Origin of the sequence: Actinopolymorpha cephalotaxi, assembly GCF_013408535.1 — a bacterium.
Lineage (GTDB): Bacteria > Actinomycetota > Actinomycetes > Propionibacteriales > Actinopolymorphaceae > Actinopolymorpha > Actinopolymorpha cephalotaxi.
The window spans coordinates 6,018,164-6,075,834 of sequence record NZ_JACBZA010000001.1 but is presented as its reverse complement, the minus strand read 5'-3'; the positions used below and the strand labels follow the sequence as shown (position 1 = coordinate 6,075,834).

Annotated in this window: 47 protein-coding genes, 2 tRNA genes and 1 riboswitch (1 of these 50 cut by a window edge); of the genes, 30 read left to right on the top strand and 19 right to left on the bottom strand. The window is 70.3% G+C overall.

The window, feature by feature from the left end; translation table 11 throughout:
• Positions 1-3: 3 nt before the first annotated feature.
• The 3 genes from FHR37_RS27025 to FHR37_RS27015 all read right to left on the bottom strand — a co-directional run bounded on the left by FHR37_RS27025 (position 4) and on the right by FHR37_RS27015 (position 2,001).
• Positions 4-531: a single-stranded DNA-binding protein gene (locus FHR37_RS27025; RefSeq protein ID WP_092883981.1), complete on the bottom strand. Its 528-nt coding sequence runs from the start codon at positions 529-531 to the stop codon at positions 4-6.
• A 16-nt stretch (positions 532-547) separates the two neighbouring features.
• On the bottom strand, positions 548-838 hold the full coding sequence (gene rpsF, locus FHR37_RS27020; protein ID WP_092884097.1) for a 30S ribosomal protein S6: 291 nt from the start codon (positions 836-838) through the stop codon (positions 548-550).
• A 116-nt stretch (positions 839-954) separates the two neighbouring features.
• Positions 955-2,001 (bottom strand): serine hydrolase domain-containing protein, encoded by a 1,047-nt coding sequence (locus tag FHR37_RS27015; RefSeq protein ID WP_092883980.1) that lies wholly within the window; start codon positions 1,999-2,001, stop codon positions 955-957.
• A 111-nt stretch (positions 2,002-2,112) separates the two neighbouring features.
• Here FHR37_RS27015 and FHR37_RS27010 point away from each other — a divergent pair, with 111 nt between their 5' ends.
• The 4 genes from FHR37_RS27010 to tyrS all read left to right on the top strand — a co-directional run bounded on the left by FHR37_RS27010 (position 2,113) and on the right by tyrS (position 6,617).
• Entirely contained in the window at positions 2,113-2,919 is an 807-nt protein-coding gene (locus tag FHR37_RS27010; protein ID WP_092883979.1) for a deoxyribonuclease IV, read from the top strand.
• An 88-nt stretch (positions 2,920-3,007) separates the two neighbouring features.
• Entirely contained in the window at positions 3,008-4,144 is a 1,137-nt protein-coding gene (locus FHR37_RS27005; RefSeq protein WP_092883978.1) for a lipid II:glycine glycyltransferase FemX, read from the top strand.
• Positions 4,145-4,151: 7 nt separating this feature from the next.
• Positions 4,152-5,186 (top strand): alanine racemase, encoded by a 1,035-nt coding sequence (locus tag FHR37_RS27000; RefSeq protein ID WP_092883977.1) that lies wholly within the window; start codon positions 4,152-4,154, stop codon positions 5,184-5,186.
• A gap of 117 nt (positions 5,187-5,303) precedes the next feature.
• Entirely contained in the window at positions 5,304-6,617 is a 1,314-nt protein-coding gene (gene tyrS / locus FHR37_RS26995; RefSeq protein ID WP_092883976.1) for a tyrosine--tRNA ligase, read from the top strand.
• 37 nt (positions 6,618-6,654) lie between these two features.
• Here tyrS and FHR37_RS26990 read toward each other — a convergent pair whose 3' ends face one another.
• From FHR37_RS26990 to FHR37_RS26975, 4 genes are all read right to left on the bottom strand, one after another.
• The gene (locus FHR37_RS26990) at positions 6,655-8,421 is read right to left on the bottom strand and encodes a mannosyltransferase family protein (RefSeq protein WP_237768846.1); all 1,767 of its coding nucleotides are present in this window, start codon (positions 8,419-8,421) and stop codon (positions 6,655-6,657) included.
• 356 nt (positions 8,422-8,777) lie between these two features.
• Entirely contained in the window at positions 8,778-10,193 is a 1,416-nt protein-coding gene (locus FHR37_RS26985) for a glycosyltransferase family 87 protein (RefSeq protein WP_237768845.1), read from the bottom strand.
• Between the two features lie 166 nt (positions 10,194-10,359).
• Positions 10,360-12,588, bottom strand: coding sequence for a transglycosylase domain-containing protein (locus tag FHR37_RS26980; protein ID WP_139238999.1), 2,229 nt, complete (start codon positions 12,586-12,588; stop codon positions 10,360-10,362).
• A 63-nt stretch (positions 12,589-12,651) separates the two neighbouring features.
• Entirely contained in the window at positions 12,652-13,068 is a 417-nt protein-coding gene (locus FHR37_RS26975) for a DUF5318 family protein (protein ID WP_092883973.1), read from the bottom strand.
• 254 nt (positions 13,069-13,322) lie between these two features.
• Here FHR37_RS26975 and FHR37_RS26970 point away from each other — a divergent pair, with 254 nt between their 5' ends.
• The 3 genes from FHR37_RS26970 (at position 13,323) to FHR37_RS26960 (ending at position 16,448) form a co-directional block, all read left to right on the top strand.
• On the top strand, positions 13,323-13,964 hold the full coding sequence (locus FHR37_RS26970; RefSeq protein ID WP_092883972.1) for a PadR family transcriptional regulator: 642 nt from the start codon (positions 13,323-13,325) through the stop codon (positions 13,962-13,964).
• 19 nt (positions 13,965-13,983) lie between these two features.
• Positions 13,984-15,069: an inositol-3-phosphate synthase gene (locus FHR37_RS26965; protein WP_092883971.1), complete on the top strand. Its 1,086-nt coding sequence runs from the start codon at positions 13,984-13,986 to the stop codon at positions 15,067-15,069.
• Positions 15,070-15,131: 62 nt separating this feature from the next.
• Positions 15,132-16,448 carry an MFS transporter gene (locus FHR37_RS26960; RefSeq protein WP_092883970.1) on the top strand — a complete coding sequence of 439 codons (1,317 nt, stop codon included), beginning with the start codon at positions 15,132-15,134 and terminating at the stop codon, positions 16,446-16,448.
• A 22-nt stretch (positions 16,449-16,470) separates the two neighbouring features.
• On the opposite strand, the gene FHR37_RS26955 is transcribed toward FHR37_RS26960, so the two are convergent.
• Positions 16,471-17,904, bottom strand: coding sequence for a CCA tRNA nucleotidyltransferase (locus tag FHR37_RS26955; RefSeq protein WP_237768859.1), 1,434 nt, complete (start codon positions 17,902-17,904; stop codon positions 16,471-16,473).
• Between the two features lie 111 nt (positions 17,905-18,015).
• Between FHR37_RS26955 and FHR37_RS26950 the strand changes: the two genes are divergently transcribed.
• The 8 genes from FHR37_RS26950 (at position 18,016) to FHR37_RS26915 (ending at position 28,685) form a co-directional block, all read left to right on the top strand.
• The gene (locus FHR37_RS26950) at positions 18,016-20,298 is read left to right on the top strand and encodes a DUF6049 family protein (RefSeq protein ID WP_139238998.1); all 2,283 of its coding nucleotides are present in this window, start codon (positions 18,016-18,018) and stop codon (positions 20,296-20,298) included.
• Positions 20,295-21,992 (top strand): murein biosynthesis integral membrane protein MurJ, encoded by a 1,698-nt coding sequence (gene murJ / locus FHR37_RS26945; RefSeq protein WP_092883967.1) that lies wholly within the window; start codon positions 20,295-20,297, stop codon positions 21,990-21,992. Before FHR37_RS26950 ends, murJ begins: the two co-directional genes overlap by 4 nt.
• 114 nt (positions 21,993-22,106) lie before the next feature.
• Positions 22,107-23,885: a protein kinase family protein gene (locus FHR37_RS26940; protein WP_092883966.1), complete on the top strand. Its 1,779-nt coding sequence runs from the start codon at positions 22,107-22,109 to the stop codon at positions 23,883-23,885.
• The gene (gene sigM, locus FHR37_RS26935) at positions 23,882-24,649 is read left to right on the top strand and encodes an RNA polymerase sigma factor SigM (protein ID WP_092883965.1); all 768 of its coding nucleotides are present in this window, start codon (positions 23,882-23,884) and stop codon (positions 24,647-24,649) included. The genes FHR37_RS26940 and sigM overlap by 4 nt, the downstream gene beginning before the upstream one ends.
• A complete protein-coding gene (locus FHR37_RS26930) occupies positions 24,646-25,533 on the top strand; it encodes an anti-sigma factor family protein (protein ID WP_092883964.1) in 888 nt (295 codons plus the stop codon). Before sigM ends, FHR37_RS26930 begins: the two co-directional genes overlap by 4 nt.
• A 186-nt stretch (positions 25,534-25,719) precedes the next feature.
• Complete coding sequence (gene trxB / locus FHR37_RS26925) at positions 25,720-26,691, top strand: thioredoxin-disulfide reductase (RefSeq protein ID WP_092883963.1); 972 nt, start codon at positions 25,720-25,722, stop codon at positions 26,689-26,691.
• 28 nt (positions 26,692-26,719) lie between these two features.
• Entirely contained in the window at positions 26,720-27,049 is a 330-nt protein-coding gene (gene trxA / locus FHR37_RS26920; protein WP_092651124.1) for a thioredoxin, read from the top strand.
• 490 nt (positions 27,050-27,539) lie between these two features.
• Complete coding sequence (locus tag FHR37_RS26915; RefSeq protein ID WP_092884095.1) at positions 27,540-28,685, top strand: N-acetylmuramoyl-L-alanine amidase; 1,146 nt, start codon at positions 27,540-27,542, stop codon at positions 28,683-28,685.
• A 256-nt stretch (positions 28,686-28,941) separates the two neighbouring features.
• Here the strand turns inward: FHR37_RS26915 and FHR37_RS26910 are convergent, their stop codons facing one another.
• Both FHR37_RS26910 and FHR37_RS26905 read right to left on the bottom strand, forming a co-directional pair.
• A complete protein-coding gene (locus FHR37_RS26910; RefSeq protein ID WP_092884094.1) occupies positions 28,942-29,565 on the bottom strand; it encodes a GNAT family N-acetyltransferase in 624 nt (207 codons plus the stop codon).
• A gap of 7 nt (positions 29,566-29,572) precedes the next feature.
• The gene (locus FHR37_RS26905; RefSeq protein ID WP_139238997.1) at positions 29,573-29,929 is read right to left on the bottom strand and encodes a hypothetical protein; all 357 of its coding nucleotides are present in this window, start codon (positions 29,927-29,929) and stop codon (positions 29,573-29,575) included.
• 88 nt (positions 29,930-30,017) lie between these two features.
• On the opposite strand from FHR37_RS26905, the gene FHR37_RS26900 reads away from it, so the two are divergent.
• Together FHR37_RS26900 and FHR37_RS26895 are read left to right on the top strand one after the other, a co-directional pair.
• Complete coding sequence (locus FHR37_RS26900; protein ID WP_378079806.1) at positions 30,018-31,373, top strand: aminotransferase-like domain-containing protein; 1,356 nt, start codon at positions 30,018-30,020, stop codon at positions 31,371-31,373.
• 56 nt (positions 31,374-31,429) lie between these two features.
• Positions 31,430-32,398, top strand: coding sequence for a D-alanine--D-alanine ligase family protein (locus FHR37_RS26895; RefSeq protein WP_092883960.1), 969 nt, complete (start codon positions 31,430-31,432; stop codon positions 32,396-32,398).
• 367 nt (positions 32,399-32,765) lie between these two features.
• Here the strand turns inward: FHR37_RS26895 and FHR37_RS26890 are convergent, their stop codons facing one another.
• The 8 genes from FHR37_RS26890 to rpmH all read right to left on the bottom strand — a co-directional run bounded on the left by FHR37_RS26890 (position 32,766) and on the right by rpmH (position 41,946).
• Positions 32,766-33,773, bottom strand: a complete 1,008-nt coding sequence (locus FHR37_RS26890) for a ParB/RepB/Spo0J family partition protein (RefSeq protein WP_092883959.1) — start codon at positions 33,771-33,773, stop codon at positions 32,766-32,768.
• On the bottom strand, positions 33,770-35,449 hold the full coding sequence (locus FHR37_RS33350; protein ID WP_330831774.1) for a ParA family protein: 1,680 nt from the start codon (positions 35,447-35,449) through the stop codon (positions 33,770-33,772). The genes FHR37_RS26890 and FHR37_RS33350 overlap by 4 nt, the downstream gene beginning before the upstream one ends.
• A gap of 3,245 nt (positions 35,450-38,694) precedes the next feature.
• Positions 38,695-39,354 (bottom strand): 16S rRNA (guanine(527)-N(7))-methyltransferase RsmG, encoded by a 660-nt coding sequence (rsmG, locus tag FHR37_RS26880; protein ID WP_237768844.1) that lies wholly within the window; start codon positions 39,352-39,354, stop codon positions 38,695-38,697.
• Positions 39,355-39,436: 82 nt separating this feature from the next.
• Complete coding sequence (locus tag FHR37_RS26875) at positions 39,437-40,102, bottom strand: Jag family protein (protein WP_378079582.1); 666 nt, start codon at positions 40,100-40,102, stop codon at positions 39,437-39,439.
• A gap of 67 nt (positions 40,103-40,169) precedes the next feature.
• Positions 40,170-41,150 carry a membrane protein insertase YidC gene (yidC, locus tag FHR37_RS26870; protein ID WP_092883954.1) on the bottom strand — a complete coding sequence of 327 codons (981 nt, stop codon included), beginning with the start codon at positions 41,148-41,150 and terminating at the stop codon, positions 40,170-40,172.
• 12 nt (positions 41,151-41,162) lie between these two features.
• Complete coding sequence (yidD, locus tag FHR37_RS26865; protein WP_092883953.1) at positions 41,163-41,414, bottom strand: membrane protein insertion efficiency factor YidD; 252 nt, start codon at positions 41,412-41,414, stop codon at positions 41,163-41,165.
• On the bottom strand, positions 41,411-41,779 hold the full coding sequence (gene rnpA, locus FHR37_RS26860; protein WP_092883952.1) for a ribonuclease P protein component: 369 nt from the start codon (positions 41,777-41,779) through the stop codon (positions 41,411-41,413). Before rnpA ends, yidD begins: the two co-directional genes overlap by 4 nt.
• Before the next feature lie 32 nt (positions 41,780-41,811).
• On the bottom strand, positions 41,812-41,946 hold the full coding sequence (rpmH, locus tag FHR37_RS26855) for a 50S ribosomal protein L34 (RefSeq protein ID WP_092883951.1): 135 nt from the start codon (positions 41,944-41,946) through the stop codon (positions 41,812-41,814).
• A gap of 598 nt (positions 41,947-42,544) precedes the next feature.
• Here rpmH and dnaA point away from each other — a divergent pair.
• The 11 genes from dnaA (at position 42,545) to FHR37_RS26800 (ending at position 54,958) form a co-directional block, all read left to right on the top strand.
• Positions 42,545-44,095, top strand: coding sequence for a chromosomal replication initiator protein DnaA (gene dnaA / locus FHR37_RS26850; RefSeq protein WP_378079805.1), 1,551 nt, complete (start codon positions 42,545-42,547; stop codon positions 44,093-44,095).
• Between the two features lie 514 nt (positions 44,096-44,609).
• Complete coding sequence (gene dnaN / locus FHR37_RS26845; protein ID WP_092883949.1) at positions 44,610-45,758, top strand: DNA polymerase III subunit beta; 1,149 nt, start codon at positions 44,610-44,612, stop codon at positions 45,756-45,758.
• Positions 45,759-45,890: 132 nt separating this feature from the next.
• Positions 45,891-46,799, top strand: a complete 909-nt coding sequence (gene gnd, locus FHR37_RS26840) for a phosphogluconate dehydrogenase (NAD(+)-dependent, decarboxylating) (protein ID WP_092883948.1) — start codon at positions 45,891-45,893, stop codon at positions 46,797-46,799.
• 20 nt (positions 46,800-46,819) lie between these two features.
• The gene (gene recF / locus FHR37_RS26835; protein WP_092883947.1) at positions 46,820-47,941 is read left to right on the top strand and encodes a DNA replication/repair protein RecF; all 1,122 of its coding nucleotides are present in this window, start codon (positions 46,820-46,822) and stop codon (positions 47,939-47,941) included.
• Positions 47,922-48,674 carry a DUF721 domain-containing protein gene (locus FHR37_RS26830; protein ID WP_092883946.1) on the top strand — a complete coding sequence of 251 codons (753 nt, stop codon included), beginning with the start codon at positions 47,922-47,924 and terminating at the stop codon, positions 48,672-48,674. The genes recF and FHR37_RS26830 overlap by 20 nt, the downstream gene beginning before the upstream one ends.
• Before the next feature lie 435 nt (positions 48,675-49,109).
• Positions 49,110-51,071, top strand: a complete 1,962-nt coding sequence (gene gyrB / locus FHR37_RS26825; protein WP_237768843.1) for a DNA topoisomerase (ATP-hydrolyzing) subunit B — start codon at positions 49,110-49,112, stop codon at positions 51,069-51,071.
• A gap of 97 nt (positions 51,072-51,168) precedes the next feature.
• The gene (gyrA, locus tag FHR37_RS26820) at positions 51,169-53,763 is read left to right on the top strand and encodes a DNA gyrase subunit A (RefSeq protein ID WP_092883945.1); all 2,595 of its coding nucleotides are present in this window, start codon (positions 51,169-51,171) and stop codon (positions 53,761-53,763) included.
• Between the two features lie 302 nt (positions 53,764-54,065).
• A complete protein-coding gene (locus FHR37_RS33535; RefSeq protein ID WP_092884091.1) occupies positions 54,066-54,386 on the top strand; it encodes a DUF3566 domain-containing protein in 321 nt (106 codons plus the stop codon).
• A 135-nt stretch (positions 54,387-54,521) separates the two neighbouring features.
• Positions 54,522-54,595: transfer RNA gene (locus FHR37_RS26810), tRNA-Ile, on the top strand.
• Positions 54,596-54,702: 107 nt separating this feature from the next.
• The gene (locus FHR37_RS26805; RefSeq protein ID WP_172804880.1) at positions 54,703-54,843 is read left to right on the top strand and encodes a DLW-39 family protein; all 141 of its coding nucleotides are present in this window, start codon (positions 54,703-54,705) and stop codon (positions 54,841-54,843) included.
• A 39-nt stretch (positions 54,844-54,882) separates the two neighbouring features.
• Positions 54,883-54,958, top strand: a tRNA-Ala gene (locus tag FHR37_RS26800).
• Positions 54,959-55,307: 349 nt separating this feature from the next.
• Here FHR37_RS26800 and FHR37_RS26795 read toward each other — a convergent pair.
• A complete protein-coding gene (locus FHR37_RS26795) occupies positions 55,308-56,177 on the bottom strand; it encodes a metallophosphoesterase (RefSeq protein WP_202818131.1) in 870 nt (289 codons plus the stop codon).
• Between the two features lie 25 nt (positions 56,178-56,202).
• A riboswitch (ZMP/ZTP riboswitch) is annotated at positions 56,203-56,281 on the bottom strand.
• 373 nt (positions 56,282-56,654) lie between these two features.
• On the opposite strand from FHR37_RS26795, the gene FHR37_RS26790 reads away from it, so the two are divergent.
• Together FHR37_RS26790 and FHR37_RS26785 are read left to right on the top strand one after the other, a co-directional pair.
• On the top strand, positions 56,655-57,254 hold the full coding sequence (locus FHR37_RS26790; protein WP_237768842.1) for a GNAT family N-acetyltransferase: 600 nt from the start codon (positions 56,655-56,657) through the stop codon (positions 57,252-57,254).
• Positions 57,255-57,385: 131 nt separating this feature from the next.
• Positions 57,386-57,671 carry the 5' end (the start) of an NUDIX domain-containing protein gene (locus tag FHR37_RS26785; protein WP_202818129.1) on the top strand. The gene runs 368 nt beyond the window's last position, so the window shows 286 of its 654 coding nt (coding positions 1-286); the start codon lies at positions 57,386-57,388; the stop codon falls past the right edge of the window.

Sequence of the window (57,671 nt, the reverse complement as noted above, 5' to 3'; positions counted from 1 at the left end):
GGATCAGAAGGGCGGCTCGTCCTGGGATCCGCCGGACTGCTGTCCGCCGCCACCCCAGGGGTCGTTCCCGCCGGACTGCTGGCCGCCGCCCTGTCGGGCGCCGCCGCCACCGCCGCCACCTTGCTGCGTCTGCCACGGGTCGTCGCCACCGAAGCCGCCCTGTGCACGGCTGGTCTTGGTGACCTTGGCAGTCGCGTTGCGGAGGCTGGGTCCCACCTCGTCGACCTCGACCTCGAAGACCGTTCGCCGCTCACCCTCGCGGGTTTCGTACGAACGGGACTTCAGCCGGCCGTGGACGACGACCCGCATGCCGCGCTGCAGCGACTCGGCGACGTTCTCCGCCGCCTGCCGCCACACGTTGCAGGTCAGGAACAGCGACTCGCCGTCCTTCCACTCGTTGCTCTGCCGGTCGAAGGTGCGAGGGGTCGACGCGATGCGGAAGTTTGCCACTGCCGCCCCGGACGGGGTGAAACGCAACTCGGGGTCGTCGACGAGGTTGCCGACGAGTGTGATGACTGTGTCGCCTGCCATGAACGCCTCCCGTGAATCAGCGGGTGTCGGGGCGGATGACCTTAGTCCGCAGCACCGACTCGTTCAGGGTCAGCTGACGGTCCAGCTCCAGGACGACCGAGGGCTCGGCGGTGAGGTCGATCACCGAGTAGATGCCCTCGGACTTCTTGTTGATGTCGTACGCCAACCGGCGACGGCCCCAGATGTCGACCTTCTCCACGCTCCCGCCGCTCTGGCGGACGAGAGTGAGGTACTGGTCGAGGGACGGGCCTACGGTGCGTTCCTCAAGATCGGCATCGAGGATCACCATGACTTCGTAACGACGCATGCGGAACTCCACCTCCTCTGGACTCGGGCGGTCACGGTCTTTCCGTGACAGGAGGGCTTGCGTCAGGTCCGGGTGCCTTCCGCCATGGAGCGGGATCTTCCCAGCGGACCAGCCGCTCAGGTTACCAGGCGCAGGTCGGCGTACAGCGCGGCCAGGGTCGCCGGCTGCCGCAGGGCCTCGAGGTCGCTGTCGGCCCGGCCGTTCCAGTAGATCGCGGCGGCCAGGCCGTGGGCGGGATCGGCCAGGCCGACGCACCAGTTTCGCCCGCCGTGTCCATAAGTGTCCGGTGACGCGTGCGGGCCGTAGCTGTGCCCGGCGTAGGAGGTGCGGAGGAGGAAGCCGAGCCCGCGGTCGACCGTCGCGTGCAGGTACTCGTCGTACGCGCCCGCGACCTGGGGCCGGGTCATCTCCGCGACGGCCCCGGCCGAGCACAGCCGTCCGGCGAGGAACGCCTCGTAGAACCGCCCGAGCTCCCGGATCGGTCCGTGGCCGCCTCCGGTGGGGCGTTCCCAGGTGACCCACTCCCGGGTGCCCGAGGGCGGGAAGCCGGCGATCACCGCGAGGTCGTCCCGCCGCGCGTCGTACTCCTCCTCCGGCAGGCCGATCCACGCCTCCTCGACGCCGGCCGGGCCGAACACCTCCGTCCGCACGAAGTCCCCGAACCGCCGGCCGGACAGCCGGGCGACCAGCGCGGCGACGATCCACATGGCGACCGAGTTGTAGGCGCTGCGCCGCCCGGGCTCCCAGTCCGGCGCGAGCGGCGACGCACAGATGTCGGCGACCATCCGCTCCGGGCTCACCACCCCGGTGACCGTGCTGGTGAGCCCCGCGGTGTGGGTGAGCAGGTGGCGCACCGTCACCTCTTCCTTGCCGGCGGCGGCGAAGTCGGGGAGGTGCTCGTGCACCGGATCGTCCAGGCCGAGCAGGCCGGCGTCCACCAGCCGCATCAGCGCCACGCAGGTCACCGGTTTGGTGGCCGAGGCCCACTCCACGACGGTGGAGGTCCGCATGGGTACGCCGGGGCGGGCCTCGCCGAGGGCGAGGTCGAGGACCGTCCGGCCGTTCCCCGGTCCACGCACCGAGGCGTACACCTGGGCACCGGTGTGCCGGCCGGCCTCGATGCCGCGCCGGAGTTCGCGGAGGGTGCGGGGCGCCGCGTTCATCGAGCCTGCCTTTCCGTACGCCGGACCGCGGGCGGAGCCCTGCCGTGTACGGCCGGGTCCGGCGGCGGGGCGTCGCGGGCTGTGTCGGTGGTCCCTCGTAGGGTGCCGTGCATGACCAGCCTGCCGCTCGGAGCGCACGTCGACCAGGAGGACCCGATCGCCGAGGCGCGGGCCCGTGCGGCCGACATCTCGCAGTTCTTCCTCGGTGATCCACAGGGGTGGAAGGGCCCGAAGTTCGCCTACGAGGGCGGCGCCGAAGCCCTGGTGGCCGCCGCTGACGACGCCGGAGTGGGGCTCTACGTCCACGCGCCCTACGTCATCAACGTCGCCACCACCAACAACCGCATCCGCATCCCGTCCCGCAAGCTGCTCCAGCAGACGGTGACCGCGGCGGCGCAGATCGGTGCGCGCGGGGTGATCGTGCACGGCGGGCACGTCTCCGGGAGCGACGACCCCGAGGTCGGCTTCGACAACTGGCGCAAGTGCATCGAGCGGATGGACATGCCGTGCCCGGTGCTGATCGAGAACACCGCCGGCGGCGACAACGCGATGGCCCGCCACCTGGACCGGATCGAGCGGCTGTGGGCGGCGGTCACCGATGCCGAGGGCGGGGACACTGTCGGCTTCTGCCTGGACACCTGCCACTTCCACGCGGGTGGTGAGGAGCTGGACACGGTCGTCGACCGGGTGAAGGCGATCACCGGGCGGATCGACCTGGTGCACGCCAACGACTCCCAGGACGCCTTCGACTCCGGACGCGACCGGCACGCCAACTTCGGCTCGGGCAAGATCGCCGGCGACGACCTGCTGGCCGTGGTCCGGGCGGCCGGGGCACCGGTGATCGTGGAGACGCCCGGCGGCGCCGACGGCCAGGGCGCCGACATCAACTGGCTGCGTCGGCACCTGGACGGTCGGTAGCGGCCAGGGCGAGTGGCCGGATTCCTGCTTACCGGGAAGCCGGGTCGCCCGGGCGCGCGGGCGCCCCGGGACCGGTAGCCTCGCCTGCGTGGTCCTGCGCGTACGAACTCTCACCCCTGCCGAGCACCTGGCCTTCCTGGAGTCCCGGGAGTCGGCCAGCTTCCTCCAGACCCCTGCCTGGGGTGAGGTGAAGCGCGAGTGGCGAGCGGAGTCGGTCGGCTGGGTGGACGCCGGCGACGACGGTGAGAAGGTGATCGGCGCGGGCCTGGTCCTCTACCGCCGGCTGCCCCGGATGCGGCGTTCGCTCGCCTACCTCCCCGAGGGCCCGGTGATCGACTGGGCCGACGGCGACCTCGGCCGGTGGCTGACGCCGCTGACCGCGCACGTGAGCGCGCAGGGCGCCTTCGGGATCCGGATGGGCCCGCCGGTGATCGCCCGCCGCTGGTCCGCCGCCACCGTCAAGGCCGCCCTGGCGGAGGAGAGTTCGGGGCCGCGCACCCTCGGTGACGTGACCCCCGACAGCAGCGACCACACCGCGCTCGCCGTGGCCGACCAGCTGCGGTCCCTGGGCTGGCGCCCGCCGGCCGAGAACGCCTCCGGCTTCGCCGCGGGCCAGCCGCGGTACGTCTTCCAGCTGCCGCTGGAGGACCGCGACGAGAAGGCCGTCCTCTCCGGGATGAACCAGCTGTGGCGGCGCAACATCAAGAAGGCCGCCAAGGCGGGTGTCGAGGTCAGCCGGGGCTCGGCCGACGACCTGCCCGCCTTCCACGAGCTGTACGTCGAGACCGCCCGGCGCGACCACTTCACCCCGCGTCCGCTGGCGTACTTCGTCACGATGTTCCGCGCCCTCAACGCCGAGAACCCCGACCGCGCCAAGCTGTTCCTCGCCCACCACGAGGGCGAGCTGGCGGCGGCCACCATCGGCGTCCAGGTGGGCACCCACGCGTGGTACTCCTACGGCGCGTCGTCGACGGCCAAGCGCGACGTCCGCCCGTCCAACGCGCTGCAGTGGGAGATGATCCGGGACGCGCTGTCCTCCGGCGCCCGGGTCTACGACCTGCGCGGGATCACCGACACGATGGACGAGTCCGACTCCCACTTCGGACTGCTGCAGTTCAAGCTCGGCACCGGCGGTGAGGCCGCGGAGTACCTCGGCGAGTGGGACCTGCCGATCTCCCGGCTGCTGTACACCGCCTTCGACCTCTACATGCGCCGACGGGGGTAGCCCTGCGATGTCGCTGACGCTGCACGTCGACTCCGCCCGCTGGCGGGGCCACCTGGACTCCGTCGCCGAGGCGTACCCCCGGCTGGTCCCGGTGGTGAAGGGGACCGGCTACGGCTTCGGGCACGCGCTGCTGGCCGCCGAGGCGGGCCGGCTGGGCGTCGAGACGCTGGCCGTCGGGACGTACGAGGAGCTGGCCGCGGTTCGCGACAAGTTCACCGGCGACCTGCTGGTGCTGACCCCGATCCGGCCCTTCGACCAGGTGCCGGACGACCCGCGGGTGATCTCCACGGTGAGCCGGGTGGCCGACCTGCGCTCCCTGGCCGAAGGTCCCGGACGCCCGCGCGTGGTGGTCGAACTCCTCACCTCGATGCGCCGGCACGGCGTACCCGCCGACGAGCTGGCCGACGTGGTGAAGCTGCTGGAGGGCGTGCGCTGCGAGGGATTCGCGCTCCACCTGCCGCTGCCCTCGGCCGGGCGGCACGGGCCGGAGGTCACCGGCTGGGTCGAACGACTGAACGACACCGGCGTGGCGTACGACCGGCTGTTCGTCTCCCACGTGACGGCGGAGGAGCTCGGCACGCTGGCCGCCGCCCACCCCGGCCTGGAGATCCGGTCGCGGATCGGCACCCGGCTGTGGCTGGCCGACCGCGAGGCCTACACGGCGCGCGCGCATGTGCTGGACGTGCACCCGGTCGGCAAGAGCGACCGGTTCGGATATCGCCAACGCCGCGTGCCCGGCGCCGGGCACCTCGTCGTCGCCAGCGGCGGCACCGCGCACGGCATCGCGCTGGAGGCGCCGAGTCACGTCGCCGACCTGCGCACCCGCGCCCGGGTGCTGGCCGCCAGCGGACTGGAGGCGACCGGCCGGGCGCTGTCGCCGTACACCGTGGCCGGGAAGCGGCGGTGGTTCGCCGAGCCGCCGCACATGCAGGTGAGCGTGCTGTTCCTGCCGACCTCGGTCCGCCCACCCGAGGTCGGCACCGAACTCCCCGTCAACGTCGGGATGGCGATCACGAAGTTCGACCGGGTCGTTCTCGGCTGATCGGCTAGGCTCACCACGTGATCGGGACCCAGCAGCGATATCGGCGCTGACGCGCCGTCCCCGGGCCGCCCTCGTCTGGGTGCGCCCTCCGCTGCTGACCTCGAAGGATCCCGACCCGTGTCTGTCACCCCGGGCGGCTCTGCCGCCAACCCTGCTGCCGCCAACCCGGCTGCCGTCAACCCAGCTGCGGCCAACCCTGCTGCCGCCGACTACTCCGCCCTGCTCGCCGACCTCGCCCGCACCACCGACGAGGTGGTGAGCCGTCCCGAGCTGGCGGCCCTGCTCGACTCCGGCCGCCCGTTGCGGATCAAGTACGGCGTCGACTGCACCGCTCCGTTCCTCCATCTGGGCCACGCGGTCAACCTGTGGATGATGCGCCGCCTGCAGGATGCCGGCCACACCGTGGTGTTCCTGCTGGGCGACGTGACCACCCAGGTCGGTGACCCGACCGGCCGCACGGAGACCCGGCCGGTACTGCCCCGGGCCGCGATCGAGGCGAACGCCGCGGCGTTCCTGGAGCAGGCCGGCATGGTGCTGCGGACCGAGCCGGAGGTGTTCGAGGTACGCCGCAACTCCGAGTGGTACGACACCCTCACCACCCGGGACTGGCTGACCCTGCTGTCCCACGTCACCCACGGCCAGCTGATGGCGCGGGACATGTTCCGCCGCCGCGTCGCCGAGGGCCGCGACATCGCGATGCACGAACTCGTCTACCCCGTCCTGCAGGGCTACGACTCGTGGGCGATGCGCTCCGACCTCACCATCGTGGGCAGCGACCAGCTCTTCAACGAGATGCTCGGCCGGCACTACCAGCAGCGGCTCGGCGGCACGCCGCAGGTGGTGATCACCACCCGCATCACACCGGGCATCGACGGCCGGGCCAAGCAGTCCAAGAGCCTCGGCAACTACGTCGCGCTGACCGACCCGCCGCGGGAGAAGTTCGGGAAGCTGATGAGCATCCCGGACGCGCTCGTCCCGGGTTACCTCGAGGTCTACACGACCGTGCCCGAAGCGGTGGTCGAGCAGGCACGGCAGGCGGTGGAGCACGGCGGCCGGGAGGTCCGGGACGCCAAGCTCGGCCTCGCCGAGGCGGTCGTCACGCGCTACCACGGGCCCGAGCGGGCCGCCGCCGAGCGGGAGTGGTTCCGGTCGACGTTCTCCGCCCGGCGCGAACCCACCGACGTGCCGGTGCTGACCGTCACCCCCGCCGAGACCGGCGGGCTCACCGTCTGGGACCTGGTCTGCCTGGCCCAGCCGGACCTGAGCCGCAGCGCCGCCCGGCGGCTGGTCGACCAGGGCGGCGTACGCCTGGACGACCGGGTGCTGGCCGAAGCCGACGAGGTGCTGCCCGCCGGCGCCGTGGAGGGCGCCCTGCTCCGGATCGGCCGGCGGCGGTGGTTCCGGCTCACCTGGGACGCGGGGTCGGCCTGACCGGTCGGGGTCGGCCTGGGCTGCCCCGGCCGGTGGGTCAGCCCGACCAGCGGCCGGTGAGGTACGCGGCCGCCCAGATCCCGAACAACGGCACCGCGAGAATCACGTACGCCCGCCACACCCACGGCCGGCGTACCGCCAGCGCACCCAGTCCGATCCACAGCGGGAACCACAGCAGCGTCGCGCGGGGGACGGAGAAGAACCAGTACGACGTCGCGAACGCGGCCACCTGCACGCCCACCCAGGTGGCCTCGCCCCACCGGCGCAGCGTCAGCAGGACGACCGTGACCACCAGGCCGAGCAGCATCGCCACCAGCTCGGCCCGGAACATCCACTCGAAGTTGGCCCGCAGCGCGTCGCTCACGTCGCCGAACGCGGTGTGCCCGGTCGCGGCGTTCCAGGTGTTGAGGAACGCGGTCCAGGGCGGGGTGAAGCCGCGGTACCACTCGTCCGACTGGGCGTGGTACCACCGCAGCCAGTCGCCGGTGTTCGCCTTGAGGTACGCCATGTAGCCGAGCACCGGGACCGTCGGCAGGGCCAGCCACAGCCCGTCCTGCCACCGCTGCCGGCGCCCGGAGGTGAGGAACTCCACGGCCAGCGCGACGACCAGGAAGATGCCCGACACCCGGACCGTGCACGCGCCGGCGGCGAGCACGGCGGCGAGCCACCAGGTGCCCCGGCGGGCGGACAGCCAGGCGGGGATCGCCAGGGCGAGGAACAGCGCCTCGGTGTACGGCGCGGCGAGGAAGATCGCGGGCGGCGCCAGCATCCACATCGCCGCGGCGTACCTCCCCGCGCCCGGTCCCCACTCGCGGTCGGCGAGCCGGGCCAGCGCGACCGCGGCGACGCCCCCGGCGACGAACGACACCAGCAGGCCGCCCACCACGGTGGGAATCCCGACCAGGATGCCGAGCCGCAACGCCATCGGGAAGCCGGGGAAGAACGCCTCGATCGGTGTGCTCCAGCCGGGCGTGAAGTAGCCGAACGTCGCGATCCGGTCGAAGTGCCAGAAGTCCCACTGCTTCCAGGAGTCCCAGAAGCTCGGGATCTTGCCGGTGCCGTGGAACAGCCACGGACCGGTCACCGCGATCAGCAGGATGGCGACGCGGGTCAGCGCCCACCAGGCCAGCACCTGCAGGTCACCGGGCGTCGGCCGAAGACGTTCGGGCAGCCACCGGAGCCGGGAGGAACTCCGCGGTTCACGCTCGGCCGCCGCCGGCGCGGGCGACGTCGCGGACCCGGGGTCCGGGGACCCGGAGTCTGTGGAAGCGGGGTCTGTGGAGGCGGGGGTTGCCGGGGCCGGCTCCTGAGGAGCGGAACGGGCCGTCGCCGGCTCGGACCGCTCCGGCCGGGACCGGTCCGGCTGCCCCGGCTCGCTCGGCCGCGCCGGCCGGCCCGCCCCGCGCTCGTCCTGACCGCGTTCCGGTGCCGGGGTGCCGCCCATCGGCGTCAGCGGCGCGGGCGGTTCGCCGTACGCGTCGCTGCCGGGGTCATCCAACTCGTCCGACCACCACGGACGCGGCCGGTCGGCACGACGCCGCTCGCCCTCGCCCCGGTGGTCGTCGAATCCCTCGTCCCGGCCGCTGTCGCCGGTCGCCCAGTCGCCGGTCGCCCGGTCGCCGGTGGTCCGTTCGCCGGCGGACCGGTCGCCGGGACCGGTGACGTCGAGCGCCTGCTCCGGCGTACTCCGCTCCGGCATGGTCCACTCCGGTGAGTCCCAGCCAGGGGTCTCCCACGGCGGCGCGGCGGCATCCACGTCCGAGGCGCCGTACCAGCCGGTGTCCGTCACGGGTTCGGGCGGCACGTCCTCCCGGCGGCGACGGCCGGGAGGACGTGCCGCCGGCGCACCCGACCGGGGCGTCAGGTCGTCCGCCGGCTCGTCGGGACGCGGTGACGCCAGCGTCTCCCGCCAGTCCGGGCCGGTGTCGGCACGCCGCCGCGCCGGCCGGCTCGGAAACGGGTCCCCGGACCAGGAACGTTCGTCCCAGAGGTCGGGTCCGGCCGGGTCGCCGGAGCCGTCACGACCTCCGCCCGGACCTCCGCCACGACCTCCGCCCGGTCCTCCGCCACGGCCTCCACCGGGACCTCCACCGGGACCGCCGTCACCGCGGCCGGGGCCGGGGCCGTCCGGGGAGTCCTCGGTCCACCTGCGTCGGTTGCTCACCGTGCCACACCCTCTTCCTGCAGGGCCCGTTCGATCGGCTCCGGACTCCGTAAGCGCCCTCTTCGCCACCCCGCCGCGTCGGCCGCTCCGTCGAAGGGCCCCCCGGTCGGGTCGTCGACCTGGCCACCGGCCCGTACGACGTCGGCGGAGGGCCGCAGGATGTCGCGGACCACCAGCACGCACAGGTAGCCGGTCGTCGCCATCCGGACCACCACGGCGAGCCAGTAGAGCCGCCCCGCGCCGCCGGCGGCCAGAGTGCCGGACAGGTGCAGCCAGATCGCCAGCCAGTACAGGAGTTCACCGGCCTGCCAGATCGCCCAGTCCCGCCACCGCGGCCGGGCCAGTGCCACCAGCGGCAGCAGCCAGAGGACGTACTGCGGCGAGTAGACCTTGTTCACCAGCAGGAACGCCGCGACCGTCAGGAACGCGAGCTGGGCCAGCCGGGGACGCCTGGGCGCGAACAGTCCCAGTGCCGCCACTCCGGCGCAGGCCAGTCCGAACAGCCCGAGGGAGACCGTGTTGACCGCCCTGAGCGGGTGTCCGGCCAGCCCGAGGACGTACCAGATCGATCCGAAGTCGCCCATCCGCGCCGTGTTGAACGACCAGAAGACCGCCCAACTGCTCTCCGCGAGCAGCAGCACCGGCAGGTTGACGACCAGCCACGCGGCCAGCGCAGACAGCGCGGTCGTCGCCCACATCCGCATCCGGCCGGTGCGCAGCGCGAGCACAAGCAGCGGTCCCAGCAGCAGCAGGGGGTAGAACTTCGTCGCCACGCCGAGGCCGATCAGGATGCCGGCGAGGTACGGGCGCGACCGCGACCAGGCCAGCAGTGCGCAGGTGGTGAGGGCCACCGCGGCGAGGTCCCAGTTGATGGTGCCGGCCAGCGCGAGCACCGGTGCCGCGGCGAAGAACAACACGTCGTACGGGCGGCGCAGGCACAGCCGGGCGAGGGCCCACACGGTCACCAGCGCGCAGCCGAAGAGGAACACGACGGCGAGGTCGAAGTACAGAACGCTGTCGCGCACGGCGTCCCCGGACCCGAACGCCCGGGTGAGCCAGGCGGTCACCTGCATCACCGCGCCGGTGAGGACGGGGTATTCCAGCGGCGGGTAGTTGCCGGTGTCGAGGTAGGCGAGGTTGCCCTGGGCGAAGCCGCGTTCGCGGTAGAGGTACGGCACGTCGGTGTAGCAGAGATGGCTGAAGGCGTACCCCGACTCACGCGGCCAGCCCACGCCGTGACACGGCACCTTCTGCAGAACGCCGAGGACGAACATCCCCGTCGTCACCGCGAACGCCACCGCCAGCGGTGTCCACCGGGCGCCACCCAGGCGCGCGTGCAGACCGACCGGTCCGCCGAGCCAGGTGGTGGCCAGGCGGGCCAGGGGATCCTCCCGGGAGGGACTCCTGCTCACCCGCGCCTCCGTCCGTTCCGGCGTCACGTCGGAGCCCATCGTGCCCTATCGCGCTGACGGGGTGGGTACCCTCCCGGCGCCACGCCGGACGACCTACCCCGCGTCAGCAGGTTGGGACGCCCTGTCGGCGGCTCCGTTCTGCCGGCGGTCGCCGCCGGTGCCGGGCCTACGGAAACGGCCGGTGGGGTCCCTTGGTCCTGGTCGGGCTGGGCGACGAGGTGGGCGTGGGGATGGGGAGGGTGTTGGTCGGCTTGGGCCTCGGGCCCGGCGGCTTCCGGGTGAAGGTCGGCGTCGGCGTGGGCGTGTCCGTGGGAGTTGGGGTAACCGTCGGCGTCGGCGTCGGGGTCGGCGTCGGCGTCGGCGTGAAGGTGGGCTTGGGCCTCGGCGTGAAGGTCGGCTTGGGGTTGACGACCTTCCCGAGGTTGGCCGGCGGCGGGAACTGCCGCACCGGCTGGCCGGCCAGCGCCTCCTTCATGAACTCCGTCCAGATCCGCGCGGGGTAGCCGCCGCCGAAGAAGGTGTTCATCCCGCCCACGTTGTCCAGCGACTCCTTCTTCCCGTCGCCGTTCGCGTCCTTGTAGAACGCCACCGACGCGGCCAGTTGCGGGGTGTAGCCCACGAACCACGCCGTCTGGTCCTCGTGGGTGCCGGTCTTGCCGGCGGCCGGGCGGCCGAGGTCCTTTGCCGCCTGCTCCGCGCTGCCGTGCTTCACGACGTCCTCCAGCGCGCTGTCGAGGTCGCGGACCACCGGCTTGCCGAACTCCCGCTTGCTCTCCACCTTCGTCTCGTGCAGGACGTTGCCGCCCGGGGCGGTGACCTTGTCCACGAGGTGCCACGGGGCGCGCCTGCCCTCGGCCGCGAACGTGGCGTAGGAGTTGGCCATGTCCATCGGGGACACCGACGCGAAACCGAGGGCGATCTTCGCGTGCTTGTCCAGGCCGGGCGAGTTCTTCGGCACGCCCGCGCGCAGGGCCGCGTCGTACACCGCGTTCGGGCCGATCTTGTTGACGGTGAGGTCGACGTAGGCGGTGTTGATCGAGTCCCGGGTGGCCTGCCTCAGGTCGACGTAGCGCCCGTAGTCGCGGTTGAACTCGTTGCGTACCTGGTCGCCGTTGTCGAGCATGAACGGCGAGTTGCCGGCGAACCTGCTGCGCAGGGAGACGCCGTCCTCCAACGCCGCGGCCAGGGCGAACGACTTGAACGTCGAGCCCGGCTGGAGCTTGGCCTGGGTGGCGTCGTTGAACTGGCGCTTGATGTAGTCCTTCCCGCCGTACATCGCGACCACCTCGCCGGTGCCCGGGCGCACAGCGGCGCCGCCCGCGTACACACCCTTGGCGTTCTTGGTCGGGAAGTGCTTCGCAAACGCGTCCTGCATCGCACGCTGGGCCTTGGCGTCGATCGTCGTGGTGACCTGCAGGCCGCCGGTCTCGATCTGCGCCTCGCTGTAGCCGAGCTTGACCAGCTCCTTGCGCACCTGGCTGACGAGGTAGCCGCCCGGTCCGGCGGAGTTGCTGCTCTTGCTGATCGGCTTGATCTTCGGCAGCGGCTCCTGCGCGGCCTGTCCGGTGGACAGGTGCCCGAGCTTCGCCATCCCGTCGAGCACGTAGTGGTAGCGGGACTCGAGCCGTGGCCGGTTGGTCGGGTCGACCGCCGGGTCGTAGATCGACGGCGCCCGCAGCAGGGACGCCAGCACCGCCGACTCCTGGGGGCTGAGCTCCTGGACGTGCTTGCCGAAGTACGCCTGCGAGGCGGTCTCGATGCCCCACGCGCCGCGGCCGAAGTAGCTGGTGTTGAGGTAGTTCTGCAGGATCTCCTGCTTGGACAGCTGCCGCTGGACCTTCAAGGTGATGAAGAGTTCCTTGACCTTGCGGGTCCAGGTCTGTTCCTGGGTCAGGTAGTAGTTCTTGACGTACTGCTGGGTGATCGTCGAACCACCCTGGACGTCCTGGCCCCGCGCGGTGTTCCACGCGGCGCGGACGATACCGGTCGGCGACACGCCGCGGTCGGTCCAGAAGCTGCGGTTCTCCGCCGCGATCACCGCGTCCTGGGTGTTCTTGGGCACCTGGTCCAACGGCACCGAGATGCGGTTCTGGGCGTGGAAGGACCCCAGGACGCTCTTGCCGTCGTGGTAGTAGATCGTCGTGGTGTTGGAGTCCAGCATCGCGTTCGGGTCCGGGACGGACGTGCGCGCGTAGCCGATCACGAACGCCGCGATGCTCAGGATGCCCAGCCCGAGGAAGAAGAGCAGGCAGCCGAGCAGGAAACGCCGGAGGCGTCGCCTGGGTCTCCTGCGGGGTTGGCGATGCCCGCGAGGTCCCCGATCCTCACGTGGATCGCCGTAGACGTCCACGGACGTGTGGTCGTCGGCATACCTGTCGTCATGTCTGCGTGTCACGGTGTAGTTCCAGGGGGTTGCCCGGCAGCGGATTGGCTGCTGAGGGTACGGCAGATGTCCCGGCTAGGAGTACTCGTCCTCGACCGTGCGCTGCCGGCGAGGCGGCCGTCGTGGCACACCGTCACCGAGGACGTACGAGAGCGTGAGGTGATTCCACGAGCAACCCTGGCAGACCTCGATGACGTAGACCCGGAACTCGCCGTGCTCGCGGGCCATCATCTCCAGCTCGGGCGTCTGCCGGATCCGGCCGGAGTACTGACCGAGCTCGTCGCCGAAGACGTAGGTGACGTGGGTCAGCTTCTCCCTCCGGCAGATGGGACAGGGCCGGTCGGTTGGTTCCCCGTGAAACTTCGCCGCCCGGAGGAGGTAGGGGTCGGCGTCGCACACGTCCTCCATCACGGTCGCGTGGCCACCACGCAGCGCCCGCAGCGTCGCCTTGCGCTGCAGGCTGTAATCGACCACCGACCGTTGCGACCACATGCCAACGAGAGTACGGCCTTCGGCCGGAGCGTCGAGTCCCACGGCGCGGGCAGGGCGATCAAACCTGACGATCGGCCCGACGGTCGTCGCCCACCGAGAGTCACCCCTTGCGCGTGTACGCGGGCTGGCTCTATCGTCCGAACATCTCGGCACGATGTATCAGTCCGATACATCGAGTTTCGTACTAGTTCCCCGATTCAGGGCAGGACGGGCAGCACGGTGCGCGGTGCGGCCCGGAAGGGACGGTGAGGCGCATGGCACGCCGCGGCGGCGTACTCGAGCTCGCGGTCCTGGGCCTCCTGCACGAGGCGCCGATGCACGGCTACGAGCTGCGCAAGCGCCTCAACGCGAGGTTCGGCTGGGGACGTGCGCTGTCCTACGGATCGCTCTACCCCTGCCTGAAGTCCCTGCTCGCCCGGGACTGCGTCCGCGAGGACTCCTCCGCCGACGACACCGACCGCACCTCGGCCGGCAACACCGCCCGGCGCCGGGCCCGGATCGTCTACCGCCTCACCCCCGCCGGTGAGCAGCTCCTCACCGAACTCCTGGCCGAGGGCGGGCCGTCCGCCTGGGACGACGACAACTTCGGTGTCCGGCTGGCGTTCTTCGCGCGTACGGACGCGACGGTGCGGCTGCGCATCCTCGAGGGCCGCCGGCGGCGGCTGGAGGAGCGCCTGGACCGCACCCGCGCGCAACTTCACCGTACGCAGGAACGCCTGGACACCTACGCCCTCGAACTCCAGCGGCACGGCGTGGAGTCCGTCGAGCGCGAGGTGCACTGGCTCAGCGACCTGATCGCCTCCGAACGCGTGGGGCATCCGGCCGCCGCCGACCAGCCCGAAGACCAGCGCCCCGAAGACCAGCACCCCCGAGAGCGCCACCCCGAAGAGCACTGACCGAACCGAGGAGAGGTCCATGAGCCCGCAGTCCATCCGGGTTGCCGTCGTCGGCGTGGGAAACTGCGCGACGTCACTGATCCAGGGAGTCAACTACTACCGCGACGCCGACCCGACCCAGAAGGTGCCGGGGCTGATGCACGTGCGGTTCGGCGACTACCACGTACGGGACGTGGAGTTCGTGGCCGCGTTCGACGTCGACGCCAAGAAGGTGGGTATCGACCTCGCCGACGCCACCAGGGCCAGCGAGAACAACACGATCAGGATCTGTGACGTACCCCCGACCGGGATCACGGTGCAGCGCGGTCCCACGCTGGACGGGCTCGGGAAGTACTACCGGGAAACGATCAGCGAGTCCGAGCAAGAGCCGGTTGACATCGTGGCGGTGCTGCGCGAGACCGAGGCGGACGTGCTGGTCTCCTACCTGCCGGTGGGTTCGGAGGCGGCGGGCAAGTTCTACGCGCAATGCGCGATTGACGCGGGCGTGGCGTTCGTCAACGCCCTGCCGGTGTTCATCGCCACCGACCCGGAGTGGGCGGCGAAGTTCACCGAGGCCGGGGTGCCGATCGTCGGCGACGACATCAAGAGCCAGGTCGGTGCGACGATCACGCACCGCGTGCTGTCCAAGCTGTTCGAGGACCGCGGTGTCGTGGTGGAGCGCACGTACCAGCTCAACTTCGGCGGCAACATGGACTTCATGAACATGCTGGAGCGGGACCGGCTGGAGTCGAAGAAGATCTCGAAGACCCAGTCGGTCACGTCGCAGATCCCGCACCACCTGGAGAAGCGCAACGTGCACGTGGGCCCGAGCGATCACGTGCCCTGGCTGGACGACCGCAAGTGGGCGTACGTACGACTGGAGGGACGCGCGTTCGGGGACGTTCCGCTCAGCCTGGAGTACAAGCTGGAGGTCTGGGACTCGCCCAACTCCGCCGGCATCATCATCGACGCGATCCGGGCGGCGAAGATCGCCAAGGACCGCGGCATCGGTGGGCCGATCCTGTCCGCGTCGTCGTACTTCATGAAGAGCCCGCCGGAGCAGTACTCCGACGACGTGGCGCGGGAACTGGTGGAGAAGTTCATCCGCGGAGAGGTCGAGCGCTGAGCGAAGCCGAGACCTCGACCATAGGTACGGAGGTCGAGCGCTGAGCCGCCTACCCTGCTGGGGTGCGGTTTCTGCGTGACCTCGCCACTCTGCTGGGGCTCGGCTTCTTCCGGCGGCTGTTCGCCGTCCGGTTGGTCTCGCAGTTCTCCGACGGGGTTTTCCAGGTCGCGATCGCGTCGTACGTCCTGTTCTCTCCCGAACGCCAGCCGACCGCCGGCGCGATCGCGGTCGGGTTCGCGGTGTTGTTGTTGCCGTTCTCCCTGCTCGGCCCGTTCTGTGGTGTGTTGCTGGACCGCTGGTCGCGGCGGCAGACGATGCTGTGGTGCAACGCAGTGCGGGCGGTGCTGGTGCTGCTCGTCCTGGCGGTGACGCGCGGGGGCGGCGAGGGGCCGTTGTTCTTCCTCGCCGTCCTCGCCTGCCTGTCTGTCAACCGCTTCTTGCTCGCGGCGCTGTCGGCGTCCCTGCCGCACGTGGTCCCCACCGATCGCCTGGTGCTCGCCAACGCGGTCACACCGACCTGTGGGACGCTCGCCTACCTCGTCGGCCTGGGTGCGGGCTCGGCGGTGGCCGCGCTGGGGTGGGGCGCCCCGGCGACAGCGGAGTACGTCGTGCTGGTCGTCGCCAGCCTGGGCTACGCGGCCAGTGCGCTGCTGGTGCTGCGCATTCCGCGACCGATGCTGGGGCCGGACCTGGCGGCGGCGCGGGCCGAGGTCGCCGCGACGGTCCGGCACGTGCTGAGCGGCCTGGCCGACGGGGCGCGGCACGTGGTGGAGTGCCGGCCCGCGGCGTTCGGCCTGGCGGCGATCGCGGTCCAGCGGTTCTTCTTCACCCTGTGCACGGTGGCGATCATCCTGCTCTACCGCAACTACTTCGCCGCGGGCGACGCGGCGGCCGGGATCGCGGGGCTGGGCACCGCGGTGCTGGTGTCCGGCCTGGGGTTCGGCTCGGCGGCGCTGCTCACGCCGCTCGCGGTGCGGCGGATCCGGAAGGAGGCCTGGATCGTGGTGCTGTTCCTCGTCGGGGCCCTGGTGGTGCTCGTGCCGGGCACCTTCTTCACCGTGCCCGCGGTCCTGGCGACCGCGTTCGTCCTCGGCCTGTGCGCCCAGGGCGTGAAGATCTGCGTGGACACGCTGGTGCAGGAGAACGTCGCCGACGTCTACCGCGGCCGGGTCTTCTCGTTGTACGACGTGCTGTTCAACGTCGTCGTCGTGCTCGCCGCCGCCTGCGCCGCGCTGGCGCTGCCGCCGACCGGCCGTTCCTACGCCGTCCTCGCCGTCACCTCGGTGGCCTACGTCGGTGCCGCGGCCGGCTACGCCCGGCTCACCGGCGTACGCCCGCGCCCGCGCACCCCGGCCTCCTCCGAGTCGGCCGCGGAGTGATCACCCCGACGGCCGGGGCCGCTCAGGCCCGGGCTTCCGGCTGCTCCGACCACCAGCGCAACAGCTCGGCGCGGACGGCGTCCTTGTCCAGCCGGCCCTGGTCCAGGCGGACCTCCAGCAGGTGCTTGTACGCCCGCCCGACCACGGGGCCGGGAGGGATCTCCAGCGTCCGCATGATCTCGTTGCCGTCGAGGTCGGGCCGGATGCTTGCCAGCTCCTCCTCCTCGGCCAGCACCGCGATCCGCTCCTCCAGCTGGTCGTACGTGCGCTGCAGGGCGGTCGCCTTGCGCCGGTTGCGGGTGGTGCAGTCGGCGCGGGTGAGCACGTGCAGCCGGTCCAGGAGCGGGCCGGCGTCGCGGACGTAGCGGCGTACGGCGGAGTCGGTCCACTCCCCGCCGCCGTACCCGTGGAACCGCAGGTGCAGCTCCACCAGCCGGGACACCGCGTCGGTCTGGTCACCGGAGAACCGCAGCGCCCGCATCCGCTTGGCGGTCAGCCGGGCGCCCTTGACCTCGTGGTGGTGGAACGTCACCCGGCCGCCGTCCTCGAACCGCCGGGTCGCCGGCTTGCCCACGTCGTGCATCAGCGCGGCGAACCTGGTCACGAAGTCGGGGCCGCCGGTGCCGACCCGCCCCTCCATGGCGATCGCCTGGTCGAGCACGGTGAGGCTGTGTTCGTACACGTCCTTGTGCCGGTGGTGCTCGTCCAGCTCCAGCCGCAGCGCGGGCAGCTCGGGCAGGACCTGGTCGGCCAGTCCGGTGCCGACGAGGAGCTCCAGCCCGGCGCGGGGGTCGCCGCCCAGGACCAGCTTCACCAGCTCGTCCCGGACCCGCTCCGCGGACACGATCGTGATCCGGTCGGCCATCGCGTGGATCGCCGCCACCACCTCCGGCGCCACCGAGAAGCCGAGCTGGCTGGCGAACCTCGCCGCCCGCATCATCCGCAGCGGGTCGTCGGTGAAGGAGTCCTCCGGCCGGCCGGGGGTGCGCAGCTGTCCCGCGGCGAGGTCGCTCAGCCCGCCGACCGGGTCCACGAACCCCCGGTCGGGGAGGGTGACCGCGAGCGCGTTGACGGTGAAGTCGCGCCGGCCGAGGTCGCCCTCCAGCGTGTCGCCGAAGGTGACCGCGGGCTTGCGGCTGTCGGGGTCGTACGCCTCCGCACGGAAGGTGGTGATCTCGATCGTCCAGTCGCCCTTGCGGGCGCCGATCGTCCCGAACTCGCGGCCGATGTCCCATACCGCGTCGGCCCAGCCGGTGAGCAGGCGTTCGACCTCGACGGGCCGGGCGCTGGTGGTGAAGTCCAGGTCGAGGCCGAGCCGGCCGAGGAGCGCGTCGCGGACGGAGCCGCCGACGAGTGCGAGCTGCGCTCCGGCGGCCTGGAACCGGCCGCCGAGCTCGTCGATCACGGGGGCGATTCGCAGGAGTTCTCGTACTCCGCGCTGCTGGGCTTCGCTCAGGTGGTCGGTCGACACGGGAGGCAAGCGTACGGCCTCGGACGCTGGCGTACGCCCTGGCGGGCACGGACCGAGTCGGGCACCCCGCACAGGGCCATGCCCTAGCATCGAGGCGTGTTGGCGGGTCGAGCAAGGTTGGCGACCGCCGTCGTGGCGGTGCTGGCATTGCTGGCCTGCGTCGGCGGCCTGGTCACGGGTATGGCCACGCCTGCCTCGGCCCAGGTGCCGGGAGTACGCATCCAGATCGACTCCGTGACGCCGTACGCCACCAAAGGTACGAAAACCCTCCGCGTCACCGGCCGGGTGGTCAACTCCGGGGACGTCGCGCTGTCCACCGTCAACGCGATGCTGTGGTTCGACCAGTCGCCCCTCACGTCCCGTGACGAGCTCGCCACCGCGGCCTCCGAGCAGCCGGGCGAGCGTCTCGGCACCCGGCTGGACCAGCCGTGGAACCTCGTGGACCAGGTGGCGCCGCGACTGCGGCCGCACGCGTCCGCACGGTTCGACGTGAAGGTGCCGCTGGCGCAGCTGGGCCTGAGCGAGGCGGGCGTGTACGTCGTGGGCGTCGACATCAGGGCCACCACGCCGAATTCCAGTCTGCGGGAAACCTGGCGGGCTCGTACCTTCCTGCCGTACCTCCCGGCGGGCACCAAGCTGACCCCGGTCGAGGTGGCGTTCGTGCTGCCCGTCACCGACCAGCCGCGCCTGGTCGACGGCGACGTCGTGCGCGGCTCGGCCACGAACAACGACACCGGTGAGACCCCGGCGCTTGGGGAGTTCGCGCCCGGCGGGCGGCTGAGCCGGCTGATCGATCTCGGCGCCGACCACGACCTGAGCTTCCTCGTCGACCCGTCCCTGCTGGACGAGGCGCGGCGGATGTCCGACGGGTTCACCACCTCGTCGGGCACCAGGGTCGGTCCCGCCCAGACCGCCGACGTACGCCGCTGGCTCAACCGTGCCCGCGGCGTGCTCGCCTCCGGTGACGCGAAGATGCTGCCGTACGCCGACCCCGACCTGCCCGCCCTGCAGCGCTACCACCTCACCGACCGCTTCCCCCAGGCGGTCCGGGCCGCCGACCAGGCCTCCGACGCGTACCAGACCGGCGGCACGCTGGTCTGGCCCGGCGCGGGCTACGCCGACGCGGGCACCCTGGAGACGATCGCCGCCAGCAAGGCCCACACGGTGCTGCTGTCCCAGCGCGCCCTGCCCGCCCTGCCCAAGGACGGCTCCAGCCCGGTGGCGTCGCTGGCCACTCCCGAAGGCGCGGTGACCGCGCTCGTCGCCGACCCGTCCCTGACCGCGGGCGGGCCGGGCGGGCAGTCCTCGCCGGCGAGCATCCAGCAGCGTTTCCTCAGCGAGACCGCGCTGGCCGCGATGCAGGGCGGCGACCCGGCCACCACGCTGCGGCGGATGGTCGCCGCGATGCCGCGCGACTGGAACCCCGGCTCCTCCGGTGACACGTTGTTCCGCACCGTCGAGTCCGTCTCCTGGCTGCGCCCCCTCTCGGTCGGCGCGCTGCTGTCCCAGGCGCCGACGGCCTACGGCGGTCCGCTGCGGAAGTCCCCCACCGACACCCGCGCGGAGCTCAGCCCGCGCCACATCCAGCACCTGCGCGACCTCGCGGCCGCCTCGTCCGTCCTCCTGGACATGCTGGCCGAGCCGGAGCGGTCCCGCCCGGCGCTGGACCGGGAGTTCCTGCGCGGAGCCTCCACGTCGTGGCGGCGCGACGACGCCGACGCGATCGATCTCATCGACACCATGACCTCCCGGATCCGTACGGCCATCGGCCAGGTCGAGGTCGTCCCGCCCCGCCTGGTGACCCTGTCCAGCCAGACCGGCCGGTTCCCGGTGACGATCTGGAACCGCGGCAGCCAACCGGTCGAGGTACGCCTCGAGGTGCGACCCCGCGACCCCGAGCTCCTCGAGGTGGCCCCGATCGACCCGGTGCGCGTCGATCCCAACCGCAAGGCGACGGTGAGCGTGACGGCGCAGGCGCCTTCGGACAACGCGGTGCGCTCCGCGGTGCAGATGGAAGCGCGGGTGACGACCCGCTCCGGTACGTCGTTCGGGGCGACCCAGCCGTTCTTCGTCCGGGTCACCGGCTACGGTCAGGTCGGCTGGGTGGTCATCTTCGTCGGCCTGGGGCTGTTGCTGCTGGCCGCCGGTACGCGTATCGTCCGGCGACTGCGGGCGGCCGCGGCGGCACGAAGGGCCACCGCCGGCGGTGAAGGCCGGGCGACCACCGAGGGCGACGAGTCCGCTCCGCAGGAGCAGGCGCCGGGCGACCCGGCCCGGCCCAACGGCCAGGCCGCGCAGCCACCCGACAAGCATTCCGGCACCCCGCCCGGCTCCCAGCCCGGCCCTCTCGGCCCCGACATGACGAAGGCGAAGCGTTGAACGGTGACGTCGCTGTCCCCCAGAAGAAGGAACCACGAAGCGCGCAGCAGTCCAGCCTGCTGCGCGCCAGCGCTGTCATGGCTGCCGGCACCGTGGTCTCCCGCGTCACCGGCTTCGTCCGCAGCCTGGTCCTCGTCTGGGCACTCGGCACGGCGTTCTTCGCGGACACGTTCAACCTCGCCAACACGATCCCGAACTCGCTCTACATCCTGATCGCCGGAGGCGCGCTCAACGCGGTCTTCGTGCCCCAGCTCGTCCGGGCGATGAAGAACGACCCGGACGGCGGCGTGGCGTTCGCGCAGCGGCTGCTCACGCTGGCGGCCCTCGTCCTGGCCGGCATGAGCGTGGTGGCCGTGGTGTGCGCACCGCTGCTGGTGCGTGCCTACTCCGGCGCGGCGATGAACTCACCGGCCAACCGGCCGTACTTCGACCTCGCGGTGGCGTTCGCGTGGTACTGCCTGCCACAGATCTTCTTCTACGGCCTGTACGTCATCCTCGGCCAGATGCTGAACGCCCGCGGGCGGTTCGGGCCGATGATGTGGTCGCCGATTCTCAACAACATCGTCTCGATCGTGGTCTTCGTGGCGTTCATCGTGATCTCCGACGCGGACAGCCCGCAGGAGATCACCACCGCGCAGATCCTGTTGCTGGGCCTCGGCTCGACCCTCGGCATCGCCGTGCAGGCGCTGTGCCTGCTGCCCGTCCTGCGCAGCGCCGGTTTCCGGCTCCGCCCGAGGTTCGACTTCCGGGGCGGCGGCATCGGCAAGTCCGGCCGGCTGGCGATCTGGACCATCGGCTTCGTCCTGGTCAACCAGGTGTGGTTCATCGTGGCCACCAGGCTGACCACGTCGGTGAGTGCGCAGGCGCTGGCGCAGTTCGGGCACGACAGCGGGTACGGCCTCACGCCGTACCTCAACGCCTACCTCATCCTGATGCTCCCGCACGCGGTGATCACGGTCTCGATCGTGGCCGCCCTGCTGCCGCGGATGAGCCGGTCGGCGGCGGAGGGCGACAACGGCGCCGTCCGCGACGACCTGTCGTACGGCCTGCGTCTCACGGCCGTGGCGATCATCCCGGCGTCGGTCGCCTTCCTCGCCCTCGGTGCCGACCTGACGACCGCGCTGTTCTTCTTCCTGCACGGCGGCGGGGACACCAGCGCGCGGTTCATGGGGTACGTCCTGATGGGTTTCGCGCTCGGCCTGATCGGGTTCTCCAGCCACCACATCGTGCTGCGCGGCTTCTACGCCTACGAGGACACCCGCACGCCGGTCTTCGTCCAGATCGGCGTTGTCGCGGTGGGCATCGTGTGCTCGGTGATCGCCTACACCGTCCTCCCGGTGCAGTGGAAGACGGTGGGCATCGCCGCGTCGTACGGCCTCGGCTACTGGATCGGGTTCCTCGGCAGCCTGGTCGTGCTGCGCCGCCGGATGGGCGGGGTCGACGGCCGCCGACTGTTCAGCACGTACGCCCGATCAGGCGGGGCGGCCCTGATCCCCGGTGTTCTCGCGTACGTCCTCGCCCGGCTCGTGACCGCGGGGCTCGGCGAGTCCCCGCTGGTTGAGCTGCTGGCGGTGGCCGTGGGCGGCGTGGTCCTGCTCGGGGGTTACCTTGTGCTGGCCAGGGTGTTCGCGGTCCGGGAGATCGCCGAACTCCTCGGCCTGCTCCGAGGCCGCCTGGGCCGGTCCGCGGCCTGACGGGCCCTCCGGCGCTCGTCGCCGGGCGAGCGCTCGTAGCATTCGGGCATTAGCATGTAAGCGCCAGTGAGACAGTCCGGGACGGATCCGCGTCCCTCGGCGAGCAGGAGGGCCGTGCATCCGACCGATGTCGACCCGGGCGTGACGCTCGCCGGTCGTTACCGTGTCGCCGAGCTTCTCGCGGAGACGCCCGGCGACGGCGGGGTGGCGCAGACCTGGCGGGCCATCGACGAGGTCCTCTCACGTTCCGTGGTCGTGCACGTGCTGGCCGCGGACGACCCGCGGGTCGACCATCTGCTGGAGGCTTCCCGGAGGGCCGCGACCGCCGCCGACGTACGGTTCATCCGGGTGCTCGACGCGCTACGTGACGACGGTGTCGCCTACGTCGTCCGCGAGTGGGTGGCCGGCCGCAGCCTCGGTGCGCTGCTGGCCGACGGGCCGCTGCCACCCCAGCAGGCCGGACTGCTGGTCCGCGAGGTGAGCGAGGCGATCGCCCGCGCCCACGACCAGGGACTGGCCCACGAGCGGCTCGACCCGGACACCGTGGTGGTCACCGACACCGGGTCCATCAAGATCGTCGGACTGGCGACCCAGGCCGCGCTCAGCGGCGCTCGCACCGACGAGGAGACCGGCACCGATCCACAGCGCGAGGACGCGGTCGGTCTCGGCCGGCTTCTCTACGCCGGGCTGACCGCGCGCTGGCCGGCCGGTCCGCGCAGCGGACTGAACGCCGCACCCCGAGCGGCCGACGGCACGCTGTTGTCGCCGCGTCAGTGCCGGGCCGGCGTCCCGCGCGCCCTGGACGAGATCACCGAGCGGATCCTCGACGAGCATCCCCGGCACGGCGACCCGCTGACCACCCCCCAGCAGATCGCCGCCGCGCTCACCGAGGTCGTCGGCATGACCCCGATCGAGGGGGTGCTCCCACCTGCCCCGGCGGCGGGCGACGGGCACGACTCCGGCCACCACGCGGGCGGGCACAGCTCCCTCAACTACGCCGACGCGCCCACCCAGGTGGGAGCGCCGCCGGTCCGGGCCAGCCGCGGCGACCTCAACGGCCGCGCCCCGACCCACACCCAGCACGTCGGGAACAGCGGTGACGGCGGCGGGCTGGGTGACCAGACCCAGCGGGTCGCGGCCGCCGACCTGGGCCACACCTCCCACACCCCCATGCGCCCGCGTGGCAACTACGCCCCGACACCCCCGCCGTCGCAGGCGCCGCACCACTACCCCGACTATCCCGAGCACGAGGACGGGCAGCGGCCACGCTGGTGGCGGATCGCCGCGGCCCTGGTGGCGCTGCTGGTGCTGGCCGGCGCCGGGTTGCTGGGCTACCAGCTGATGAGCGCGGCCTTCGACAACCCGGGCCCCACGACGACACCCTCGGCCGGCGGCAGCCCCACCCCCACCAAGACCAAGACGGCCGCGGCGGGCTCACCCGTTCGGATCACCGGCGCCGGGGACTTCGACCCACCGCCGGGGGGCAACGGCGAGGAACACCCAGAGGACGTCGGCAAGGCCCACGACGGCGACCAGTCCACGTTGTGGACGACGATGAGTTACCGCAACAACCCCCAGCTCGGCGGCCTCAAGCCGGGCGTGGGCATGTGGTTCGACCTCGGCAAACCGGTCGACGTGGGCCGGGTCGAGCTCAGCCTGCGCAGCGGCGGCACCGACGTCCAGCTCCGCGCGGCGCCCGAGGGGGCGTCGAGCGCACCGACCTCCATCGACGACTGGCAGGAGATCGCCAAGCAGGACGGCGCCGGCGGCGAGGTGACGCTGCGTCCGGACAAGCCGGTGCGCACCCGGTTCCTGCTGGTCTGGCTGACCAAGCTGCCGCCCGACGGCTCCGAGTACCGCGGCGGGATTGCGGAGATCGTCGTACGCCGATGACCACCAGCACCCCGGACACCCTCACCGAGGGCGGCGGTGCGCCGACCGACCGGGAACTCATCGCGGCACACGTGGCCGGCGACCCGGAGGCGTTCGCCACATTGTTCCGCCGGCATCGCGACCGGCTGTGGGCGGTGGCCCTGCGTACGATGTCCGACCCGGACGAAGCGGCCGACGCCCTGCAGGACGCGCTGATCTCGGCGTTCCGCAACGCCGGTCAGTTCCGCGGCGACTCGGCTGTGACCACCTGGCTGCACCGCGTCGTCGTGAACGCCTGCCTGGACCGCATCCGGCGGCGCGCCGTCCGGGCGGCCGACCCGCTGCCCGAGGACGACAGGGCGGCCGAACTCGCCGCCGACCGGGCACCGGACCCGGCGGAGGCGCAGGAGCTTCGGATCGACGTGCTCACCGCACTCGACTCGCTCAACCCGGACCAGCGGGCCGCGATCGTGCTGGTCGACATGGAGGGCTACTCCGTGGAGGAGGCGGCACAGATCCTCGACTGCGCACCCGGGACGATCAAGAGCCGGTGCGCGCGCGGCCGGGCCAGACTCGTCCCGCTGCTGGCCCACCTCCGGCCGACCGCCGGCGCCGTTTCCGAAACCAGCGTCTCCGAGCCTGCCGAAGCCGGGGGGAACCACCCGGCGCCACCTGACGTCCAACGCGTTCGAGGGGCCCGAAGCGAGCAGGACCCGGACCACACCTGGTCGGCGGCTCCCCACCGCCGAGGTGGCGCGCGACGACGTGGAGGTGAGGCGAAGTGACGGCCGGCCCGCACGTCGACGACGACACCCTGGCCGATGCGTACGCCGGGCTCCTGTCCGACGCCGAGAGCACCCGGATCGACGCCCACCTGGCCGGCTGCGCGGAGTGCTCGGCCGCCGCGGACGCGCACGCCGAGCTCGCACATCTGCTCCGGGAGAGCGCGGCCGTCCCCACCCAGATGCCCTCGGCGGTCGCCGACCGGATGGAGTCCGCACTCGCGGCGGAGGCACGCATCCGCGCCGCCGGCCAGGCCACCGACCACTCCGAAGTGACCTCGCTCGCCGCTGCCCGTGGAGCTACCCGCACCCGCGTCCACCGGCGCTCCGGACGGCTTCGTCCGTCCCGGCTCCTCGCCGTCGCCGCCGGTGTGGCCGTGCTCGCCGCCGGTGCCGGCGTGGCCGGCAACATCCTCGACGAGCGCAACGACGTCCCGGTCGCCGGTGGTTCACACTCCACGGCGCCGCGCACGCCGTCGCCTTCGACGGCGTCCCCGTCTCTACGACCTGTGCGCCCGAAGACCTACAGCTTCAGCGCGAAAGCCGCGGAGACCGACTTCTCCGCGGCCGGCTTCGGCAGCGAGGTGGGCACCGTCCTCGAGGCGGCGGCGCCGAAGCCCGCGGGCAAACCGATCGGTCCGCAGAGCAACAACGGCATCGCCGGCGACCCGAGCCGCTGCGTCTCCCGAGTCCTGGACGACGCGGGGGCGGGTGGGACGCTGCTCGACACCGTCGCGGCACGTTTCGGCGGTGCACCCGTGATCGTGGCGCTCATCAGGACCAGCGGTGGCTCGTCGGGCCAGCCCAGGGTCCGGGCGTACGCCGTCTCCGACTGCCCGTCGGCACAGGCACGCGTCGTCCACTCCGCGCAGGTGCCGGTGCGCTGATCGCCGCGCCGCGGCCTGCACTCCGCGCCCCGCGCCCATGGTCGGCGTCGACCGTTTTCTCACTGATGTCACCCGGGGCGTCACCGCGCGTGTGGACGCCCGGCGACCGGATGGCGCCGGAATGCCCGACGCCTAGGATCGGTTACGGATGGGCAGCGTCAGTTGCTTTGGAGAGCGAGGTAGTCCGTGTCCGATGTCCGCAATGTGATCGTGATCGGCTCCGGTCCCGCGGGATACTCCGCGGCGCTGTACGCCGGACGCGCACGGCTGCAACCGCTGGTGTTCGAGGGATCGGTCGAAGCCGGTGGTGCCCTGATGAACACCACCGAGGTGGAGAACTTCCCCGGCTTCCCGGACGGCATCATGGGCCCGGACCTGATGGACAACTTCCGCAAGCAGGCCGAACGCTTCGACGCCGAACTCGTCACCGACGAGGTGCACAGTGTCGACCTGACCAACGAGGTCAAGGTCGTCCGCGACTCAGCCGGGGTCGAGCACCGCGCGTTCGCGGTCATCCTCGCGATGGGCTCGGCCTACCGCAAGCTCGGCATCCCGGGCGAGGAACTCCTTTCCGGGCACGGCGTCTCCTGGTGTGCCACCTGTGACGGCTTCTTCTTCCGCGAGCAGGACATCGCCGTCGTCGGCGGCGGTGACTCCGCGATGGAGGAGGCGCAGTTCCTGACGAAGTTCGCCAGGTCGGTGACCGTGGTGCACCGTCGCGACACGCTGCGGGCCAGCAAGATCATGCAGGACCGCGCGCTGGCCAACCCCAAGGTCCGGTTCCTGTGGAACACCGAGGTGCTCGCGGCCGAGGGCACCGAGAAGCTGGAAGGCCTGCTGGTGCGGGACACCCGAACTGGTGAGCAGTCGACGTTGCCGGTGACCGGGTTCTTCGAGGCGATCGGGCACGACCCGCGCAGTGAGCTCGTCCGGGGGCAGGTCGACGTCGACGCGGAAGGCTACGTCCTGGTCGACCACCCCAGCACCCGTACCAACCTGCCAGGAGTGTTCGCCGCCGGCGACCTCGTGGACAGCACCTACCGGCAGGCCGCCACCGCCGCCGGGACCGGTGTGGCCGCCGCCCTGGACGCCGAGCGTTACCTGGCGGCACTGGAAGACGACACGGACGTGCAGACCGCACAGACCGTGGAAGCCTGAGACGAAAACCCTTCGAGAGGAGACACCAGTGGGCGATATCAAGCCGGTGACCGATGCCGAGTTCCCGACCACGGTCCTGCAGAGCGACAAGCCGGTCGTCGTCGACTTCTGGGCGGAATGGTGCGGTCCCTGCCGTCAGGTGGCGCCCGTGCTGGAGGAGCTCGCCAAGGAGTACGCCGACAAGATCACGTTCCTCAAGCTGAACGTGGACGAGAACCCGCAGACGCCGCTCGAGTACCGCGTGACCGGCATCCCGACCATCAACGTCTACAAGGGCGGTCAGGTCGTGAAGTCGCTGGTCGGCGCGCGTCCGAAGGCGGCGATCAAGGCCGAGCTGTCCGACCTGGTCCCGGCCTGACCGACCGGGTCGCAAGGGTCACAACTCTCCCGTACGTCCCAACCGCCCTGGCTGTCCCACCTGGTCGCGGCGGCGAGCACACGGCGAGCCGTACCGGCTGAGGGATGCCCTCGGGTTCCGTGCAGGCCCCGGCCGCGCGCACCGATCGCTTCGTCCCGCCGAAGAGGCGGGACGAGGTGGTGGGTGCCGCGGCCGGGGCCTTTGCATATCGGCCTCTCTGACTGCCCCTGACTGCCCCTGACTGCCTCCCCCATCCGTACGGCCCGGCGGTAGGGGCCCGGTGGTAGGGGTCCGGCCACCCACGATGGCCGACCCCGCCGACACCGCGCTGGTCCCGTCCTGCCCCGGCCGGAGTACATCCGCCACGCTCGGCTCGTTCGCCGGTGGCCGCACCGAGGGATGGGCCCTACCAGCGGGCATGGATAGCATGGCGACGCCGATCCGGGCCCAGGCCGGGGCCCGTGCGTACGCAGCGACTTCGGAGGCGCCCATGACCGAGCACCGATACGGGCTGGGTGACCGCGGTCCCGCGGTGGCCGAGATCCGTACGAAGCTGGTCCAGCTGGGCATACTGCCGGCAATCGCCGAGGCGGCAGGGCACGTCGACGCGCCGTTCGACGAGAGCGTCGACCAGGCCGTACGCCAGTTCCAGCAGCGGCGGGGCCTGACGGCCAACGGCGTGGTCGACGCCGAGACCTACCGCGTCCTCGACGAGGCACGGTGGCGGCTCGGTGACCGGCTGCTGTCGTACACCGCCGGCCACCTCCTCACCGGGGACGACGTCGCCACCCTGCAGCGCCGGCTGATGGAGCTGGGGTTCGAGGTCGACCGGGTCGACGGGATGTACGGCCCCAGCACCGAACACGCCGTACGAGAGTTCCAGCACAGCGTGGGCGCGCCGGCCGACGGGACCTGTGGCCCGGCGACGTTCAAGGCGCTCGCCCGGCTGTCGCCGATCGTCACCGGAGGACGGGCCGACGCGCTCCGCGAGTCCGAGCGCATCCACCGCTCCGGGCCCCGGCTGCCCGGCAAGGTGGTCGTCATCGACCCCGGACACGGGGGCGCCGACCGGGGTTGCTCGGCCAACGGGCTGTCCGAGGCCGAGATCGCCTTCGACCTCGCCTGCCGGATCGAGGGCCGGCTGGAGGCGACCGGCGTCCGCGTCTACCTCTCGCGCGGTCGCGACGCGAGCCCGGACGAGGCCACCCGGGCACGGTTCGCCAACGAGACCAGCGCCGACCTGGTGGTGTCGCTGCACGTCGACGAGCACCCCAACCCACACGCCAGCGGGGTCGCGACGTACTACTACGGCACCGCCGGCCACGAGGACGACATCCCGTCGACGCTGGGCGAACGCTTCGCCGGTCTGGTGCAGCGCGAGATTGTCGCAAGGACCGACCTGCGTGACTGTCACACCCACGCCAAGACCTGGGACCTCCTCCGCTACACGCGGATGCCGGCGGTCCGGATCGAACTCGGCTACGTCACCAACCCCAGCGACGCGGCCCGGATCTCCGATCCTGGCTTCCGTGACGTCGTCGCCGAGGCGATCGTGGTCGCGGTGCAGCGGGTCTACCTTCCGCCGGAGATGGACGCACCGACCGGAGTGCTCCAGCTCGGCGAGCTCATCCGCTGACCACAGCCAGGTGCTCGCCCGCGCGCCTGTTCCCGTCGTACTGCCTTCCCGCCGTACTGCCTGACCGTCGGGTGCATCGGGGTGTCGCCGCACGGGCCGTCAACGATCACTTGACGCCCTCGGTTTCGCTGTACTGGTTGCGGCTTCGATCTCCCCAGGGCCGGTTGTCAACTCCGCCCTGCGGATGACAAGGCCGGCTTGACAGCTGACGGCCGCGACGCGCTTCCTCCGTGCGCAGGGCGATCCGGAGCGGCGGTCAGGCGGGGTTCGGAACGCCCTCGGGACTCATCGAGTCGATCAGCTTCTCCAACGCCGCCTCGACATCCTCCTTCCAGGTAAGGACATTGCGAAGCTCGATCCGCAGCCGGGGATACCGATGGTGCGGACGTACGGTCTTGAATCCCACCGACAGCAGGAAGTCCGCGGGCAGCACGCACTCGGGTCGATGCCAGGTGGCGTCACCGAAGACCTCCACCGCGCGCACACCCCGTCGGAGCAGGTCCTTCACCACGCTCTGGATCATCACCCGGCCGAGGCCGGCTCCCGCGAAGTCGGGGAGCACCCGCGCCGTCATCAGCAGCACCGCGTCGGCGCTCACCGGCGAGGTGGGAAACGCGACCGAGTGGGGCACGTACGAAGGAGGGGCGTACATCGCGAACGCCGCCGGCACGTCATTGACGTAGCAGACCTTCCCGCACGACCCCCACTCCAGCAGAGCGGCGGAGATCCACGCCTCCTTCTCCAGCCCCGGGTCGCCCGCCTCCTCCGCACGCTGGCGCGCGACCGGATCGAGCTCCCAGAAGACGCACTGCCGGCACGGCCACGGCAGATCGTCGAGATTGTCGAGGGTGATGTTGACGATACGGCGTGTCGTACTCATGATGCTGCTACCCGCGCCCACCCCGACCGACATGCTCGGCCCGGTCGGTCCTGCCGCCGGTGGCGGCAGGGCCCTCGGGTTCGAACCGGTGCGCCTGGCCCGCGCCGTTGGCGTGGGCGGCCGGGCCGGCGACGGATGGCGAAGCAATGTCCGAAAAGTTCGAAACGTTGGAACTGTCCGAGGCGCCGACGGTCACAGGACGACTGGCCGTCTGGTCCTCTGAGGCCACCGGCGCGGCGTAGCCACCGGCGTACTCTGCCACGGAATCACCGACGCGATGGTGTCGTCGCCTCAGTAGCGCGCTCACAAAACCGGCGAGCGCTCCCGCACCGATGCCCATCAGCATCCAGGTGACGATCCGCATGACTACCCTTCTGGTGCTGACCCAGGTCCCCGCGAGGCCGCTCCATAGGGCATCGTAGTAGCGAGTGGGCAGCCCAGGGGGTATGTGGCTGCGCGCTTCCGCGAAGAGAGGAGCGTACGCCGCTATGGAGGGCAGTCCGGACCACCGGCCAGTACACCGTGAGACGAGGTTCGACGCCGACTTCACCCGGTACGCCGCCCGGGCCAAGGGCATGGTCGCCTCCGAGATCCGCGCGTTGTTCTCCGTCGCCAACCGGCCGGAGGTCGTCTCCCTTGCCGGCGGCTCCCCCAACATCTCCGGGCTTCCCCTCGACGTAGTCGGCTCCCTGCTCAACGAGCTCGTGGTCGACCACGGTGCGACCGCGATGCAGTACTCCCCCGCCCAGGGGGACCCGCGGCTGCGCGAGCAGATCACCGAGGTGATGGCGGAAGTCGGCATCGACGCCAACCCGGACGACGTGGTGGTCACTGTCGGTAGTCAGCAGGCGCTCGACCTGGTGACCAGGATCTTCTGCGACCCCGGCGACACCGTGGTGTGCGAGGCCCCGAGCTACGTCGGCGCGCTCGGCGTCTTCGCCGCCTACCAGTGCGACGTGGTGCACGTCGCGATGGACGACCAGGGGCTGGTGCCCGAGCACCTCGACAACGCGCTCACCTCCCTGGCCGCACAGGGCCGGCGAGTGAAGCTGCTCTACACCATCCCGAGCTACCACAATCCGATGGGCGTCTCGCTCAGCCTGGACCGCCGGCAACGGGTGCTGGAGATCTGTCATCGGCACGACGTCCTGGTGGTCGAGGACGACCCGTACGGCCTGCTCGGCTTCGAAGGTGAGCCCTATCGCGCGCTCCGCGCCGACGACCCGGCCCGGGTGGTCTACCTCGGGTCGTTCTCCAAGACGTTCGCGCCCGGGTTCCGGGTGGGCTGGGCGCTGGCCCCGCACGCGATCCGGGACAAGCTGGTGCTGGCCCAGGAGTCCGCGACGCTGTGCCCGCCGACGTTCAGCCAGTACGCCGTCGCGACCTACCTCGCCAACCACGACTGGAAGGGCCAGATCAAGTCCTTCCGGGAGATGTACCGCGAGCGCCGGGACGCGATGCTGGAGTCGCTGGCCGACCTGATGCCGGCGACCACCACCTGGACCACACCTCGAGGTGGCTTCTTCGTGTGGGTCACTCTCCCCGAGGGCATCGACGCGAAGGCGATGTCGCCGCGTGCGGTGACATCACGGGTGGCGTACGTGCCTGGTACGGCCTTCTACGCCGACGGGTTCGGCTCCCAGAACATGCGGCTCTCGTACTGTCTGCCCCCACCGGACCGGATTCGGGAAGGTGTCCGCCGATTGGCGGCGGTGGTGGAGCGGGAACTAGAGCTTCGGGAGACCTTCGGGCCCGTACGCGGTGGTCGCGACCGAGGTATCGAGTCCCCTGGCCCGGAAGTGCGCTGACAAGTGCGCCTCAGCGAGACGAGCAAGCGAGCCGGTTGGTGACGAAGGGACGGCAGATGAGCGATCTTGGCCGCGTGGTGGTTCTCGCGGGCGGACTCTCCCACGAACGCGAGGTCTCCCTTCGGTCGGGACGCCGGGTGAGTGAGGCGCTTCGGGACGTCGGTGTGGAGGTCGAGGAACGTGACGCGGACGCCGGCCTGATCCCGTCCCTGCAGGCAGATCCGCCCGCGGCGGTGTTCCCGCTGCTGCACGGCGTCGCGGGTGAGGACGGGGCGCTGCGGGAGGTGCTGGACCTGCTCCAGGTGCCGTACGCGGGCTCCACGCCGGCCGCGTGCCGGTCCGCGTTCGACAAGCCGGTGGCCAAGACCGTGGTGTCGGCGGCCGGTGTCCGGACGCCGGAGTCGGTCGTACTCCCGCACGAGACGTTCCGCGAACTGGGTGCGCAGACGGTTCTCGACCGGATCGTCGACCGGTTGGGGCTGCCGCTGGTGGTGAAGCCGACCCGTGGTGGCTCGGCCCTCGGCTGCAGCGTCGTCCACGAGGTGTCCGACCTGCCCGCGGCGATGGTCAGCTGTTTCGCGTACGGCGACGTCAGTCTGCTCGAACGCCATGTCCGTGGCACCGAGGTGAGCATCACGGTGGTCGACGTGGGCGACGGCCCCCAGGCGCTGCCTGCGGTGGAGATCGTGCCCGACAGCGGTGTCTACGACTACGCGGCGCGCTACAACGCCGGCGCGACGGAGTTCATCGCACCTGCCCGGCTCGGCGACGACTCCGCGGCAGCGTGCGCGGAGATGGCGCTGGCCGCACACAACGCGCTGGGGCTGCGTGACCTGTCCCGCAGCGACCTGATCGTCGACGCCGACGGACTGCCGTGGTTCCTGGAGGTCAACGTCGCACCCGGTATGACCGAAACCTCGCTGGTGCCTCTGGCGTTCGAGTCGGCTGGTCTGGACCTGGGTGTCGTCTGTCGCGAACTGCTCGACGCCGCCGTACGGCGCGCCGCACCAACGCCGAACGCCTAGCTCTTCGTTCGGCGTGCTTGGCTGACCCCGTGTCCACCCGCGGGTCCAGGGTGTCCCGCGGGCTGGCCCGGACCACGTGCTTGTCCCTGCCGTGTGGCCCGCCTGCGTGGTCGTTCTGGGCGACGAGCCGAATGTCCTGGCTCGCGGCATGAATTGTGTCCAACGCATGCATACGGCGCCGGGTGACCTGGGGATGTACCTGTGAGTTACGGCACTCGCGGTGGATCTCCACCCGGCCGACGCTTCGTACAACTCCTGCCGACAACGCTCCGACCTGCAGGTTTACCGCGCCCAACACCCGGATTGGCAGGTGACGCTGTGTGGAAAGCGATGTGGAAAAACCTGGGGATCATCGTGCTCCCAGGTGTCAGACCTGTTCGTGACTCTCGAGGATCTCCGCCGCCGGCGGGTCCATCAGCCCGATGATGCGCTCCAGGTCGTCGAGTGAGGCGAACTCGACCGTGATCCGCCCCTTCGAACGCCCAAGGGCCACCTTCACCCGGGTCTCGAAACGCTCACCAAGCCGGCCTTCGAGGTCGGCGAGCCGAGGTGCGACCGGCTTGGAGGAGCGCCGGGGCTTCACCTTCTCGCCCTCACCGAGCCCGACGGCGATGATCTCCTCGAGAGCCCGGACGGACAGCCCTTCCGCGATGACGCGGTGCGCGAGCCGATCCTGGGTCTCCTCGTCGTCCACAGCGAGCAGAGCTCTCGCGTGGCCGGCGGTCAGCACGCCGGCCGCGAGCCGGCGCTGCACGGTCGGCGGGAGCTTCAGCAGCCGCAGCGTGTTGCTGATCTGCGGACGAGAACGTCCGATCCGCTGCGCCAGATCGTCGTGGGTGCAACCGAAGTCGTCGAGTAGTTGCTCATAGGCGGCTGCCTCCTCGAGCGGGTTGAGCTGGGCCCGATGCAAATTCTCCAGCAAGGCGTCGCGCAGCATCGCATCGTCGCCGGTGTCCCGAACGATCGCAGGAATCTTCTCCAGGCCGGCTTCCTGGGTGGCCCGCCAGCGGCGTTCACCCATCACCAGTTCGTAGGAGTCGGCGTTCAGACGACGTACGACGATCGGCTGGAGCAGGCCGATCTCCTTGATCGAGTGGACGAGTTCGGCCATGGCCTCCTCGTCGAAGACCTGACGGGGCTGCCGGGCGTTCGGCCTGATCGCGTCGACCGGCACCTCGGCGAAGTGCGCACCAGCAACAGCGGGGGGAGCGACCTCTGCCGCCGCTGCGGCGCCCTGGTTTCCGAGGAGCTCGGTGGTCGGCGTCGCGGCCGTGCCGTCGTGGTCGGTCTGCGGGGCCGCCTGGCCGGCCCCCTGCGGCGGAGCCGGCGGAATGAGCGCGCCGAGCCCACGACCCAAACCACGTCGAACCGTCATCGAACGTCCCCTCGCTTGGTAGCTTCTGCGGTGGTCGAGCCTAGTACGTCTGGCTTGTCACTATCGCCCGGTTCACTGTCCTGCGGCGGTCGACTCGGTGCCGGGGCCGCCGGATCGCGGTACGCAACTTCCCGAGCAGCCTCGAGATAGGACAACGCGCCGGACGAATTCGGATCCCATGTCATCGCCGTCTGCCCGAAGCTGGGCGCCTCCGAGATCCGCACCGAGCGCGGCACCGACGTACGCAACACCGCGGGGCCGAGGTTCTCCCGCGCATTCTCGGCGACCTGCGCAGACAGCCGGGTACGTGCGTCGTACATCGTCAGGAGCACCGTCGACACCGTGAGGTCCGGGTTGAGCTCACGCACCAGGTCGACGATCTTGAAGAGTGTCTCGACGCCTTCCAGTGCGTAGTACTCGCACTGAATCGGCACCAGCACCTCCTGGCCGGCCACCAATGCGTTCATGGTGAGCAGTCCAAGTGACGGCGGACAGTCGATCAGCACGTAGTCGAACCTGTCGCCCGCCGCGTCCTGCTCCCGTAGATAGGTGTCGAGCGCACGCTTGAGCCGACTTTCGCGCGCCACCACGCTGGCGAGTTCGAGTTCCGCGCCGGACAGGTCGATCGTCGCGGGGACTGCCCACAACGTCGGGAAGCGCGGGACGCCGTGAACGAACTTCTCCATCGGCTGACGGTCGACCACCACGTCATAGATTCCTGGCGCGCCCTCACCGTGCTCGATTCCCAGCGCAGTCGACGCATTTCCCTGGGGGTCGAGGTCGATCACCAAGACCCGCGCGCCCGATCCCGCCAATGCCGCGGCCATGTTCACAGCCGTGGTCGTCTTACCGACGCCACCCTTCTGGTTCGCCACGACGAAGATCCGGGTCTTCACCGGCTTCGGCAGGGTCGGGCGAAACACCATGGGCAGATTCACGTTCGGAGGAAGTGAAGCCGCTGGAGGAAGCTCAGTCGTTTCACGTGAAACGAGGATGTCCTCGTCGTCAGGCTGCGGCATTGATGCTGGGTCGCCAGCATCGGAAAGAGAAGAGCCTGAGCCATCCTCGGGTGCCGCGACCACGTGGCTTGGCCGTACGTCCCCCGACTGCTCACCAACAGCGTCCCCGACGGGAGGGGCGCCCTTGCCGGAGCCGACAGTTGAAACGTCGTGGGGATCCTGGGCACGCGCCTCTTCGGTCGTCGTGGCTTCCTCACGGTGACCCGGCCGGTCGCTTGACGCCGTGACGATGGGCTCCTGCGAACTCATCACCGGCACGCCCGGCACCTCGGAGGTGGGCCCCTGGGAACCCATCGGCGGCTCGCCCGGCACTCCAGTCGTGGGCTCCCGCGTACCGGTCACCGGCACGTTCGAACCCCCGGCGGATGCCTCGGAACCAGTTGAGTCGCTGGTGGAAGCGTCGCGGCTCGTGGCCGACAATCCGAACTCACCCTCATGCCGTGCGGCGGCCTCAGATCCCGACGGAAGCTTCTCCTCCTGGCTGCGTACGTCCTCGTCGTCGGCCGTCGAACCCGGCATCGCCGGGACGTGCGTCGAGGGCGGGTAGGTGCTCTCGGCGCCATCCATCGCGGGCTCATCGACCGACGGAGCCTCTTCGACTCTTTCCGGCGCTGAGTCGAACTCCTCCACAGGTGCCTTGACCTGGTTTGTTCGCATGTCGGCTTCGACTGCATCCGACTCGACCCCGGACCTCGCTGGTGACGTCGACGCGGCACGTTCGTCCGCTACGACCTCCCGGTCCAATGTCCGAGCGTCAGTCGCCGAGGCTGCCGAGGCGGGCGGGCCGTCTTCCCCAAGGCCGTTGGACGCACCGGGATGATCGGTTTCACGTGAAACCGACGTGCCAGCATCGGCTCCAGGGCGTAGCGCTGATTGGGGGCCTGCCAACGAGGGCGCCTGCTCTTCACTGGTCCCACGAGGATCCTCTTCCGCACCCGCAACCGATGTACCGCAGGCTGAAGAGGTTCGCTGCGCCACAGCCGAGGGCGCAGCCTGATCGACCGCGCTGCTCTCAACCTCGTGGTTCGACCAATCATGGTCCATCGCACTGTCCGTCGACTCCGAGGCGGTGCTGTCTCGCTCGAACGGCTGGCGGCCGTCATCAGCCTTCTCGCTCGGCTCAGAGGGTGGTTCTGCGTTGTAGGAATGAGTGGCAGGAGCACCGCCCGTTGCGTCGGACCGTGATCCCACTGATCCGACAACTTCCTGGGCATCGCCCTCAGTATCGGAGAGTTCATTACGTTGCCCGGTCCACGACGGCCGGCCTTCGGTGTCAGAGGCGGCGTCCGTCGACACAGGGTCGGCGTCTTGCCGACCTTCGACTGGCTCGGATGCCAACGTCTGGTCGCCCTGCCCAGGGACCTGCTCAGCGTCAACCTCTTCGGCTGGCGTCCGCTCGGACCTCGATCCGTCCTGGATCGGCGCAGACGCGTCGCTGATGTCTACCTGGTCTGGGTCGGAAACACCCTCGCCACTCGCAACCTGCAGCGGGCCCAGGGGTCGCGCAGAGCTCCCGACCAACCGGTCGCGGCCGGCACCCGGCGCGATGGCGACAGAGGCGGATCGACCTTCGTCCGAGTCGCTCCCGACCCGATGGTCACCCGTGGCGCCAGCCGACCGATCATCCGCGCCCAGCGCTGTCGGGGCCGCCTCGGTACCGAGTTCGTGGGACGTAAATGTTTCACGTGGAACGCCAAGGTCTGCATCGTCCCGCGTGTCCGAACCTGTCAACTCAGCGCCGGCTTCCCGCCCATTGGTCGCCACCTCGCCGACAGAGGGGGGTGGCCTGTGCGCGGCCGTGGCGGTCTCAGGGGTTTCGGTGTCTGCCGGTACTCCCGACCCTGCTGGCGCCAGGTCAGTGTCGGACACCTGCCCACCCCGGTCGTCGGAGGTCTCCGCACTTTCAGCCTGAGGCCCGTCGTAGTGCTGCGCAGCTCTGCGGGATGCGTCTTCGTCTCCCGCCTTCACACCTTCGGGGCCCTCACCCTCGTCCGGTGACACCACTGACGGTCCGGAGTCGGCGCCGGTCGCGGTCGATCCCTCGGTCGACCCCACCATCTCGCCGAATGGCCCGGTCACGGTGGGCGGTCCAGACGGCGCCGGGCCGTCACCCGACGGACCCGCGCTGGCGAACGGCGTTTCCCGAACTCCTTCGTGCGCCGTTACGTCGGCTGGAGCGGACTCGGTGGTGTCCGTCTCGGTCTCCGTTGGGAAGACAGCAGATTCTGAGCCACCCGACCCCACAGGATCGTCCGACGCCATCTGGTCGCCACCGATGGCAGCTTCACCCTGGGCGTCATCAGTCGCGGCAGCCTCGGTGGAGCGAGGCAGATCCTCGTCGTTTGCCGGACGGTCCACATGGCGCGCGGTCAGCGCCGGAGTGGTCGGAGCCGACTCGTCCCGCGCCGGCGACCCCAGATGTTTGGGGACCAGCACGTCCAGACCGTACGCCTGCCGCTCGCGCGGCAGGCTGCTCTCGCCAGGCTCGATCGTGGGCCTCCACGTACTGAAGATCTGACTCACGCGCCCGCGGGCACGATCGACCGCGCTGCGAACCCAGGTGTCACTCGCGGCCCGGTCATGGTCGTACTCCGGCGAGGTCGCAGAACGGTGCTCACTCCTGGAGGCCGAGCTCGGTTCCTCTGTACCTGCCACCGGCTCGCCGCCTCCGCCTACCGCCTCATGGGAATCCGTACGCCCAGCCTCCGCTTCGTCCGTCGACGACCCAACGCCGTCCGACGGAACCTCCCGAACACCGGGTGGCAGCCAGAGGGAGGTCACGGACCGATCGTCGTCACCGTCACCGGCGGGGCCGTCGGTCTCTCGTGCCCCGTGGGTGCCGACCAGGAGCGGACCACCGAGGTTGGTGTCCTCACGTCGAATCGCGAAACTGGAGGTGTCGTGCGACGCAAGGGCTTCAGAGTCGGTGTCGACGTCCGCCGACCTGTCGGCGAAAGCGCTCCCTGGCCTGTCAGCCGCGTCTGGCCGGACGTCCGCACGGTGCACGTCCCCGTCCGACGCCGTCCCGGGCCGGAACTCAGCTGCAGAGTCAACGTCATCGGGTCTGTCGGACCGGTCGGTCGATGCACTCCACGGTGACTCGCTCGGGCCGGCTGGTTTCACGTGAAACGCAGCTTCATCACCCTCGGTTTCACGAAGCTCATGGACCTGCTCGTCCACGGTGAGCGGCACCACAGTTCCCTCGACCTCAGGATGCTGGTCGGCCAGTCCGGCGACGGTGCCTGCCTGGGCCATAGGCCGGTGCGCGGCCAGGTCGTCGGCCTCACTGTCGCCCTTCACGCGCTCTCCGGACGAGACCGAGTCCTCGACCGCGGGCCCGTCATCCGTGCTGCCCAGCTGTACCGGACGCTGCTCGGTGGACAGGTGATCATCGCCGCGTTCGGGAAAGGCCGCCCCCGTAGGAGCCTCGAGCGGGGTGCTCGGCCGGCTCGCCTCCGGCGACCCGTAAGCCGACGAAGTCGTCCCACGGTCGTTGCGCTCACCCGCGCCCGGTAGGGAAGCGACCTCAGCCGGCTCGGATCGAGGTGACTCATCTTCCGAGGGCGTCGACGACAACGAGTTCGTGTCTGACAAGTCGATGTCGCCAGACGGCCGTGGGTTTCCAGTGGCAGCCTGCCCGGTCTCCTGCGTCCCGGTCGGCGAAGGTTCCGCTGAGGAACCGGCTGCGGCCGTCCCCTCCGTCACATCCGACCGAACCGACGCCGTCGGACTCGGGGACTCGCGTTCTCCGGTCTGGCCTTGCCTGGCCGACGGCATGGTCCCCGGCCAGCCGAGGCCGGACCGATGACGTGTAGGGCCAACCCGCTGGAACTCTGGTTCATCCGTACGCGACGGTTCCCCGGGCCAGCCGAGTCCGGTTGTCACCTGCACGTCGGTCACCGTCACACTCCCCTTGCCGAACCGGACCCGTCCCGGCGATTCCGCCTCTGCTTCGCCGAGCTTGCACCACCTCGCGCTGTCCCTGCGACCACGCGCACCACAGTGGTCGGCACCGACAGAAGATCTGCACCCAGGCGCTCGATGGAGTACTCCGCGGCACCCGCCGCGTCGAGTTCAGGGCGCGCCTCTTCCAGTTCGGTGCCCGCGCGATCTCCCTTCATGGCCAAGACTGACCCACCGGGCCGACACAGACCAAGCGCGACACGGGCCAGACGGGAAAGTGGCGCGACCGCTCTGGCCGTGACCACGTCGTAGCTGCCACGGTGATCCTCCGCTCGCTCGCGAACCACTGTGACGCCGGCCAGATCGAGCTCCTCCGCGACCTCTGACAGGAACGCCGCTCGCCGCAACAACGGCTCCAGCAACGTGATGCGGAGATCGGGTCTGGTGATGGCGAGCACGATGCCGGGCAGCCCTGCTCCGGAGCCGATGTCGCACACGGTGGCGTTCATCGGGACCATCCCCGCGAGCACACCGCAGTTCAGGAGATGCCGATCCCACAGCCGGGGAACCTCGCGCGGACCGAGGAGACCTCTCTCGGTTCCCGGGCCGGCCAGCAGTTCGGCATACCGACGAACAACAGGCAGGCGCTCACCGAACACCTGCTCAGCAGAAGGTGGACTGTCGGGGGCTACCGCGGTGGGCGTCGTTTCACGTGAAACGTCGGAGGCGGACGCCTTGGACTCAGGCTTGCTGGACGACGACTCGCCGGTCCGGTTCTTCGCCCTCCGACTCACTCGTCAGCCCCTTCGCAGCAACAGCGTCGTGGACGATCTTCCGTTCGAACGGCGTCATCGGCGCCATCCGGACCGGTTCACCACTCGTACGGACTTCTTCGACGACCTTCTCCGCCAGCGCGACCAGGTCAGTGCGGCGCTGAGCGCGGTAACCGCCGACGTCGAGCATCAACCTGCTGCGTTCCCCGGTCTCCCGGTAGACCGCCAGACGGGTCAGCTCCTGCAGCGCCTCGAGGACCTCGCCATCCTGGCCGACCAGGAGCTTCAGGTCGCCGCCGACGATCGCGACCATCGCTCGGTCACCCTCGACGTCGAGGTCGATGTCACCATCGATATCGGCGATGTCGAGCAACTCCTCGAGATAGTCGGCAGCGACGTCGCCCTCGGCCTCCAGCCGGGCGACCCGATCCCCGGCCGCCTCGCCGGATTCCTCTCCGTCGTCGGGCAGGCCGGCCTCCTCGGACGTTTCAGTCTCAGCTACCTGGTCAGCAGACTCGGGAGACTCCGCCGCGCCGGTCGCAGTGTCCTGACCGGACCGCTCGTCCTGTTCACTCGACCCACCGGACTTCTCCGCATCGCCACCTTCGACGAACGACGTAGCGCCTTCAGTCACGACTTCTCCTTCGTTCCCGCGCCGTCGGTGGCGCTTCACACTTCAGGGACGGCCATGCCGTCCGTCGTCAACGACCCTTCCGCTTGCTACGCGGCAGGCGCTGCGGTTGTACCCGCTTGACCGTCTCCGCGGCCTCCGCCTGCTGACCACCGGCGGCAGGGGCAGAGCCGTTCGGCGTCTCCTTGGCCGTCTCCTTGGCGCCACCCGGCAGGATCGCACCAAGACCGGAGCGAAGTCCCGTCTTCTTGGTCTTACGCGCCTGGTAGGCGTCGAAGGCAGGCGTACCCGGCGCCGGATTACGGCGAATCACCCAGAACTGCTGTCCCATCGTCCAGAGGTTCGTGGTGAACCAGTAGATGAGGACACCGACCGGGAAGTTGACGCCGCCGACCGCGAACACGAGCGGCAGAACGTAGAGCAGAAGCTTCTGTTGCTGGGCGAACTGGCCGGTCAGCGCCTCGGGCGGCATGTTCTTGCGCATCAGTTGGCGCTGGGTGGTGAACGTCGTGGCCGTCATCAGAAGGATGAGCACGATCGTCACGATCCGCACGGACAGGCTGGTCGAGCCGATGAACTTGTCCGAGATGTGCGCGCCGAAGATCGAGGCGTGGCGCAGGGAGTCGACCAACGTCTGGTTCAGACCCGAACCACGGACCATGCCGTTCGCCGCACCGTCGAGCACCCGGAACAACGCGATGAAGATCGGTGACTGCAACAGGATCGGCAGGCAGGAGGAGAACGGGTTGGTGCCGCTCTCCTTGTAGAGCTTCATGAGCTCCTGGCCCATCCGCTCCCGGTCGTGCCCGTACTTCTTCTGCAGCTCGCGCACCTTCGGCTGCAGCAGCGCCATGTTGCGGCTGGCCCGAATCTGCCGGACGAACAGCGGGATGAGCAGGATCCGGATGAAGACCACGAGGCCAACGATCGACAGAACCCACGTCCACCCCGAGTCCGGACCGAGGATCGGGGAGAAGACGGTGTAGAACGCTCGAATGATCCACGACACGACGTCGTAGAGCGGCGTAAGGATCGTGTCGTACCAACTCACGCTTCATGCACCTCAGGTGTGGGTGTGCGCGCCCACACCGGCGCGCGGTCGGGGTGGCGGGACCGGGTCGTACCCACCGGGGGTCCAGGGGTGGCACCGCGCCAGCCGGCGTATGGCAAGCCAGCTACCGCGCAGTGCCCCGTGTGTCTCCACTGCTTCCAGGGCATAGGCCGAACACGAAGGGTGATAGCGGCACACCTGGCCGTACAAGGGGCTCACCACCAGGCGATAACCCTTGAGAAGCAGGACAAGAACGACCTTCACCGCACACCCTCCGCCTCGGCCCGTCGCGCCCGTGTCAGGACGACATCGAGCGCCGCGTCGAGGTCACGTCCGAGCCGCTGGCCGGACGCCTCCGCTGCCGACGGTAACGCGCGGACGACGAGGAGGGTTCCTGGGGACAGTCCGGAGACCTGGTCTCGCAGCAGGTGCCGGAGACGTCGCCGCACGGTGTTGCGGACGACCGCGTTGCCCACGGCGCGGCTCACCACGAACCCGACCCTCGCGGGGGCAGAGTCCGTGGTGAGTGCGAGATGGACGACAAGCGTCGACCGGCCCGACCGTTGTCCGCGTCGGATGGCCGTCGCGAAGTCGGCCGGACGACGCATGCGGTGGCGGGCCGGGACCACGACATCGAGTGGGACCTGGGCGACCTCGGCCGTCAGACGGCGAGGCGCTGGCGGCCCTTGCGCCGCCGGGCAGAGAGGATGGCGCGGCCGGCTCGGGTCCGCATCCGCAGCCGGAAGCCGTGCGTCTTGTGCCGGCGCCGGTTGTTGGGCTGGAAGGTGCGCTTCACAGGGAGTCTCCTGGTCAGTGACGATGATCGCGGGCACCGTCAACTCGACGTCACCGTCCACCCGCGGCCCAGCACACGCACCGAGTGCGGTGTGGGGTCTGATCCGTGAGCATACGGCGAGCGCCGAAGAAGACAGCACCGTGACCGACTTACGGTACGGGTCAGCCGCTCGGCCGGTCAAACTGGGCTCTGCCCAACCGGGTCCAACCGGGTCCGCGCGGGCCCTGCTCGGTCGTGGCGACCGTCTCATGTTCGCCGGAACGCCCCGCGACCGGGGCACCCGGCGACTCCGTGTCACCGGCCGGGAACTACGGAGCACTCCCGTGCGCCGGTTTCGCCGGGAATGACCCGTAGCTTGTTGGCCGGATTGTGCGCTTGTTACCGTCCTTCACCCTTAGGGTCGTCCACAGTCGCTTTACACAGCCTGTGGAAGGATCTGTGGACGCCTGCGAGCGCCTGGGATTGTGGTCGACCGAAGTCCGTCCACAGCCGCCTCGAGAGTGGTAATCCACAGGACGTGGGCGCAAGACCGAAGGTATGTCGAGACGGGAGTGACCTAGTGGCCGGCGAACCTGACCCACTCAGCGCCACCTGGCGACTGGTCCGCGAAGGCCTCGACCAGGACCTGCCGGCCACGCACCGGGTGTGGCTCGCCCAGAGTCGCCCGGTCACCCTGCACGGCAACACCGCGATCATCGCCGTCCGCGACGACTTCACCCGCACCCAGCTCGAGACCAAGCTCCGTCCGCGACTCGAGGACGCTCTGTCCACGGCGCTCGGCCAGTCGGTCCGGCTGGCCGTCACCGTCGAGCCCTCGCTCTCCCTCGACGATCACGACGACCTCCACGACCCTGACGGCGCGGGGAACGCGGCCGCGGCCGACCGCGACGAGTACGACCAGGGGCACGAGCGGGGCGGGGCGTCCGCCGGACCGCTCGCCCAGGGATCGCCCGGGATGTCCGGTTCGCCCGGCTCCCAGGGCTCGGGCGCGCCCGGCCAGGCCGGCGTACCCGACCTGCCTCGGTCCGGGCTGAACGGCGGCGTGAGCGGGACCGATGCCTTCACGCTGTCGTCCGCGCCCCCCGGTCAACCCGTACGCGCCGACAGTGAGCCGCCGCGGCTGAACCCGAAGTACCTCTTCGACACGTTCGTCATCGGCTCGTCCAACAGGTTCGCCCACGCGGCGGCGGTGGCGGTGTCGGAGGCGCCGGGGAAGGCGTACAACCCGCTGTTGATCTACGGCGACTCCGGGCTCGGCAAGACCCACCTGCTGCACGCGATCGGTCACTACGTCCGGAACCTCTTCGCGAACGCACGGATCCGCTACGTGTCCAGCGAGGAGTTCACCAACGACTTCATCAACTCGATCCGGGACGACAAGGCACCGACGTTCCAGCGCCGCTACCGCGACGTCGACGTGCTCCTGGTCGACGACATCCAGTTTCTGGAGAACAAGGAGCGCACCCAGGAGGAGTTCTTCCACACCTTCAACGCGCTCCACAACGCGAACAAGCAGATCGTGATCTCCTCCGACCGGCCGCCGAAGCGCCTGGAGACGCTGGAGGACCGGCTGCGCAACCGGTTCGAGTGGGGGCTGATCACCGACATCCAGCCGCCCGACCTGGAGACCCGGATCGCGATCCTGCGCAAGAAGGCGGCTCAGGAACGCCTCACCGCTCCGCCGGAGGTGCTGGAGTTCATCGCCAGCAAGATCCAGACCAACATCCGTGAACTTGAGGGTGCGCTGATCCGGGTGACGGCGTTCGCCAGCCTCAACCGGCAGGCCGTCGACCTCGCCCTGGCCGAGATCGTGCTGAAGGACCTCATCCCGACAGGTGGAGAGCCGGAGATCACCGCCGGCCAGATCATGGCGCAGACGTCGTCGTACTTCGGCCTGTCGATGGACGACCTGTGCGGGTCCAGCCGCAGCCGCGTCCTGGTGACGGCCCGGCAGATCGCGATGTACCTCTGCCGCGAGCTCACCGACCTGTCGCTGCCGAAGATCGGCCAGCAGTTCGGCGGACGGGACCACACCACGGTGATGCACGCGGACCGGAAGATCCGTCAGTTGATGGCGGAGCGCCGCAGCGTCTACAACCAGGTGACCGAGCTCACGAACCGCATCAAGCAACAGGCGCGGTCGTCCTGAACGTCGATACCGCGCCGGCCGCCGCACGCCGTTCGCGCAGTGCTCACACCCTGGGGACAACTCTGTGGATCAATCCCGACCTGGTCGGGGAAGAACTGTGGATCGGGTGGGACAGAACTCCGCGGTCCACCGGGCTCCCCCAGGTGCCCCCAACCGCGCCCACAGCCCCGGTGGACGCCCGCAAGCCCGCTGAGCAGCGCAAAGACGAGTTATCCCCAGTGTCCACCGCACCTACGACGAAGCTGAGCCTATTTACGTCTATGACAAGAACTCCACAATCCCCAACGGCCCCCTCCTGGGGACGACGTCACCAGGACCCCGATTTCCGGACCCCCACCACCGACCGGACAGGCACCTCGCCTCCTGACGCGGTACGACACCCCGCAGCCGATCCCGCTTCGGCGCGAGGGCCCGCGGCGCATCGGTCAGGTCGCCCCGCCACCACCGCCGACATGGTCGTCGGTGTAGCGTCGTGCTCCCAGTTGGCCGCTGTCCGTCGAGGAGGCGAGGAGCGGTGAAGTTCCGCGTAGACCGTGACGTCCTCGCCGATTCGGTGGCATGGGTGGCACGCAGCCTTCCGTCCAGGCCCTCGCTGCCCGTGCTCGCCGGCATGTTGGTCGAGGCCCGCGACGGCGAGTTGCTGCTGTCCGGCTTCGACTACGAGACATCCGCACGCGTCGGCGTACCGGCCGAGGTTTCCGCAGAGGGTTCGGCGCTGGTGTCCGGGCGACTGCTCGCGGACATCAGCCGGAGCCTGCCCGCGCAGCCGGTCGACCTCACCGCAGAGGGCGGCAAGGTCGTGGTGACCTGCCGCAGCGCGCGGTTCACCGTGCAGACCCTGCCGGTCGAGGACTACCCCGAGCTGCCGCAGATGCCGGCCGCCTCCGGCACGGTGAAGGGCGACGTGTTCGCCAACGCCGTCTCGCAGGTGGCCGTGGCCGCCGGCCGCGACGACATGCTGCCGGTCCTCACCGGTGTCCGGATCGAGATCGAGGGATCGTCGGTGACGCTCGCCGCGACCGACCGCTACCGCCTCGCGGTACGCGAGTTCACCTGGTCGCCGGAGCAGTCCGACCTGTCGGCCACCGCCCTGGTGCCGGCGAGAGTGCTCGCCGACACGGCCAAGGCGTTCGGCGCCGGATCGGACGTGACGATCGCGCTCGCCGCTCCCGGCACCGGCAGCGGCGAGGGGCTCGTGGGCTTCACCGGCACCACCGGTGGCTCCCAGCGCCGCACCACCACCCGGTTGCTGGACGGTGAGTTCCCGAAGTACCGCACGCTCTTCCCGCCCGAGCAGCAGACCGTCGCCCGGGTCGAGACCGGGGCGCTGGTCGAGTCGCTGAAGCGCGTCGCCCTGGTGGCCGAACGCAACACCCCGATCCGGCTGACGTTCGACGACGGGGTCGCCACGCTGGAGGCGGGCAGCAGCGACGAGGCGCAGGCGTCGGAGTCGATCGACGCGACCATCGAGGGTGAGGGGCTGACCATCGGGTTCAACCCGCAGTACCTCCTCGACGGCCTGGGCGCGATCGAGGCGCCGATCGCGCAGTTCGCGTTCACCCAGTCGACCCGTCCGGCCGTCCTCACCGGCCTGGCCGCCGCCGACGCCGAGCCGAACAGCGACTACCGCTACCTGCTGATGCCGGTACGACTGCAGAGCTGAGCCGACCGAGATCCGCACCAGCCGCACCAGCCATATCGGCCGACCAGCGGGCCGGCGCGGGAATGCCCCGACGCTGTTGGGGCAGCACACGGGAGGAACGGCGTACCGGCACACGAGAAGGGACTGGTTCTGATGGAGATCGGGCTCGTCGGCCTGGGCAAGATGGGCGCCAACATGCGGGAGCGCCTGCGTGCCGCCGACCACACGGTCGTGGGATACGACCGCAATCCCGAGGTCTCCGACGTGGACAGTCTCGAGGCGATGGTCGCCCAGATGTCGCGGCCGCGCGTGGTGTGGGTGATGGTGCCGGCGGGCGACGTGACCCGCTCGGTGATCGCCGAACTCGCCGCGCTCCTGGACGAGGGTGACGTCGTCGTCGACGGCGGCAACTCCCGCTGGACCGACGACGTGATCAGCGCCCAGAAGCTCGCCGAGCGCGGCATCGGGTTCGTCGACTGCGGGGTCTCCGGCGGTGTGTGGGGCCGCACCAACGGCTACGCGCTGATGTGCGGCGGCACGACGGAGGACGTGGCGAAGGTTCAGCCGGCCTTCGACGCGCTCAAGCCGGAGGGCGAGTTCGGCTTCGTCCACGCCGGTAAGGTCGGTGCCGGGCACTTCGCCAAGATGGTGCACAACGGCATCGAGTACGGCGTGATGCAGGCATACGCCGAGGGGTACGAGCTCCTCGAGGCCACCGACATCGTCGACAACGTCACCGACGTCTTCCGCTCCTGGCGCGAGGGCACCGTGATCCGGTCCTGGCTGCTCGACCTGCTGGTCTCGGCGCTGGAGGAGGACCAGGGCCTGGAGAAGATCCGGGGATACGCCGACGACTCCGGCGAGGGCCGGTGGACGGTCGAGGCCGCCATCGACAACGCCGTACCCATGCCGGCCATCGCCGCAGCGCTCTTCGCCCGCTTCGCCTCCCGCCAGGACGACTCCCCGGCGATGAAGGCGATCGCCGCGATGCGCAACCAGTTCGGCGGCCACGCGGTGCACCCGGACGCGCATTCGGTGCGTCCGGACACCGAGGCTCCCTGAGTCGATCCCGACACCCTGCCGTGTACGTCGCGCACCTCTCCCTCACCGACTTCCGCAACTACGCCACGGTCGAACTCGACCTCCAACCCGGAGTCACGGTGTTTCTGGGCCAGAACGGCCAGGGCAAGACCAATCTCGTGGAGGCGGTCGGCTACCTCGCGACTCTCGGATCGCACCGGGTGCCGCACGACGCGCCGTTGGTGCGCGCCGACGCCACCCGGGCGATCGTCCGCGGGGACGTCGTCCGCGACGCCCGGCACGCACTGATCGAGCTGGAGGTCACGCCCGGGCGCGCCAACCGGGCCCGGCTCAACCGGTCGCCGGTCTCCCGTCCGGGGGACGTTCTCGGCGTTCTCCGTACGGTCCTGTTCGCACCCGAGGACCTCGCTCTGGTGAAGGGTGACCCGGACACCAGGCGGCGGTTCCTGGACGAGCTGATGGTGGCTCGCGCGCCACGTCTTTCCGGCGTACGACAGGACTACGACCGGGTGCTGCGTCAGCGGAACACCCTGCTGAAGACGGCCGCGCAGGCGTCCTCCGGGGCACTGCGCACGCTGGACGCGTGGGACTCACACCTGGCCCGGCTCAGTGGGGAGCTGCTCGCGGCCCGGCTGGCCACGCTCGAGTTGCTGCGCCCGCTGGTGGCGAAGGCGTACGCCCACGTCTCGCCCACGCAGGAGGAGGTCCGGCTCGACTACCGCAGCTCCGCCGACCTCGGTGACCAGGTCACCGCCGCCGCGCTGGCCGACGACGTCACCGCCGCGCTGGCCGAACGCCGGGACGAGGAGGTACGCCGCGGCGTCTCCCTGGTCGGTCCGCACCGCGACGACGTGGTCCTCAGCCTCGGCGAGTTCCCGGCGAAGGGGTACGCCAGCCACGGCGAGTCGTGGTCGGTGGCGCTGGCGCTGCGGCTGGCGGCGTACGACCTGCTGTGCAGTGACGGCGGTGAGCCGGTGCTGATCCTGGACGACGTGTTCGCCGAACTCGACGCCGGACGCAGGCGCCGGCTGGCAGGTCTGGTGGCGGGCGCGGAACAGGTGCTGGTCACCGCCGCCGTGGCCGAGGACGTCCCGGAGCAGCTGGCCGGGGCGCGCTACGTCGTCGCGGACGGGAGGGTCGAACATGCCGACCGAGCCGCCTGACCTGCCAGAACGCGCCGCTCCGGCCGACCTGACCGGGCCTCTCGACGCTGCGGACTCTCTCGACTCCGTCGACTCCGCGGGTCCCGTCGACCCCGGTGACCCCGGTGACGGTGCCGACGGGGTCGACGGTGAAGCCCCGGATCCGGCCGGCCGGCGTACTGACGCTCAGGAGGGGCCCCGCTCACCCGACGACGGCGACGCGACCTGGAATCCCTCCGGCCTCGAACTGGCCCGGGCGGTCGCGGCCGCCCTGGCGCGCCCCGTGATCGGCGGCGGCCGCCGGGGCGGGCGGTCCGGCTCGGGTCGCGCCGGCGACCGGCGTTCCCGCGCTGGAAACACGACCCGGACCACCAGGTCCGGCGCCGGCCCCGACGACCGCGACCCGCAGGCGCTCGACTCCACCATCGGGAGGCTGGTCAACGAACGCGGCTGGACCACCGACGTGGCCGTCGCCGGGGCACTCGCCCGCTGGGACCACATCGTGGGGCCGGACGTCGCCGCCCACTGCCGGGCGGAGCGGTACGTCGACGCGGAGCTGACCGTCCGGGCCGACTCGACCGCCTGGGCGACCCAGGTGCGGTTGCTCGCTCCGAGCCTGGTGCGGCGGCTGAACGAGGAACTCGGTGACGGGACCGTCCGGCGGGTGGTCGTCCTCGGCCCGTCGGCGCCCAGCTGGCAGCGGGGTCTGCGCAGCGTCCGCGACGGACGGGGACCCCGGGACACCTACGGCTGAGACGCTGGGACATCGGGACGTTCGGCCCAAGGCCGGCGAAGGCCCGATTCGCTCGCGGTGTCCCGGTCGCCCGCATCCTCCCGATCGTTCCACCAACTCATGGATTGACCGTTTTCGTCCGCCGGACCACCGCCCCAAGGTGTCCACCTTGTGATCGTCCACAGAAGCCACTCAGACCGATCGGCGGAAGTGGAGGTACGGAGGGGGATACCTCGGTCCCGGCTGTGCTGGCCAGTAGGGCTTCCAGGGCCTGCCAGACATGCTTCTGTGGCTTCGGACGAGTACACTGGGCGGCAGTTCAGGCCGCTCCGACCGTCTGGGGCGCCGCGTCCTCGCCGGACGCCGGACGTGCTCACACCGGAGCGGCCTCTTCGTGTCCTGTTGGCAGGAGGTCAACCACACGTGACGACTGGTGATGTGCCTACGACCGGTGATGTGCCGACCGACGGGGAGCTGCCGCAGTACGACGCCAGCGCGATCCGGGTGCTCGAGGGCCTGGACGCGGTGCGTAAGCGGCCCGGCATGTACATCGGCTCCACCGGCGAACGGGGTCTGCACCAACTCGTCTGGGAGGCCGTCGACAACGCGGTCGACGAGGCGATGGCCGGGCACGCGGACCGGGTCGAGGTCACCATCCTGCCCGACGGCGGCCTCCGGGTGGTCGACAACGGCCGCGGTATCCCCACCGGGATCGTGGAGTCGGAGGGCCGTTCGGCGGTCGAGGTCGTGATGACCGTCCTGCACGCGGGCGGAAAGTTCGGCGGCGGCGGCTACAAGGTCTCCGGCGGTCTGCACGGCGTGGGTATCTCCGTGGTCAACGCGCTGTCGACCCGGCTGGACGTCGAGGTCAGGAACGCCGGTCACCGCTGGACGCAGACATTCCACCTCGGTGAGCCCGACCACCCGTTGGCCCAGCACGAGGAGACCGACGAGACCGGCACCGCGATCACGTTCTGGCCCACGCCCGACATCTTCGAGACGACGACGTTCGTCTACGAGACGATCGCCACCCGGCTGCGGGAGATGGCCTTCCTCAACAAGGGCCTGTCCATCGCGCTGCGGGACGAGCGGACCGAGCTGAGTGAGACGGGCGAGGCACGGGAGGCCGTCTACTGCTACGAGAACGGCATCGTCGACTACGTCGAGCACCTCAACGCCACCAAGGACGCGGTGCACCGCAGCGTCATCGCGTTCGAGGCCGAGGACACCAAGGCCGGCATGAGCCTGGACGTCGCGATGCAGTGGAACTCCTCCTTCACCGAGTCGGTGCACACGTTCGCCAACGCGATCAACACCCACGAGGGCGGCACCCACGAGGAGGGCTTCCGGTCCGCGCTGACCAGCCTGGTGAACAAGTTCGGCGAGGACTGGAACCTCATCAAGAAGCGTGAGGACCGGCTGTCCGGTGACGACGTACGCGAGGGCCTGACCGCGATCATCTCGGTAAAGATGGAGCAGCCGCAGTTCGAGGGGCAGACGAAGACCAAGCTCGGCAACACCGAGGCCAAGACGTTCGTCCAGACGCTGATGTACGACCAGCTGAGCCAGTGGTTCGAGAAGAACCCCGGCGAGGGCAAGGACATCGTGCGCAAGGGCATCGCCGCCGCGACCGCCCGGGTGGCCGCCCGCAAGGCGCGTGACCTGGCCCGCAACCGCAAGGGCCTGCTGGGTGGGGGCGGACTGCCGGGCAAGCTCGCCGACTGCCAGTCGACCAACCCCGACGAGTGCGAGATCTTCATCGTGGAGGGTGACTCCGCGGGTGGCTCGGCCAAGGGTGGCCGTGACCCGCGGATCCAGGCGATCCTGCCGATCCGGGGCAAGATCCTCAACGTCGAGCGGGCCAGGATCGACCGGGTGCTGGCGAACGCCGAGGTGCAGGCGATCATCGCCGCGCTGGGCACCGGGATCCACGAGGACTTCGACCTGGCCAAGCTGCGCTATCACAAGATCGTGCTGATGGCCGACGCCGACGTGGACGGCCAGCACATCACCACCCTGCTGCTGACGTTGTTGTTCCGGTACATGAGGCACGTCATCGAGGCCGGCCACGTTTACATCGCACAGCCGCCGCTGTTCAAGATCCGCTGGTCCGGCGCCCAGCACGAGCTCGCCTACTCCGACCGCGAACGCGACGGTCTGCTGGCCGCGGGCCGGGAGGCCGGGCGCAAGCTGCCGAAGGAGAACCCGATCCAGCGTTACAAGGGTCTGGGCGAGATGAACGCCGACGAGTTGTGGGAGACCACGATGGACCCCGACGGCCGGATCCTCGGTCAGGTCACCCTCGACGACGCCGCGCAGGCGGACGAGATCTTCTCCGTACTCATGGGTGAGGACGTCGAGCAGCGGCGTTCGTTCATCCAGCGCAATGCCAAGGACGTCCGGTTCCTCGACATCTGATGAACCTCGTCGCGACGCCCAGCCACCCGTCCACCGGTTCGACCGGACACCTCGCGTCGTCCCCCGCTGACGACCGTAGTGCGAAGGAACAGGTCCAGTGACCGAAGACACCACCGCCGCTCCGCCCCCACCCCCCTCCAGGGTCAACCCCGTCGATCTCCAGGCGGAGATGCAGCGCAACTACCTCGAGTACGCCATGAGCGTGATCGTGGGCCGGGCGCTGCCGGATGTCCGCGACGGGCTGAAGCCCGTGCACGTCCGCGTGCTGTACGCCATGTACGACGGCGGGTACCGCCCCGACCGGGGCTTCTCCAAGTGCTCGCGCGTCGTCGGTGACGTGATGGGTCAGTACCACCCCCACGGCGACTCCGCGATCTACGACACCCTGGTCGGTCTGGCGCAGCCGTGGACCAAGCGGCACCCGCTGGTGCAGGGGCAGGGCAACTTCGGCTCGCCCGGCAACGACCCGCCGGCCGCGATGCGGTACACCGAGTGCCGGATGGCCCCGCTGGCCATGGAGATGGTGCGTGACATCGACGAGGACACCGTCGAGTTCCGCCCCAACTACGACGGCCGCGGGCAGGAGCCGGTCGTACTCCCCAGCCGCTTCCCCAACCTGCTGATCAACGGCTCGGCCGGGATCGCGGTCGGGATGGCGACCAACATCCCGCCGCACAACATGCGTGAGGTCTCCTCGGCGGCGCTGTGGGCGCTGGAGCACCCGGAGGCCACCAGGGAGGAGATCCTCGCGGCCGCGATGGAGCGCATTCCCGGCCCGGACTTCCCGACCGGCGCGCTCATCGTCGGCAACCGCGGGATCGAGGACGCCTACCGCACCGGCCGCGGCTCGATCACGATGCGCGCGGTGGTCGACGTGGAGGAGGACAGCAAGGGCCGCACCTGTCTGGTGATCACCGAGCTGCCCTACCAGGTCAACCCGGACAACCTCGCTCTGCGGATCGCCGAGCTCGCCGACTCCGGCAAGGTCACCGGCATCGCCGACGTACGCGACGACTCCTCCTCCCGCACCGGCCAGCGGCTGGTCGTGGTCCTCAAGCGGGACGCGATCGCGAAGGTCGTCCTCAACAACCTCTACAAGCACACCCAGCTGCAGGACAACTTCGGCGCCAACATGCTGGCGCTCGTCGACGGGATCCCGCGCACGCTCTCCCTCGACCTGTTCCTCTCCCACTGGATCGACCACCAGATCGACGTCATCCAGCGGCGCACCCGCTTCCGGCTGCGCAAGGCCGAGGAGGATGCGCACGTCTACCGCGGCCTGGCCAAGGCGCTGGACGCCCTGGACGAGGTCATCGCGCTGATCCGGCGCAGCCCGTCGGCCGACGACGCCCGCACCGGGCTGATCGAGCTGCTGGAGATCGACGAGATCCAGGCGCGGGCCATCCTCGACATGCAGCTGCGCCGGCTGGCCGCGCTCGAACGCCAGGCCATCCTGGAGCGGCTGGCCGAACTCGAGGCCCGGATCGCCGACTACAAGGACATCCTCGCCTCGCCGGAGCGGCAGCGGCGGATCGTCGCCGAGGAGCTGACCTCCATCGTCGACCGCTACGGCGACGACCGGCGTACGCAGATCATCCCCGCCGACGGCGACCTCACCGCGGCCGACCTCATCCCGGACGAGGAGGTCGTGGTCACGATCACGATGGGTGGCTACGCCAAGCGCACCCGTAGCGATCTCTATCGCAGCCAGAAGCGCGGCGGGAAGGGCGTGCGAGGTGCGTCGCTGCGGGGCGACGACGTGATCAACCACCTGTTCGTGACCCGCACCCATCACTGGCTGTTGTTCTTCACCAACCGTGGCCGGGTCTACCGCGCCCGGGCGTACGAGCTGCCCGAGTCGGCACGCGACGCAAAGGGCGGGCACGTCGCCGGCCTGCTGTCGTTCCAGCCGGACGAGGAGATCGCCGAGGTGCTGGCGATCGCCGACTACGAGCAGTTCCCGTACCTCGTCCTGGCGACCAAGAAGGGCCTGGTCAAGAAGACCCCGCTGCGAGAGTACGACTCCAACCGCGCGGCCGGGGTGATCGCCCTGAACTTCCGGGACGAGGACGACGAGCTGATCGGCGCGGAGCTGGTCCATGCAGAAGACGAGCTCCTCCTGGTCTCCCGCAAGGCGCAGGCGGTACGTTTCGTGGCCGATGACGGACAGTTGCGGCCGATGGGCCGGGCTACGTCCGGCGTGACCGGGATGCGGTTCCGCGACGGTGACGAACTGTTGTCGATGGCGGTGATCCGAGCCGGGGAGGAAGAGGGCCAGTACGTCTTCACGGTGACCGACGGTGGCTACGCCAAGCGGACCGCCGTGACCGAGTACCGCCGGCAGGGCCGCGGCGGACTGGGAATCAAGGCGATGCGGATTTCCGACGCCCGAGGATCCCTCGTCGGGGCAATCGTGGTAAGCAACGGGGACCGGGTTCTGTCCGTCAAAGCCAGCGGACAGGTGACCAGAAGCCCGGTGACAGATGTGGCGGCGAAGGGGCGTGACACCATGGGCGTCATCTTCGCCGGCGTTCGCGAGGGAGACTCGGTCGTTGCCATTGCCCGGAACACCGAGGACGATGCTGGGGACGACGGGAAACCGGAGACGGCCGACGACCTGCCCGCTGATGATGGACCTACCGACGGTCCGGCCGGGCAGGACCAGGCTGACAGCCAGGAGGACAGCACGTGACACGGAACGGCGGGCCTGACGATTCCGCTACCCAAGTCATCCCCTCGACCGGGGGCGGAGCTGGCCAGAGCAACCGTTCTGGGCATAAGGCCCAGAACGGCCCGGATGGCACCCCGCGTACGGCGCCGCCGCGCCCCGACCTGAGGCGGCCCGCACCCAACCGGCCGACCGACCCGGCGGCGATCCGGGAGCGCAACGGGCTCCGTCAGCGGATCCTGGCCGCGCCGCAGCCGCCGCCGGACCCGCGCACCCGTGTGCGCCGGGCCCGGCTCCGGGCGGTCCGACTGGACCCGTGGTCGGTGATGAAGACGGCGTTCCTGCTGTCCATCGCGTTCGCGATCGTGACCGTCGTGGCAGTGAGCGTGGTCTGGTACGTCCTCCAAGCGGCCGGCGTGTACGACTCCATCAGCCGGACGATCACCGACGTGCTGGGCAGCGCCTCGGAGACCCGGTTCAACCTCGAGGACTACATCGGGCTGCAGCGGGTCCTCGGGTTCACCGCGCTGATCTGCGTGGTCGACGTCATCCTGATCACCGCGATCGCCACGCTGTGTGCGTTCCTCTACAACCTGTCCGCCAGCCTGCTGGGTGGCCTGGAGGTCACGCTCGCCGAGGACGAGTGACGCGTCGGGGCCGAGCCCGGTGAGTGCCTTCGGTGATCTCCGGGACCGTCCGGTCGCGCCCTGTTCCTTGGGTGGTACCCGCGTCGAACCGGTTTGGGCGGGACGCTAGGGTTGCGGTAACGTTCGTCGGCGCCCGGGCCTATAGCTCAGACGGTTAGAGCGCTTCCCTGATAAGGAAGAGGTCACTGGTTCAAGTCCAGTTAGGCCCACTCACCCGAGCGGTCGACACAAGCGACACGGCAGCGATGTCGTGCCCGTGTCGACCACCCGCAGGGATGTGGTCATCCCAGGCCGGTGTCGTTCAAGGAGGCTACCGATGATCAAGAAGGCACTCCTCGCCGCTGTCGCGATCGCCGGTGGCTGGTTCGCGTACAAGCGGTTGCAGGCGGACAAGGCGGAGCAGAACCTCTGGGCGGAGGCAACCGACCCGGTCCCGCCCTCCGGTGGCGCCCACTGACCGACCGGCTCGGCGCTCCGGCGCTTCGGCGCCGATCCCGGGGGCGTAGCTCAACTGGCAGAGCACTGCCTTTGCAAGGCAGGGGTTAGGGGTTCGAGTCCCCTCGTCTCCACCACCACACAACACCAGGTCAGGCCATCCAAAGCCCTCGCTGGTGACTTTGGCCGAATGACCAACAACCGCTCCGCGTGCCCCTCACCGGTCGCGGACCCCTTCCGGTCCTCCGTCAGGTCCGCCGCGGAGCAGGACCGAGCCCAGGACCCTCGCAGCCGATCCGAAAGCAGCCCGCTGCAGCGCGTCGGTCCGCGTCCGATCATTCTCTTTCGCGCATGCCGCGATGCCCGGCTCATGAACCGGCTACGACGGCGAGTGGGTTGTGCTGGAGCCATGGCTGCCGGACGCAACCTGCTGGACCGGGCCGGTCGGCGGTGTACGGGTTCGGCGGAGTACGACCTGGCACTCCATCATGGCTTCTCGCCGACGACATCCTCGCCCGACACCGCGTCGACGAGGTACACCTGCTCGCCGGCACGCGGGTCGCGGGCGTGCAGCACGTGGAAGAGCGGGGAAGCCGGGCCACCGAGATCGACCACGGTGGCCCCGGCGCCCACCACCGCGCGTTCCCACCGCGGCGGAGCGGTGAAGTCGATGCGGGTGACTACGCCGGGTGTGACCCACACCGGTATGCCCCGCAGCAGGCCGGACAGCTGCAGGTGGAAGTGACCGCACAGGATCGCATGGACATCGGTGCCCTGTACCGCATCGGCGAGATCACCGGCGTTACGCAGATTCACGGTGTCCATGATCGGAGAGGTGGGCACGGCGATCGGTGGGTGGTGCAGCACGAGCACCGTGCCCGCCGCAGCGGGTTCAGCCAGCACCTCACGCAGCCAGACCAGCTGGCCCGGGTCGAGATGCCCGTGTACGTGGCCGGGCACGAGGCTGTCCAGTGTGACCACACGCAGCCCAGCAACGATGCTTACGGCGGCGCGCTCGCCGGACGCGCCCGCCATAGTCGTGCCCATGTCGGTGCTGTCGGCCGCCAGGTGCCCGGAGCCAAGGGCGGCCGCGAACGCCTCTCGGGTGTCGTGGTTGCCCGTGCAGTAGACATGCGGAATGCCTCGCTCGGCGCAGAACCGGCCCACTTGCTCCCGCACGCCCGCGCAACCTTCGGTGGAACCGTCGTCGGCGATGTCGCCACTCACGACGACCAAATCCACCTTCGGCACGAAGCGGGCGTCGTACAGGATGCGCGCCAGCGCCGCGGAGGCATCGACGTCAGGACTGTTCAGGTGGGTGTCGGACAGGTGCAGGATCCGGTGGCGGACGGTCACGGAGGCGTCTCCTCGTCTCATCGGCAAGGGGCACCCAGGCGGACGATGCCCCGACCTTCACTCCCCGGTGGTCACGCCCACCCACGCCAGTCGTGTCTGCACAATCTAGGCGTGGCCCCACCTCGCGAGGCAATGGCATGGCCTCGCGACCGTCTCCGTCCCCCCCGCGTGCCCCAAGCAGGGGATGACCTTGGTCTGTGTCGGTAACCCACGGTCAAGCCGCCTGGTGTTCGACGCGGGAACAATCCACGCTGAATGAGCGTGAGCGGGTGAGTGGCCTTTGCAAGGCAGGGGTTAGGGGTTCGAGTCCCCTCGTCTCCACTCGTACGAATCCCCAGGTCAGGCCACCCAAGGCCCTCACCGGCCGCTCCGGCCGGATGACCGAAACCGCCCCGCGTGCCCTCCGCGTGCCCTCCGCGTGCCAGTTGGCCGCCCGGGCAGCGGGTGCCGCCAGGAGTGCTCGGTACTCTCCCGTCCGTGAACGATGGGGCGACAGACGTCTTTCAGGTGGCCAACCGACCGGGCGCCTCCCACCGGGTGACCCTGCGGCATCTCACCGCAGATGACCAGGACGAGTTCCTCGACCTGGTGAGCGCCAGCGTGGACCTGCACCACCCGTGGATGGCGCTGCCGTCCACGCCGGAGCGGTTCCGGGCCTACCTCGCGCGGTACGCGGAGCCGCACGAGGAGGCGGTGGCGATCTGCGTACGCGGCAGCGGGGCCATCGCCGGCGTGGTCAACCTCAACAGCATCATTCGCGGACGGTTCCAGTCCGGGTCCGTTTCCTACGCCGCCTTCGCCCCCACCGCCGGCCGGGGATACCTGACCGAAGGGCTCACACTGGTGGTGCGCTACGCGTTCGAGCAGCTACGGCTGCACCGGCTCGAAGCCCAGATCCAGCCCGGCAACCACGCCTCCTTGAACCTCGTCCGTCGGGTCGGCTTCCGGCACGAGGGCTACTCGCCCGAGCTGCTGTACATCGACGGAGCCTGGCGGGACCACGAGCGCTGGGCGATCACCAGCACCATGGTCGACATCGCCCCCACGCCTGCGCACCCGACGCTGCCGGAGCGCTAGGGAACCCGCCCGCTCGGCAACACGCGTCGAACCGTTCCGCGTCCGCATGTCAGCGTCATCGCCATGCCCGCCGGTGTGGCTGGCACCGTCAATGCGGAGGTGCGGTCGGCGGCCGTCGATACGGTGTCGGCGTGACCAGTGCGAAAGACATCGGGCGACGCGCGTACGACGTCGCGCCTTCCGAGACGACGACCACGTCCCGGCAGCACCTGGTCGGCCTGGTCGAGGGCATCCGCCCGTGGGACGAGACCGAGCAGGCCCACCGGCAGACGGTCCTGGACTGGCTGGCCGGCGGCGCCCCGGCTTACCGGACCGCGAAGCCGGACGTCCCGGACCCCCACCTGGTGAGCTACTTCGTCGTGGTCGACGAGACCCGGCTGGAGCTGCTGCTGGTCGCCCACCGCAAGGCCGGGCTCT

Excerpts from the sequence above, each read along its gene's own strand:
- FHR37_RS27000 (WP_092883977.1), top strand. The coding sequence starts at position 4,152 with ATGTCGCTGACGCTGCACGTCGACTCCGCCCGCTGGCGGGGCCACCTG.
- FHR37_RS27025 (WP_092883981.1), bottom strand. The coding sequence starts at position 531 with ATGGCAGGCGACACAGTCATCACACTCGTCGGCAACCTCGTCGACGAC.
- gnd (WP_092883948.1), top strand. The coding sequence starts at position 45,891 with ATGGAGATCGGGCTCGTCGGCCTGGGCAAGATGGGCGCCAACATGCGG.
- FHR37_RS26970 (WP_092883972.1), top strand. The coding sequence starts at position 13,323 with ATGGCACGCCGCGGCGGCGTACTCGAGCTCGCGGTCCTGGGCCTCCTG.
- FHR37_RS27010 (WP_092883979.1), top strand. The coding sequence starts at position 2,113 with ATGACCAGCCTGCCGCTCGGAGCGCACGTCGACCAGGAGGACCCGATC.
- FHR37_RS26915 (WP_092884095.1), top strand. The coding sequence starts at position 27,540 with ATGACCGAGCACCGATACGGGCTGGGTGACCGCGGTCCCGCGGTGGCC.
- FHR37_RS33350 (WP_330831774.1), bottom strand. The coding sequence starts at position 35,449 with ATGCGAACAAACCAGGTCAAGGCACCTGTGGAGGAGTTCGACTCAGCG.
- FHR37_RS26965 (WP_092883971.1), top strand. The coding sequence starts at position 13,984 with ATGAGCCCGCAGTCCATCCGGGTTGCCGTCGTCGGCGTGGGAAACTGC.
- FHR37_RS26830 (WP_092883946.1), top strand. The coding sequence starts at position 47,922 with ATGCCGACCGAGCCGCCTGACCTGCCAGAACGCGCCGCTCCGGCCGAC.
- FHR37_RS26905 (WP_139238997.1), bottom strand. The coding sequence starts at position 29,929 with ATGCGGATCGTCACCTGGATGCTGATGGGCATCGGTGCGGGAGCGCTC.
- rpsF (WP_092884097.1), bottom strand. The coding sequence starts at position 838 with ATGCGTCGTTACGAAGTCATGGTGATCCTCGATGCCGATCTTGAGGAA.
- FHR37_RS26805 (WP_172804880.1), top strand. The coding sequence starts at position 54,703 with ATGATCAAGAAGGCACTCCTCGCCGCTGTCGCGATCGCCGGTGGCTGG.
- FHR37_RS26910 (WP_092884094.1), bottom strand. The coding sequence starts at position 29,565 with ATGAGTACGACACGCCGTATCGTCAACATCACCCTCGACAATCTCGAC.
- FHR37_RS27015 (WP_092883980.1), bottom strand. The coding sequence starts at position 2,001 with ATGAACGCGGCGCCCCGCACCCTCCGCGAACTCCGGCGCGGCATCGAG.
- sigM (WP_092883965.1), top strand. The coding sequence starts at position 23,882 with ATGACCACCAGCACCCCGGACACCCTCACCGAGGGCGGCGGTGCGCCG.
- FHR37_RS26890 (WP_092883959.1), bottom strand. The coding sequence starts at position 33,773 with ATGACGGTTCGACGTGGTTTGGGTCGTGGGCTCGGCGCGCTCATTCCG.
- FHR37_RS26895 (WP_092883960.1), top strand. The coding sequence starts at position 31,430 with ATGAGCGATCTTGGCCGCGTGGTGGTTCTCGCGGGCGGACTCTCCCAC.
- FHR37_RS33535 (WP_092884091.1), top strand. The coding sequence starts at position 54,066 with ATGAAGACGGCGTTCCTGCTGTCCATCGCGTTCGCGATCGTGACCGTC.
- FHR37_RS26975 (WP_092883973.1), bottom strand. The coding sequence starts at position 13,068 with ATGTGGTCGCAACGGTCGGTGGTCGATTACAGCCTGCAGCGCAAGGCG.